This is a genomic window from Aeromonas lacus, assembly GCF_000764665.1.
GTDB lineage: Bacteria > Pseudomonadota > Gammaproteobacteria > Enterobacterales > Aeromonadaceae > Aeromonas > Aeromonas lacus.
Genome location: NZ_JRGM01000035.1, coordinates 1 through 48,947 on the forward strand (window position 1 = coordinate 1; position 48,947 = coordinate 48,947).

Annotated in this window: 42 protein-coding genes; 16 read left to right on the plus strand and 26 right to left on the minus strand. The window is 57.4% G+C overall.

The window, feature by feature from the left end; all coding sequences use genetic code 11:
- The coding region (locus tag LG31_RS21560) for a hypothetical protein (RefSeq protein ID WP_238567481.1) at positions 1 to 268 on the plus strand (268 nt) is incomplete at its 5' end.
- Between the two features lie 467 nt (positions 269 to 735).
- Here LG31_RS21560 and LG31_RS0105630 read toward each other — a convergent pair.
- The 4 genes from LG31_RS0105630 to potA form a co-directional block, all read right to left on the minus strand.
- On the minus strand, positions 736 to 1,803 hold the full coding sequence (locus LG31_RS0105630; protein ID WP_033113519.1) for an extracellular solute-binding protein: 1,068 nt from the start codon (positions 1,801 to 1,803) through the stop codon (positions 736 to 738).
- Positions 1,804 to 1,884: 81 nt separating this feature from the next.
- A complete protein-coding gene (gene potC, locus LG31_RS0105635) occupies positions 1,885 to 2,655 on the minus strand; it encodes a spermidine/putrescine ABC transporter permease PotC (protein ID WP_033113520.1) in 771 nt (256 codons plus the stop codon).
- Entirely contained in the window at positions 2,652 to 3,539 is an 888-nt protein-coding gene (potB, locus tag LG31_RS0105640; protein WP_050513410.1) for a spermidine/putrescine ABC transporter permease PotB, read from the minus strand. Before potB ends, potC begins: the two co-directional genes overlap by 4 nt.
- Entirely contained in the window at positions 3,526 to 4,629 is a 1,104-nt protein-coding gene (gene potA / locus LG31_RS0105645; protein WP_084059545.1) for a spermidine/putrescine ABC transporter ATP-binding protein PotA, read from the minus strand. Before potA ends, potB begins: the two co-directional genes overlap by 14 nt.
- Positions 4,630 to 4,820: 191 nt before the next feature.
- Here potA and LG31_RS0105650 point away from each other — a divergent pair, with 191 nt between their 5' ends.
- Positions 4,821 to 5,558 (plus strand): DUF2189 domain-containing protein, encoded by a 738-nt coding sequence (locus LG31_RS0105650; RefSeq protein WP_033113521.1) that lies wholly within the window; start codon positions 4,821 to 4,823, stop codon positions 5,556 to 5,558.
- A gap of 16 nt (positions 5,559 to 5,574) precedes the next feature.
- Positions 5,575 to 6,264, plus strand: coding sequence for a DUF2987 domain-containing protein (locus LG31_RS0105655; RefSeq protein WP_033113522.1), 690 nt, complete (start codon positions 5,575 to 5,577; stop codon positions 6,262 to 6,264).
- Positions 6,265 to 6,367: 103 nt separating this feature from the next.
- Here LG31_RS0105655 and ttcA read toward each other — a convergent pair whose 3' ends face one another.
- The 11 genes from ttcA to ccoN all read right to left on the minus strand — a co-directional run bounded on the left by ttcA (position 6,368) and on the right by ccoN (position 16,538).
- Entirely contained in the window at positions 6,368 to 7,276 is a 909-nt protein-coding gene (gene ttcA / locus LG31_RS0105660; RefSeq protein WP_005336634.1) for a tRNA 2-thiocytidine(32) synthetase TtcA, read from the minus strand.
- 74 nt (positions 7,277 to 7,350) lie between these two features.
- On the minus strand, positions 7,351 to 8,298 hold the full coding sequence (gene uspE, locus LG31_RS0105665; RefSeq protein WP_033113523.1) for a universal stress protein UspE: 948 nt from the start codon (positions 8,296 to 8,298) through the stop codon (positions 7,351 to 7,353).
- A 152-nt stretch (positions 8,299 to 8,450) separates the two neighbouring features.
- Positions 8,451 to 9,206 carry an FNR family transcription factor gene (locus LG31_RS0105670; RefSeq protein WP_033113524.1) on the minus strand — a complete coding sequence of 252 codons (756 nt, stop codon included), beginning with the start codon at positions 9,204 to 9,206 and terminating at the stop codon, positions 8,451 to 8,453.
- A 68-nt stretch (positions 9,207 to 9,274) separates the two neighbouring features.
- Positions 9,275 to 9,961 (minus strand): sulfite exporter TauE/SafE family protein, encoded by a 687-nt coding sequence (locus tag LG31_RS0105675; RefSeq protein ID WP_033113525.1) that lies wholly within the window; start codon positions 9,959 to 9,961, stop codon positions 9,275 to 9,277.
- Positions 9,945 to 10,133: a cbb3-type cytochrome oxidase assembly protein CcoS gene (gene ccoS, locus LG31_RS0105680; protein ID WP_033113556.1), complete on the minus strand. Its 189-nt coding sequence runs from the start codon at positions 10,131 to 10,133 to the stop codon at positions 9,945 to 9,947. Before ccoS ends, LG31_RS0105675 begins: the two co-directional genes overlap by 17 nt.
- A 138-nt stretch (positions 10,134 to 10,271) precedes the next feature.
- Positions 10,272 to 12,668 (minus strand): heavy metal translocating P-type ATPase, encoded by a 2,397-nt coding sequence (locus tag LG31_RS0105685; RefSeq protein ID WP_033113526.1) that lies wholly within the window; start codon positions 12,666 to 12,668, stop codon positions 10,272 to 10,274.
- 3 nt (positions 12,669 to 12,671) lie between these two features.
- Entirely contained in the window at positions 12,672 to 13,172 is a 501-nt protein-coding gene (locus LG31_RS0105690) for a FixH family protein (protein WP_033113527.1), read from the minus strand.
- A gap of 140 nt (positions 13,173 to 13,312) precedes the next feature.
- On the minus strand, positions 13,313 to 14,293 hold the full coding sequence (gene ccoP, locus LG31_RS0105695; RefSeq protein WP_033113528.1) for a cytochrome-c oxidase, cbb3-type subunit III: 981 nt from the start codon (positions 14,291 to 14,293) through the stop codon (positions 13,313 to 13,315).
- Positions 14,290 to 14,472 carry a CcoQ/FixQ family Cbb3-type cytochrome c oxidase assembly chaperone gene (locus LG31_RS0105700; RefSeq protein WP_033113529.1) on the minus strand — a complete coding sequence of 61 codons (183 nt, stop codon included), beginning with the start codon at positions 14,470 to 14,472 and terminating at the stop codon, positions 14,290 to 14,292. The genes ccoP and LG31_RS0105700 overlap by 4 nt, the downstream gene beginning before the upstream one ends.
- Positions 14,473 to 14,482: 10 nt before the next feature.
- Positions 14,483 to 15,097, minus strand: coding sequence for a cytochrome-c oxidase, cbb3-type subunit II (gene ccoO / locus LG31_RS0105705; protein WP_033113530.1), 615 nt, complete (start codon positions 15,095 to 15,097; stop codon positions 14,483 to 14,485).
- 16 nt (positions 15,098 to 15,113) lie between these two features.
- Positions 15,114 to 16,538, minus strand: coding sequence for a cytochrome-c oxidase, cbb3-type subunit I (gene ccoN, locus LG31_RS0105710; protein WP_033113531.1), 1,425 nt, complete (start codon positions 16,536 to 16,538; stop codon positions 15,114 to 15,116).
- Between the two features lie 284 nt (positions 16,539 to 16,822).
- Between ccoN and LG31_RS0105715 the strand changes: the two genes are divergently transcribed.
- From LG31_RS0105715 to LG31_RS0105755, 9 genes are all read left to right on the plus strand, one after another.
- Entirely contained in the window at positions 16,823 to 17,284 is a 462-nt protein-coding gene (locus tag LG31_RS0105715) for a hypothetical protein (RefSeq protein WP_033113532.1), read from the plus strand.
- A gap of 102 nt (positions 17,285 to 17,386) precedes the next feature.
- Entirely contained in the window at positions 17,387 to 17,845 is a 459-nt protein-coding gene (locus tag LG31_RS0105720) for a GAF domain-containing protein (protein WP_033113533.1), read from the plus strand.
- A 101-nt stretch (positions 17,846 to 17,946) separates the two neighbouring features.
- Positions 17,947 to 18,585 (plus strand): RNA chaperone ProQ, encoded by a 639-nt coding sequence (proQ, locus tag LG31_RS0105725; RefSeq protein ID WP_033113534.1) that lies wholly within the window; start codon positions 17,947 to 17,949, stop codon positions 18,583 to 18,585.
- Positions 18,586 to 18,593: 8 nt separating this feature from the next.
- Entirely contained in the window at positions 18,594 to 20,609 is a 2,016-nt protein-coding gene (gene prc / locus LG31_RS0105730; RefSeq protein WP_033113535.1) for a carboxy terminal-processing peptidase, read from the plus strand.
- Between the two features lie 152 nt (positions 20,610 to 20,761).
- Complete coding sequence (gene pepN / locus LG31_RS0105735; RefSeq protein ID WP_033113536.1) at positions 20,762 to 23,386, plus strand: aminopeptidase N; 2,625 nt, start codon at positions 20,762 to 20,764, stop codon at positions 23,384 to 23,386.
- Between the two features lie 92 nt (positions 23,387 to 23,478).
- Complete coding sequence (locus LG31_RS0105740) at positions 23,479 to 23,700, plus strand: DUF2835 domain-containing protein (RefSeq protein WP_033113537.1); 222 nt, start codon at positions 23,479 to 23,481, stop codon at positions 23,698 to 23,700.
- Between the two features lie 278 nt (positions 23,701 to 23,978).
- The gene (locus LG31_RS0105745) at positions 23,979 to 28,817 is read left to right on the plus strand and encodes an NAD-glutamate dehydrogenase (RefSeq protein ID WP_033113538.1); all 4,839 of its coding nucleotides are present in this window, start codon (positions 23,979 to 23,981) and stop codon (positions 28,815 to 28,817) included.
- 77 nt (positions 28,818 to 28,894) lie between these two features.
- The gene (gene pyrD, locus LG31_RS0105750) at positions 28,895 to 29,905 is read left to right on the plus strand and encodes a quinone-dependent dihydroorotate dehydrogenase (protein ID WP_033113539.1); all 1,011 of its coding nucleotides are present in this window, start codon (positions 28,895 to 28,897) and stop codon (positions 29,903 to 29,905) included.
- A 90-nt stretch (positions 29,906 to 29,995) separates the two neighbouring features.
- A complete protein-coding gene (locus tag LG31_RS0105755) occupies positions 29,996 to 30,532 on the plus strand; it encodes a cell division protein ZapC (protein ID WP_033113540.1) in 537 nt (178 codons plus the stop codon).
- Between the two features lie 237 nt (positions 30,533 to 30,769).
- On the opposite strand, the gene LG31_RS0105760 is transcribed toward LG31_RS0105755, so the two are convergent.
- Genes LG31_RS0105760 through LG31_RS0105800 form a run of 9 tightly spaced genes read right to left on the minus strand, consistent with a single transcriptional unit; the run spans position 30,770 to position 40,778 of the window.
- The gene (locus tag LG31_RS0105760) at positions 30,770 to 32,434 is read right to left on the minus strand and encodes a methyl-accepting chemotaxis protein (RefSeq protein WP_338010663.1); all 1,665 of its coding nucleotides are present in this window, start codon (positions 32,432 to 32,434) and stop codon (positions 30,770 to 30,772) included.
- Between the two features lie 42 nt (positions 32,435 to 32,476).
- Positions 32,477 to 33,706 carry an EAL domain-containing response regulator gene (locus LG31_RS0105765; protein WP_033113542.1) on the minus strand — a complete coding sequence of 410 codons (1,230 nt, stop codon included), beginning with the start codon at positions 33,704 to 33,706 and terminating at the stop codon, positions 32,477 to 32,479.
- A gap of 11 nt (positions 33,707 to 33,717) precedes the next feature.
- Positions 33,718 to 34,788, minus strand: coding sequence for a protein-glutamate methylesterase/protein-glutamine glutaminase (locus tag LG31_RS0105770; RefSeq protein ID WP_033113543.1), 1,071 nt, complete (start codon positions 34,786 to 34,788; stop codon positions 33,718 to 33,720).
- The gene (locus LG31_RS0105775) at positions 34,785 to 35,648 is read right to left on the minus strand and encodes a CheR family methyltransferase (RefSeq protein WP_050513411.1); all 864 of its coding nucleotides are present in this window, start codon (positions 35,646 to 35,648) and stop codon (positions 34,785 to 34,787) included. The genes LG31_RS0105770 and LG31_RS0105775 overlap by 4 nt, the downstream gene beginning before the upstream one ends.
- On the minus strand, positions 35,648 to 36,181 hold the full coding sequence (locus tag LG31_RS0105780; RefSeq protein ID WP_033113544.1) for a chemotaxis protein CheW: 534 nt from the start codon (positions 36,179 to 36,181) through the stop codon (positions 35,648 to 35,650). Before LG31_RS0105780 ends, LG31_RS0105775 begins: the two co-directional genes overlap by 1 nt.
- Before the next feature lie 10 nt (positions 36,182 to 36,191).
- On the minus strand, positions 36,192 to 37,868 hold the full coding sequence (locus LG31_RS0105785) for a methyl-accepting chemotaxis protein (RefSeq protein WP_033113545.1): 1,677 nt from the start codon (positions 37,866 to 37,868) through the stop codon (positions 36,192 to 36,194).
- Between the two features lie 43 nt (positions 37,869 to 37,911).
- The gene (locus LG31_RS0105790) at positions 37,912 to 40,086 is read right to left on the minus strand and encodes a chemotaxis protein CheA (RefSeq protein WP_033113546.1); all 2,175 of its coding nucleotides are present in this window, start codon (positions 40,084 to 40,086) and stop codon (positions 37,912 to 37,914) included.
- The gene (locus LG31_RS0105795; protein ID WP_033113547.1) at positions 40,073 to 40,393 is read right to left on the minus strand and encodes an STAS domain-containing protein; all 321 of its coding nucleotides are present in this window, start codon (positions 40,391 to 40,393) and stop codon (positions 40,073 to 40,075) included. Before LG31_RS0105795 ends, LG31_RS0105790 begins: the two co-directional genes overlap by 14 nt.
- A 16-nt stretch (positions 40,394 to 40,409) precedes the next feature.
- Positions 40,410 to 40,778: a response regulator gene (locus LG31_RS0105800; RefSeq protein WP_033113548.1), complete on the minus strand. Its 369-nt coding sequence runs from the start codon at positions 40,776 to 40,778 to the stop codon at positions 40,410 to 40,412.
- A gap of 250 nt (positions 40,779 to 41,028) precedes the next feature.
- Between LG31_RS0105800 and rlmKL the strand changes: the two genes are divergently transcribed.
- From rlmKL to rmf, 4 genes are all read left to right on the plus strand, one after another.
- Positions 41,029 to 43,200, plus strand: coding sequence for a bifunctional 23S rRNA (guanine(2069)-N(7))-methyltransferase RlmK/23S rRNA (guanine(2445)-N(2))-methyltransferase RlmL (rlmKL, locus tag LG31_RS0105805; RefSeq protein ID WP_033113549.1), 2,172 nt, complete (start codon positions 41,029 to 41,031; stop codon positions 43,198 to 43,200).
- Positions 43,200 to 43,430 carry a glutaredoxin family protein gene (locus tag LG31_RS0105810; protein ID WP_033113550.1) on the plus strand — a complete coding sequence of 77 codons (231 nt, stop codon included), beginning with the start codon at positions 43,200 to 43,202 and terminating at the stop codon, positions 43,428 to 43,430. The genes rlmKL and LG31_RS0105810 overlap by 1 nt, the downstream gene beginning before the upstream one ends.
- A 73-nt stretch (positions 43,431 to 43,503) precedes the next feature.
- On the plus strand, positions 43,504 to 45,414 hold the full coding sequence (gene uup, locus LG31_RS0105815) for an ATP-binding cassette ATPase Uup (RefSeq protein WP_033113551.1): 1,911 nt from the start codon (positions 43,504 to 43,506) through the stop codon (positions 45,412 to 45,414).
- A gap of 158 nt (positions 45,415 to 45,572) precedes the next feature.
- The gene (rmf, locus tag LG31_RS20295) at positions 45,573 to 45,752 is read left to right on the plus strand and encodes a ribosome modulation factor (RefSeq protein WP_005315693.1); all 180 of its coding nucleotides are present in this window, start codon (positions 45,573 to 45,575) and stop codon (positions 45,750 to 45,752) included.
- Positions 45,753 to 45,839: 87 nt separating this feature from the next.
- On the opposite strand, the gene fabA is transcribed toward rmf, so the two are convergent.
- Together fabA and LG31_RS0105825 are read right to left on the minus strand one after the other, a co-directional pair.
- Positions 45,840 to 46,400 carry a 3-hydroxyacyl-[acyl-carrier-protein] dehydratase FabA gene (gene fabA, locus LG31_RS0105820; protein ID WP_033113552.1) on the minus strand — a complete coding sequence of 187 codons (561 nt, stop codon included), beginning with the start codon at positions 46,398 to 46,400 and terminating at the stop codon, positions 45,840 to 45,842.
- Between the two features lie 76 nt (positions 46,401 to 46,476).
- Positions 46,477 to 48,453 carry a Lon protease family protein gene (locus LG31_RS0105825; protein WP_033113553.1) on the minus strand — a complete coding sequence of 659 codons (1,977 nt, stop codon included), beginning with the start codon at positions 48,451 to 48,453 and terminating at the stop codon, positions 46,477 to 46,479.
- Positions 48,454 to 48,947 lie beyond the last annotated feature (494 nt).

The window sequence follows — 48,947 nt, forward strand, 5'->3', positions numbered from 1 at the left end:
ATATAATTCAGAGTCGTTTTTGGATTTTGACTGGTCTAATAAAAACTTATTTGTTGAAATAGGGCCTTGTGGTTGGTTTTCTAAGTTTGTTTTTTCAGAAAGACCATATAATTCACAAGCAGATACGAGCGAGGCTATTAAACGGCATGAATGTGTTCATTTTAATATCCCGGTTAAGTTCTCAGCCTTAATGACGAGTGATTATGAACAGGCTTTAATTGAAAGTTTAAAAAAAATTTTATCAAAGAAGATGATTACGTTGTATTAAATATGAGTAAGACGTGGAGGGGTGAATTTTTTATTTAAATCTTGGTAAAAAATTGTTTTTTACAAAAAAGTCAATTGGCGAAATTAGTTTGGAAAATGAAATTGAATTTATGTTTGGACTTAATCTCCAAAATAGAAATATGTATTTTACCGAGTTTCAAACAATCACATTAAATAAACAATGACATAAAAATGGTTGTCAACCATCAGCGTTGACAATTCGTATGAGTTGCCGTGGTTGGTTACGGCTATTAATTTAAATGACTCGTTATAAGCTAGCCATACCACTAAGGCGTATGTCTCGTATGATTCACTGCTGACACCGACCAGCTTGAGTTGTGCATGGCACGAGGCGCGCAATATTCTAAGCGTGTGTCGTTGTGATGGAACACGTATACGTGAAAGACGAAAAAGGGGGCAATTACCCCCTTCATTCATTAACCCCGTCAGGGCTGATTAACCGCCGACTTAACCGGCCTTGGCCACCATTGCTTTAAGCTTCAGGAAGTACTGCTCGTAGAGGCGGGAGGCGTCCCCCACATCGGACTGGAACTCGCCTTTGCGCTTGATCTCGTCACTCGGGAAGACCATGGGGTTATTGCGAAACGCCGGGGTGAGCAGGGGAATGGCATCCTTGACCGGGGTGGGGTAGCCAATCGCCTCGGCCACCTTGGCGGCCACATCGGGGCGCATCAGGAAGTTGATCAGGGCGTGGGCCTCTTTCACATGCTTGGCCTTGGCCGGGATGGCGAGGTTGTCCATCCAGAGTACGGCACCTTCTTCGGGGTAGGTCATCTGGATGGAGGGGTATTCGCGCTGGGCGCCGTAGGCCGAGCCGTTCCACAGCATACCGATATTGACCTCACCAGCGATAAAGGGGTCGGCCGGGTTGTCGGAGTTGAACGCCTTGACGTTGGGCATCAGCTTTTTCAGGTATTCGAACGCTTCGGCAATTTGCGCCTTGTCCTGGGTGTTGGGGCTGTAGCCCAGCTGCACCAGCGCGATATGGAACACCTCGCGGGCATCGTCCATCAACAGCAGGCTCTCTTTCCACTCCGGTGCCCAGAGCTGCTTCCAGCTGGTAACCGGCTGCTCGATGATGTCGGTGTTGGTGCCGATCCCGGTTGCGCCCCAGATATAGGGAATGGAGTAGCGGTTGTCCGGGTCGTACTCGTGGTTGAGCAGGGTAGGGTCGAGGTGCTTGAAGTTGGGCAGTTGGGCGCGATCCAGCGGCTGCAGCATCCCCTCTTTGGCCATTTTCGAGATGAAGTAGGTGCTGGGCACCACTACGTCATAGCCGTCGCCATGGGTTTTCAGCTTGGCGTAGAGGGTCTCGTTGGATTCGTAGGTGGAGTAGATCACCTTGATACCGGTCTCTTGCTGGAACTGCTCCAGCAGGCCGTCCGGCACATATTCCGACCAGTTGTAGAAGTAGACCACCTTGTCGTCGGCCGCGTGAGCGTTCTGGCTCAGCAGCGGGGTGGTGAGGGTGAGGGCGGCTGCCAGCAGGGCGCCGGCCTTGTGTTGGATTGTCATCAACAACTCCTTGGGGTTATGGGGCCTCGCGGCCCACCGTGACAGAGTTCGCCAAAGGTGGCGGGGACGAAACGGGTAGGGTCAACCCTGCCGTTTGCGCAGTAACAGTTGCGCCAGCAGCACCATCCCGAGGGAGGCGACCAGCATCAGGGTGGCCAGGGCGTTGACCTCGGGGGAGACGCCCACCTTGACCATGGAGTAGATCTTGAGCGGCAGGATCTCGTAGGCCGGGCCGGTAACAAAGGAGCTCACCACCACATCGTCCAGCGACAGGGTAAAGGAGAGCAGCCAGCCCGCCATCACCGCCGGCAGCGCCAGCGGCAGTATGATGCGGCGCAGAATGATCCACTCGCCAGCCCCCAGATCCCGCGCTGCCTCCAGCATCCGCACATCAAAACCACACAGCCGCGAGTAGACGGTGATCACCACGAACGGCAGGCAGAAGGTGATGTGGGCGATCAGCAGCGACCAGAAGCCGAGCGCAATGCCGGTGACCACAAACAGGGTCAGCAGGGAGATGGCCATCACGATATCGGGGGACATCATCACTACGAACAGCATGCCGCTCACGTACTGTTTGCCGCGAAAGCGATAGCGAAACAGCGCCACGGCGGTGAGGGTGCCGATCAGGGTGGCTGCGGTGGCGGTGAGGGCGGCGATGGTCAGGGAGTGTTGGGCCGCCTGCATCAGGCTGGCGCTGGCAAACAGCTTCTCATACCAGCCCAGGGTAAAGCCGCGCCAGTCGATGCCATATTTCGACAGGTTGAAGGAGTTGGCGATCAGTACCCCGATGGGCACATAAAGATAGCCAAACACCAGCAGCAGGAACAGAGCTTTCAGTGTGCGAATCATGCCAGCTCCCCCTTCTTGCTGAGTAACTTGCCTGCCCGCCAGTAGCAGTAGACCAAGAGCGCCATCAGTACCGTCAACATCACGCTGATGGCCGCGCCAAAGGGCCAGTCACGGCTGTTGAGGAACTGGGTCTTGATCAGGTTGCCGATGAGCAGGTGCTTGGCGCCACCCAGCAAGTCGGAGACGTAGAACATCCCCATGGCGGGCAGGAAGACCAGCAGACAACCGGCGATGATGCCGGGCAGGGTGAGGGGCAAAATGATCCGCACCAGCCGCTGCCAGCCGTTGGCACCGAGATCACGCGCCGCCTCCAGCAAACGGCCATCGAGCTTTTCGATGCCGGAGTAGAGCGGCAGCACCATAAAGGGGAGCAGCACATAGACCAGCCCGATGATGACGGCCACCTCGGTATACATCATCTGCAGCGGCCGCTCGATAAGCCCCAGATCCAGCAGCCAGCCGTTGATCAGCCCCCGGGTGCCGAGCAGCACTTTCAGCGCATAGGTGCGGATCAGTGAGTTGGTCCAGAACGGCACCACCACCAGAAACAGCAGCAGCGGGCGGATGCGCGTTGGCAGATGGGCCAGCAGCCAGGCAAAGGGATAACCCACCAGCAGGCAGATGGTGGTAGCGAGCAGCGCCAGCCAGAGGGAGTGGAGCAGCACCTCGAAATAGAGGGGATCCAGCAGGCGGCCATAGTTGCTCAGGGTAAAGAGCGGCGCGATAAGCTCGGACTCGTCACGGGTCAGGAAGCTCACGCCGATGATCATCAGGTTGGGCAGGAAGACAAACAGTGTCAGCCAGCCTAGGATCAGCGCGATGGCCCCGTTGCGAAAGCCGTTGTGGGCAAAGCTGTGCGGTACCCGCAGATTAGTGAGGCTCATAGGGCAACACCACCTCCCAGCTGTCGACCCAGTGGATCGCCACCTCCTGACCCAGACGGTAGTCAAAGTCGGGGTCATCTTCGTCGAAGAACTCGGAGATAAGCAGCTGTTTGCCACTGTCGAGTTCGATCACCGAATCCAGCGTCGCCCCCTTGTAGTTGCGCTCGCGGATGTTGCCGCGCAGTGCACCGCGTTGATCGTCATCCTGATCGAGAATGCGCAGATCTTCTGGGCGCAGCAGCACCAGCACCTTGTCGTCTGGCTGGAACGGCAAGGCGGTATGAAGCAGGCATTCGCGCCCTTCTACCTCGGCCTGCCAGATACCGGGCTCGCGCTGGCTGATCAGCTTGCCATCCATCACGTTGATCTCGCCGATAAAGCGGGCCACGAACAGATTGGCTGGCGATTCGTAGATATCGCGCGGGGTGCCGCGCTGGATGATCTTGCCGCCCTCCATCACCAGGATGCGATCAGACATTGTGAGCGCCTCTTCCTGATCATGGGTGACAAAGACAAAGGTTATGCCAAGGCGGCGCTGCAGCGCCTTGAGCTCGCTCTGCATCTGTTTGCGCAGCTTGTAATCGAGCGCCGAGAGGGATTCATCGAGCAGCAGCAGGCGGGGCTTGTTGACAACGGCGCGGGCGATGGCGACCCGTTGCTGCTGACCGCCGGAGAGCTGATCCGGGCGGCGGTTGGCCAGTTCGGTGAGCTGCACCATGGCGAGGGTCTCCTCGACCCGCTGGCGGATCTCGCTGGCCGGTACCTTCTGCATCTCGAGGCCAAAGGCGACGTTTTCAAACACCGTCATATGGGGGAAGAGCGCATAGCTCTGGAACACGGTGTTGATGTGCCTGTGTTCGGCGGGGATATGGGTGATCTCGTCACCGGCCAGATGGATGGTGCCACCGTCGACCGATTCGAGCCCGGCCAGCAGGCGCAGCAAGGTGGTCTTGCCGCAGCCGGAGGGGCCCAGCAGGGTGAGAAATTCACCGTCATAGATCTCAAGGTCAAGGTCGCTCAATATCGCCTTGCCGTCATAAAGTTTGCTGATCTTGTTCAGCGCGACAATTACCTGTGGATTGTTCATCATCCGCCAGTCTCACCCCAGCCAGTGGCCATCATGTTGAAAGAGGGCCGCATTCTATGCAGCCAATCCATGAAATTAAAGGCTTTTTGGCCGCAAGTGGTCAGGAAAAACGACTACGAATAGCAGGCCAAGTCGCTATAATGTGCCACCTGATTTGGTCGTTTTCGATATTGGATAGTCAATTGAGTAACAGAATGCGTATTGGCGGCTCCCTTGAGCAATCTTTGAACAAGGGTTATCGCCTGGACCTGAAAGGGGTCATTCAAGAGGGGTGGCAACAGACCCGCCGTACCGGATTTGGCCTGCTGCTGGCGATTGTCGGGGTAACGGCGATCTGGATCCTGCTCAGCAATGTGCTGCTGTTGCCCTATCTGGGAGACGATAACCAGATGAATGTGGCCATGGTTCTGAGCCTGCTGATGACGGTGGTGATGGCCCCCATGACCAGCTCCCTCGATATGCTGGGGTTGCAGCAGTCGGTCGGTGTGCGCGCCCGGGCAAACCAGGTGTTTGACTTCTTCCGCCACTTTGTGCGCTTAGGCATGTTGAGCCTGCTTGGCAGCCTGCTCACCAGCCTGTTTGGCCCGCTGTTCGATCTGCTGGGATTGCCCGCCGTGCTCTCTTTCATTCCCTCGGCCCTGATCGGTATGGGGCTGCTCTTTACCGTACCGCTGGTGCTGGAGCGCGGCCTGACGCCGCCCCAGGCCATTGTGGTCTCTCTCAAGCTCTTTGCGCGCGGCTGGCCCAGCATAGTGCTGTTCCACGGCGTGATGACCGCGCTTTTCTTCCTGGCTCTGATCCCCATGGGGTTGGGGCTTATCTGGGTGGCACCGCTCTATTTCAACTGCAAGGGGATCCTCTATCGCGATCTCTGTGGGGTGGGGGTAGAGGTTAACGAGGTGACAGAAGGCCCCAACCATTTCAATGCATGATGCAAAAGGATGTTGAATGACCCGTCGATATGGAGTGACCAAGGCCTTGCGCCAGGGTCTGCTGGCCAGTCTGTTGCTGCCGACACTGGCGATGGCCGGGCAACCTGTGCTGGAGCTGCAATATGGCGCCTTCTACAGCCAGATGAAGACCTTCGCCAAGGGGGAGTTTGGCCATGCCAGACTGGGGTTTTATCTGACCGATCCGCAAAATGGCAAGCGCTGTGCGCTCGACTCTGCCCGGGTCTCGACGCAGGACAAGGATGTGAAGGGGGAGGTGACGATCGACAGCGAACTGCGCCTGCCGTTTGATGACGATCTCAATCTCGACAAGGCGGTGGTTGCGGTCGCCCTGAAAGAGCCGCACGCGACTTGCGATATGACGGTACAGGTGATGGCCGATGCACCGGCTGTTCCCGACATGCCACTGGCAGAGCTTGCCAAGCGTCAGCAGCAGATGCAGCAGCTGCTGGACAAGATGGCTGGCATGGTCGGCAAGTACTTCTTGCCTAAGATGGAGGGGATCCGGATCGCACTGGTCGAGCCGCAAGGGACTGCCTACCTTGTCGATGGGGCCCGGCAGGAGCCTGTTGCGTGGCAGGATGGCCAGTTGCTCTTGAGCAATGCGCAGCTGAGTGCATTTGCGGTTGGTACCTTGCGTCTGCAGGGCGAGGTGTTGCGGTTGACCCCCTGGCTGCACAAGGGGTGATGCCAACGGCGCTGTCACGTTGGTAACAGGCAGATCAAGAAAGCAAAAAAGGAGCGATAATCGCTCCTTTTTTATTGTGTGGCGTTTGCCCTGTGAGAGCGGCTTAGCGCACTTCAATCACATCCAGCATGTCCATCTCGTCGATGTCCAGCAGCGGAGCCTTTGGCATCTCGGGCGGATCAAACGCCTTGTCGCCACCATCGATGATGCCGGAATCGCGGTTGATGCTCTTGAAGTCAAACAGCTTGTGGTCGAGCAGGTGGCTCGGGATCACATCCTGAATGGCGGTGAACATGGTCTCGATACGACCGGGGAAGCGGCGATCCCAATCCTGCATCATCTGCTTGATGGCCTGACGCTGCAGGTTCTCCTGCGAGCCGCACAGGTTGCACGGAATGATGGGGAAGGCTTTGACATCGGCGTAGCGGATCAGGTCCTTCTCTTTGCAGTAGGCCAGCGGGCGGATAACCACGTTCTTGCCATCGTCGCTCACCAGCTTGGGTGGCATGGACTTGAGCTTGCCACCGTAGAACATGTTGAGGAACAGGGTCTCGAGGATGTCGTCGCGGTGGTGGCCAAGGGCAATCTTGGTGCAACCCAGCTCCTGGGCGGTGCGGTAGAGAATACCGCGGCGCAGCCGTGAGCAGAGGGAGCAGGTGGTTTTGCCTTCCGGTACCTTCTCCTTGACGATGGAGTAGGTATCCTCTTCGACAATCTTGTACTCGATGCCGAGGGAGTCCAGATACTCGGGCAGCACGTGCTCGGGGAAGCCGGGCTGCTTCTGATCCAGGTTGACGGCAACCAGATCGAAATGGATGGGGGCACTGGCTTTGAGGCTCATCAGTATGTCGAGCATACCGAAGCTGTCCTTGCCGCCGGAGAGGCAGACCATGACCTTGTCGCCCTCTTCAATCATGTTGAAGTCGGCAATGGCCTGACCTACGTTGCGCCGCAGGCGCTTTTGCAGTTTGTTGAAACTGTATTTTTCTTTGGCGTTCAGCTCTTCTAGCATGCTCGTAAAACCCGGGACACAAATAAGCGCGTTATTATAGCCATGTCCCGGGGCAGGGCAAGGTGCCAGGCACCTTATGATTGATTGCGACGGTTGTCGACCGGGCAGCTGTAGTCGGCCGGTTTGAGGATCAGCAGGTCGCAGGAGAGGCGGTCGATCACATGCTCGGCGGTATTGCCGAGCAAGGCGGCCGAGAGACCGGTGCGGCCGACGCAGCCCATGATCATCAGATTGGCATCAAGCTCTTCGGCCATGTCCGGCAGCACCTCTTCCGGTAGCCCTTCTGCTACCCGGGTCCAGAGATGGCCGATACCAAACTTGTCGGCATGGCTCAGCAGCAGGGTCTCGTGGTGTTTGCGAATAGCCTCGTTGTAGGCGTTGGGATCAAACTCCGGCAGCTCGATGGCCACATTGACCGGAGTTCCCGGATAGGTGTTGACCAGATAGAGACTGGAGCCGAGTAGCTCGGCGATATCGCCACCTTCCTGGGTGATCCGCTCGTTGAGCAGTTTCTGATCCGGATCGTCGCTGGAGCAGTTGATGGCTGCGATGATATTGCCGCCCCGTTTCCAATGGCCCTCTTTTACCAGCAGCACCGGGCAGGGGCATTTGCGCAGCAGATGCCAGTCGGTTGGCGTAAAAATGAAGGTTTGCAGGAAGCTGTGATGGTGGGTGGCCTTGACCACCAGATCGTGGCGTTGCTCCAGCACCTCCTGAATGACGGATTCGAAGGGGCGGTTGTGCCAGATCACTTTGACCTCGCAAGCGATCCCTTGCGAGCGGTAGGGGGTGAGGATCTCGTCCAGCCACTCTCGCCGCTGGGAGATAACGCCGTTACGCATCTCTTCACGCTCCTCGACGGAGAGCATGGCGGTCATTTCATACGAGAAGTCATAGATGGTGAGCAGCAGGGTCAGGCGGGCATTGTCGTCCAGCTCGGCGATCTTGACGGCCCGTTCGAGGGCGATTTGACGCTCCTCTTCTGGATTGATAACTACCAGAATATTCTGATATTTGACCATCTTCTCCTCCTTGGAAAAGTCCAATGACAGCAGAATCTTAGTCATTACAGCTTAGCGCAGGAGGAGGGGGGCTGGAACGTACCGGATCACATTCCAGAGGAAAGGATCCGGCAGGGAAAGCGGAATATAAAGCGGGATTGTAAGGAGAACAATCAGCCGCAGGGCGGGCGAGTAGCACCGGCCATCATGCCAAGCGCGACCTGATCCAGCACGGTAATGTATTTGCCTTTGACGCTGATGAGGCCGGACTTCTGGAAGCGGCCGAGCAGACGACTGATGGTCTCGACGGTCAGACCCAGATAGTTGCCGATATCGCCACGGGTCATAGCCAGACGGAACTCTTTTGCAGAGAAACCGCGTTCGGAGAAGCGCACCGAGAGGTTGTGCAGGAAGGCGGCGAGGCGCTCTTCAGCATTCTTCTTGGAGAGCAGCAGGATCATCTCCTGATCGCCCATGATTTCACTGCTCATCAGACGCATGATCTGCTGGCGCAGTTTGGGCATCTTGCCGGAAAGATCATCCAGCACTTCAAAGGGGATCTCGCATACCATAGCCGTTTCCAGCGCCTGAGCGAAGGAGGGGTGAGCCTGCTTGTTGATGGCGTCAAACCCGACCAAATCACCAGCCAAGTGGAAGGCGGTGATCTGCTCATCGCCCTGTTCGGTGATGGTGTAGGACTTGATGGTCCCGGAACGAATGGCGTAGAGCGACTTGAACTCATCACCGGCCTTGAACAGCTCCTCACCCTTCTGGATCGGCTTTTTGCGCTCGATGATGCTATCGAGCTGATCAAGCTCGTTGTCGTTCAGGGTGAAGGGGATACAGAGCTGACTGATGCTGCAATCCTGGCAATGAATTGCACAGCCACCGCTCTGGATACGTCTGCCAGGTTTCTTTTCCGGGATCATAGGCTCATACGAATAATTGATTTATATCAAACAAGTTTACCACCAACTCATCCGTTTTGGATAGGGTTTCAAAAGGCGGCTATGCCAACCCACAGGGTATGAACCCCGAACAAAATGAGTAACAGAGCACCGCCAAGGCGCAAACTGCGCAGGGTTAACCAGTATCTGAGGCGATCGGCAAGCCCTCCCAGCGCGAACAAGGTCGGCAGGGTGCCGAGGCCAAAAAAGAGCATGATCAGCGCCCCGCCAGCGGCAGAGCCGGCAGCCGCGCTCCAGGTCAGCATGGAGTAGACTAGCCCGCAGGGAAGCCAGCCCCAGACCATGCCAAAGGGGAGTGCCTGCAGCGGAGAAGTGAAGGGGAGAAACTTACCGGCAAGGGGTTTGATATGGGGCCAGAGTTTGGCGCCGAGGCGCTCCAGCAGTAGGATCCCCTGCCACCAGCCGGCCAGATAGAGACCAAGGGCGATCATCAGCAATGCGGCTACCAGCCGCAGTCCTTCGATGGCATGTTTGCCTGCGCCCAGTTCACTGGTGGTGGCGAGCAGGCCGCCTACCAGTGCTCCTGCCAGCACATAGCTCAGGATCCGCCCCAGGTTGTAGTTGAGCAGGTAGCCAAGGCGTCCACTGAAGTGTTGTTTGTCGGCCGGGATGGCCATGGAGAGGGCGGCGGAGACGCCACCACACATGCCGATGCAGTGAGCCGAGCCTGCCAGTCCTACCAGCAGAGCACCCAGCAGATCAAGGTTGTGAGTCATGGGAGGAGGGCTTCACCGCTTTTTGTTGGGGTTCATCTTCATCAAACAGGATGTTGGAACCCTGGCGATCGAGATCTTCAAATTGTTCGGAGCGAATGGCCCAGAAAAAGACCACGCCGGCGATGACGACGAAGAGAATGGCGATGGGGATCAGGACAAAAATTATGTTCATGAGAGGTACCTTGGCATTCATCCGTGGCAAGCGTCCTCCATGGTAACCCCGTTCGGGAGGAGGGCCAGCCGCTATCGGTCAAAAATGTGGCCTGCATCGGAGGCAGGCCACTATTTCAGCTATTTTCTTGCAGTTTGTTTATCTGTTGAGCCGCATCGAGTTGGTCACCACGATGAGTGAACTGAGCGACATGCCCGCGGCTGCCAGATAGGGAGGCAGCCAGCCACAGGCTGCCAGCGGCAGTACCAGCAGGTTGTAACCGATGGACCAGGTAAAGTTCTCGATGATGATCTTGCGGGTGCGCAGCGCGAGTGTTCTGGCATCGAGCAGACGACTCAGGTCATCAGCCAGCAGAATGGCATCGGCGCTGTTTTTGGCCAGGTCAGTGCCGCCCGCCATGGCAAAGGAGGCGTGAGCTCCGGCCAGCACGGGGGCATCGTTGATCCCATCGCCCACCATGATGCTGATCTCACCCTCTGCTTCACGGGCTTTGAGATACGCCAGCTTGCCATCCGGCGTCACCCCCTTGACCAGCTCGTCAACGCCAAGGGTGCGGGCAATCTCGTCAGCCTGGGGAGAGCTGTCACCGGTCAGAATAGTCGTGTGCAGACCGGCAGCCTTGAACGCCTCGATCAACGCTTTGGCATCCGGGCGCAAGGTGTCATCCAGCTCAAAGCGGGCGAGCAGTTGCTGCTCGTCAGCAAGGTAGATGGCAAGACCATGCTCGGGATTGTCGTTACTCTCCATGCCAAGCCAGCGGGCGCTGCCGATACGATAGCGAACGCCGGCTACCAGCCCGGTGATGCCGTGACCGATGACTGGCGTGATTTCGCTGGCCTGTGGCAACAGCACCACTTCATCGGCGGGTAGCCTGAAAGCGCGGGCGATGGGGTGCTCGGACTGGGCTTCCAGTGCCCGGGCGATGCTCAAGCAACGATCTGCATCGAGCGTGCCGAGCGCTGTGGTTGCGGACAGGCGGATCTCACCGGTGGTGAGCGTGCCAGTCTTGTCCATCACGATCCGGTTGGCCTTGGTCAATATATCCAGCACATGGCCGCGGCGCAGCAGGATGCCGTTGCGGGTCAGATTGGCGGTCGCCGATGTCAACGCGGTCGGCGTTGCCAGCGAGAGTGCGCAGGGGCAGGTAGCCACCAGCACGGCCAGCGCGATCCAGAATGCCTGTTCCGGTTGGTGGAAGTGCCATAAGGTCCAGACCGCCGCGGCAATGATAAGCAGCACCAGAATAAAGTGGCGCGACAGCTGATCCGCCATCTGGGCGATGGCCGGTTTGTCATCGAGGGCATGATCCTGCAGGCGCATGATCTGGGAGATGCGCGACTCTTCGATGCGGTGGGTCACCCGGATCTGCAGCGGCGCATCGGTGTTGATGGTGCCGGCATAGACCAGATCGCCGCACTGCTTGAACAGCGGTAACTGCTCGCCGGTCAGCATCGCCTCGTTGAGGCTTGCCTCTCCCGCCACGATGACGCCATCTGCGGGCAGCGTCGCCCCTGCCAGTACCCGCACCCGATCGCCGACCTGCAGGGTCTTGGCTGCCACTTCACGCTCGCCATCCTGGTCGACCAGGGTCGCCATGATGGGTACCAGCCGTGCCAGGTTGGAGCTTGATTCGGAGGCTTTGCGCCGGGCCCGCAGCTCAAGAAAACGGCCGAGCAGCAGGAAGAAGACGAACATGGTGATGGAGTCGTAGTAGACCTCACCGGTATTGAACACAGTGGCCCACATGGAGGCGATAAAAGCGCCGATCAGTGCCAGCGATACCGAGACATCCATCGACAGGTGTCCCTGCTTCAGGCTGCGCCAGGCGTTGATGTAGAAGGGCTGGGCCGAGTAGATCATGATAGGGGTGGAGAGCAAGAGGCTTATCCACTTGAAGTAGACCATGAATTCATCTTCGACGCTGATAAAGAGGTCCATGTAGAGCGCGACGGCGCACATCATCACCTGCATCGACCCCAGCCCCGCCAATGCCAGCCGGAACATGTAGCTGCGCACCTCTTTGGCGTAGAGGGCTTCCTGCTGATGGGTCTGGAAGGGGTAGGCGCGATAGCCGATCTTGGCGAAGCCCTTGAGAATGTCGCTCAGGGAGAGCTGGGCCGGATCCCACTTGATACGGGCGCGATGGGTCGTGGTGTTGACGTTGATGTAGCGCAGACCGCTTAACGTCATCAGATGCCGCTCGATAAGCCAGGCGCAGGCGGCGCAGGTCAATCCCTCTACCGTCAGCTGAATTTCGCGCGTTGTCTCGCGACCAGTGCTGCTGTCGGTGACAAACTCCTGCTGCACTTCCGCCAGATCGTAGTGGGTGAGGGCTGCGAGCTCCTCGGGCACCAGTTCACCCTTGATGCCGGGGGCGGTGCGGTGGTCGTAATAGCTGGCAAGGCCGCACTCCATGATGGTCTCTGCCACGGCCTGACAGCCTGGGCAGCACATGGGCCTGACAATCCCCTTGATCTCGAGGGAATAGCCGCTATTGGCGGGAACCGGCTCGCCACAGTGAAAACAGCCGGTCATGACTTAGCGTCCTTTCGGATCGAGTTCGACAGGTGCCTGGGTGGGCAGTTGTACCGTCTCTTGCAGGCGCCACTCGTGGTTGAACGCATCCACCCGGATGTGCCATTTACCGGTGAGGGGCTTGTCGAAGTGGAGGCGATAGGTGCCGCTCGCATCGGCGGTGATCATGTGTTCGCTATCCAGTCCCGCCAGAGTGGGGTGGAAGAGCGACAGATAGAGGGCCTGACCCGGCGGGATGTCGCCGCTGACGGGTTTGAGGGTCAGCTCGTGGCTGTTGACCTCAAGGGCGAAACGGATATTGAGGGCTTCGGAGCGATCGAACTTGCTCAGATCCTGATTGATCTCTTTCCCTTGTTTGTAATAGTCCTCGGCCACCAGATTGACCCCATCCTTGCTGGCAATGATGGCGGTAGAGATGCTGCCGACAACGGCGGCAGTGGGGAGGGCGATGATAAACCAGGGCCAGAATTGGCGATACCAGGGTTTGAATACAGGTTGGGTCATGATGCTACTGCCGTGAAACGAATGATTAACGAGTAAGAGAGCTTTTCTGCAACACAAGATAACAAAAAGCCTCGAGGAGTCGAGGCTTTTTGCTGTGTAATCACGTGTTTATCACATGTTACGACTTATGTGAGCGACCTTTATTTAGCAGGCTGATGGGACAGGCTGTAAACGTAGGAAGCCAGCAGGTGTACCTTGTCTTCACCCAGGATGTCTTTCCAGGCCGGCATCACACCGTGGCGACCGTGGGTGATGGTCTGCACCACCACTTCGCGGGAACCGCCGTAGAGCCAGGTGTTGTTGGTCAGGTCCGGTGCACCAACGGCGATCCCGCCCTTGGCATCGGGGCCGTGGCACGCAGCACAGATGGTGAAGCGCGCTTCGCCCTTCTTGGCTTCGACCAGATCAACCTTGCGACCAGAGAGGCTCAGCACATAGGATGCCACCTCTTGCACACCGTCTTTACCGAGGATTTCACCCCAGGCAGCCATGATCCCCTGACGACCGCCCATGATGGTGGTCTTGATTTGATCAGGCTGACCACCCCATTGCCATTCGCTGTCGGTCAGGTTCGGGAAACCGCGACCGCCGCGGGCGTCAGAGCCGTGGCACTGGGAGCAGTTCTGCAGGAACAGACGCTGACCCACTTTCAGGGCTTCCGGATCCTTGGCGATTTCGGTGATGGCACGGTAGGTCTTGCCATCGGCCTCATAGGTCAGTTCACGGAACTTGGCACCATAGATCTCGTCAGCTTTGGCGACCTCACGGTCATACTCCACGGCGCGACCTTCAGCCTTGGCTGATTCGGTTGCCGTCTTGGATTCGGCCAGCGAACGTACGTCCTGGTTGGAACTTTGCCAGCCCAGCAGGCCTTTGAAGTTGCCAAGACCCGGGAAGGCGACCAGATAGACCAGACCGGTGACGATGAAGAAGAGGAACATGTAGGTCCACCACTTCGGCAACGGGTTGTTGATCTCCTCGATACCATCGAAGGAGTGGCCCATCGGCTTGCCTTCTTCGACGCCCATCTTGTCCTTGAGGCACCACATCAGCAGCAAGAAGCAGCCAAGGATGGTCCCCAAGGTGATGACGGTTACGAAAATACTAAACAGAGTGCTCATTCTTGTTTCGCTCCTGCGTTCTTTTTATCAGCACCGGTTTGCTCATCATCGGCAAACACCAGATTGGCGGCCTCATCAAAAGAGGTCTTGCGGCGTTTGCTGTAGGCCCAGACGATGATGCCAATCATGATGGCCATCAACAGCAGGGTATACAGACCGCGAAATGTGCCGTAATCCATCTCAGGCTCCTTATTTCAGGGCATGACCCAGTGATTGGAGGTAGGCGATGAGGGCTTCCAGCTCGGTCTTGCCTTTAACTGCTTCCCCTGCACCCTGAATATCCGCATCGGTATATGGCACACCGAAGTGATCGCGGAACAGCGCCAGTTTTTTGTCTGTCATCTCGCCGGTCAGCACATTGGTGTCGAGCCAGGGATAGGCAGGCATGTTGGACTCGGGAACCACATCACGCGGGTTGATGAGGTGAGCGTGGTGCCATGCATCGGAGTAGCGACCGCCTACGCGGGCCAGATCCGGACCGGTACGCTTGGAGCCCCACAGGAAGGGGTGCTCCCACACGCTCTCGCCGGCAACCGAGTAGTGACCGTAACGCTCGGTTTCGGCACGGAACGGACGGATCATCTGGCTGTGGCAGTTGGTGCAGCCTTCGCGAATGAAGATGTCGCGCCCTTCCATTTGCAGTGCTGTGTAGGGCTTGAGGCCCTCCACCGGCTCGGTGGTCTGCTTCTGGAAGAACAGCGGGGTGATTTCAACCAGGCCCCCCAGGCTGATGGCGAAGATGATGCCGACCACCAGCATGGGAACGCTTTTTTCAAATATTTCGTGACGGTTATTGTTGCTCATTCTTGGACCTCTTCAATCATGCTGGCTGGGCGACAGGTTCCAGGGAACCTTTGGGCGCAGTGATGGTGCGATAGGCGTTGTAGGCCAACAGCAGCATACCGGTGACGAAGAAGCAGCCACCCAGGAAGCGCACGAAGTAGAAGGGATAGGAGGCCTGCAGCGCTTCTACGAAGCTGTAGGTCAGAGTGCCGTCTTCGTTGACTGCACGCCACATCAGGCCCTGCATCACGCCGGAAATCCACATGGCAACGATGTAGAGCACGGTGCCCACGGTCGCCAGCCAGAAGTGGACGTTGATGAGCTTGATGCTGTACATGCGGCCCTGACCGAACAGGTTCGGGATCAGGTGGTAAACCGCACCGATGGAGACCATGGCTACCCAGCCCAGCGCGCCGGAGTGTACGTGACCGACGGTCCAGTCGGTGTAGTGGGAGAGGGCGTTGACGGTTTTGATCGCCATCATCGGGCCTTCGAAAGTCGACATGCCGTAGAAAGAGAGGGAGACGATCAGGAAGCGCAGGATGGGGTCATAACGCAGTTTGTGCCACGCACCGGAGAGGGTCATGATGCCGTTGATCATGCCGCCCCAAGAGGGCACGAACAGGATCAGGGACATCACCATGCCTAGCGACTGAGCCCAGTCAGGCAGTGCGGTGTAGTGCAGGTGGTGCGGACCGGCCCAGATATAGAGGGAGATCAGCGCCCAGAAGTGCACGATGGAGAGACGGTAGGAGTAAACCGGACGTCCAGCCTGCTTGGGCACGAAATAGTACATCATCCCCAGGAAGCCGGCGGTCAGCAGGAAGCCTACCGCGTTGTGGCCATACCACCACTGTACCATGGCGTCCATGGCGCCGGAGTACATGGAGTAGGACTTCATGCCGGAGAGCGGCACTTCCATGTTATTGACAATGTGCAGCACCGCGACGGTGATGATGAAGGCGCCGAAGAACCAGTTCGCCACATAGATGTGGGAGGTGGTGCGCTTCATCAGGGTGCCGAAGAAGACGATGGCATAGGCGACCCATACCACTGTGATGGCGATATCAATCGGCCACTCCAGCTCGGCATACTCTTTGGCGGAGGTGTAACCCAGCGGCAGAGAGATGGCGGCAGAGAGGATGATCGCTTGCCAGCCCCAGAAGACGAAGGTTGCCAGCGGGCCACCGAACAGTCTGGTTTGACAGGTACGCTGCACCACGTAAAACGAGGTGGCCATCAGCGCACTGACGCCGAAGGCGAAGATCACTGCGTTGGTATGGAGGGGCCGCAGACGACTGTAGGTCAGCCACGGAGTCTCGAAGTTGAGGGCAGGCCAGATCAACTGGGCTGCGATCAGTACGCCAACCGACATGCCGACAATTCCCCAGACAATCGTCATGACGGTAAACTGGCGAACAACGGTGTAGTTGTACTCAGGATGGTTAGTTGTATGGCTCATCGTTATATTCCGCTTCCGATGCTGCTGTTGTTTGGTTTTTTGTCCGGCAAACCGGACGGACTTCATCGAGCTATCTTCAACCACTTGTTAACACCTGTTAACGAAAGGAAAAGTAAAAGATGGCTAAATGAAAACTCCATGGGAATGATACTGAACTGACAGGTAAAATAACAGTATAAACAGTGATATATTTGGCTCCGCCCGGTCTCGTTTACACGCTTGTTTTACCTTGTGCGAGATCAAAAAAAAGACCATTTTTATTACATCTTTACAGGGTGTTTTTGATGAAAGAGAGACTGACTGCACAGAAAGTAACGCATCTTGTGCTAGTGCTGGCCGTTCTGATGGCGTTGGTGAGCTATCGCACCTGGTTTGCAGCCGATAACTCACAAAATTCCGAACCAAAAAAAGATCAAATTTGTGATCTTTCCCACAGCAGTTGTGACGTATTAATTGGTGAAAAGTCGATGGCAATTGCTATTTCACAATTACCTGTGCGCGCTGAACGCGATTTTATAATTCGATTGGAGGGCGGGGAGCCCGGGATTAAACCGCTCAAAGCCTGGCTCGAGGGGCGAGATATGTTTATGGGCACCATCCCTGTCAATTTTGAATCAAGTGGCAATGGCTGGCAGGCAAATGCGCTGGTAGGAAGCTGCACATCCCCCATGATGGTCTGGTTGCTCAATATTGAGTGGAGCAATGGCCAGCGCCAACAGCTGGCACTTTCAGTCGCTCGGGAATAGTAATGTCGTGGCAGGGAAGGGGGACTCTGGAAAAAATATTTGAAATTTTTGTCTCAGAGGTTACCTTCCCTTCAGTCTACAGGGAGTGAAGTGCATTTAATCATGAGTGACAAGAACGCCTTTTATCGTACCCTCAACCGGCAAGCGCAGGCGCTGCTGGAAGGGGAGCCAGATCTGATCGCCAAACTCGCCAACCTCTCCGCCTTGCTCAATCAGGAGTTGACCGGTATCAACTGGGTCGGTTTTTATCTGTTGCAAGGGGATACCCTGGTGCTCGGCCCCTTTCAGGGCAAGCCGGCCTGTGTCCGGATCCCGGTTGGCCGTGGTGTCTGTGGTACGGCCGTTGCCCAAGGCAAGACCCAGTTGGTGGATGATGTGCACCAGTTCGAGGGACATATTGCCTGTGACGGTGCCAGCAACGCTGAAATTGTGATTCCGCTGCGCCGGGGTCACGAGATCATCGGGGTGCTGGATATCGACAGTCCGATTTTTAACCGTTTCGACCAGGAAGACCGGATTGGTCTTGAAGAAACGGTGCAAATTTTGGAAAGCATGCTTTAAGTCATTGCTAGATGGTTCGCAAAAGGCCCCAAGCTCTCTATAATGGGGCCTTTGTTGTGCTCGGGAAGTGCCCGTGCGTTTATTGAAAGCCAAGGTTATACATGGAAAACACTGAGAAGCTGAAGAACAGTAAAGAGATCGTTGCCTACCTGGTCGAGAAATTCCCGGCCTGCTTCGTTGCTGAAGGAGAGGCCAAGCCGCTCAAGATTGGCATCTTCCAGGATTTGGCCGAGCGTCTTGCTGACGATGCCAGAGTCTCCAAGACCATGCTGCGTTCCGCACTGCGTCAATACACCTCCAGCTGGCGCTATCTGCATGGGCTCAAAGCCGGTCAGGCTCGCGTTGATCTGGATGGTAACCCGGGCGAACTGCTGACCGAAGAGCACATCGAGCACGCCAAGCAGGCTCTGAAAGAGAGCAAAGAGCGCGTCTTTGCCAGCCGTCGCACCAATACCAAAGAGAAGGATGAAAAGGCCAAGAAGCCGCGTCGTCCTGCTCCCCGCAAAACCGAAAAAGCTGATGTAGCTGCCAAGCCGAAAGCGCAGGAGAAAGCACCGGTCGCTGAAGCTCCGCTGGTAAAAGTGGATGCCGCTACGCTGAAAGTGGGTCAGGGTGTGCGCGTTGTTATGGGTAAATCCCCGGTTGCGGCCACCATCAAGGAAGTGACCAAAGATGATGTACAGGTCCAACTGCAGACCGGCATGATGCTGCGGGTCAAATCAGAGCACTTGGTTCTCTAAGGAGACAAATGTTGAAGCATGGCGTAATTCGTTTTTCCCTCGTTGCCTGTAGCCTGGCGTTTGTCGGGCTTGCACAGGCCATCGAGCCGGTGCTCAAGGAGAGTGATTTGCCTGTGTTGGCTCAAGAGAGCCAACATGCTACGGCCAGCAAGCGAATTACCAATCTGTTTACCCGCTCGCACTACAAACAGTTCAAGCTGGATGATGCCTTCTCCTCCGTGATCTTCGACAAGTATCTGGAGAACCTGGATTACAGCCGCAATCTGTTTTTGGCCTCTGATATCAGCCGTTTTGAAAAGTACCGTAACGGTTTTGACACCGACCTTGAAAGAGGCCGTCTGGCGCCCGCCTACGAGATGTTCAACCTGAGTCAGCAGCGACGTTATGAGCGGTACGAATACGCCCTCAAACTGCTCGATACTCCTTTTGATTTCACCCAGAACGACAACTATGTGTTTGATCGGGAAGGGGCGGCTTGGCCAAAAGATGAGGCCGAACTCAATGAGTTGTGGCGTCAGCGGGTCAAGTTCGATGCCCTGAGCCTCAAGCTCAGCGGCAAGGAGTGGCCCGAGATCAAGGAGCTGCTTGGCAAGCGTTACAACAACGCCATCAAGCGGATGTCCCAGACCGAGAGCGAGGATGTGTTCCAGCTCTTCATGAACTCCTTCGCTCGTGCCATCGAACCGCACACCAGTTATCTCTCTCCGCGCAGTGCCGATCGTTTCAATACCGAGATGAACCTCTCGCTCGAGGGGATTGGTGCCGTGTTGCAGGCAGAGGATGATTTCACCGTCATTCGCTCGCTGGTTCCCGGCGGCCCGGCTGCCAAGTCCAACCGCCTCAAGCCCGATGACAAGATCACTGGGGTAGGGCAGGACGATGGCAAGATTGTCGATGTGATCGGCTGGCGTCTTGATGACGTGGTCGAGCTCATCAAGGGGCCCAAGGGGAGCAAGGTCAAGCTGGAGATCCAGCGTGGCAAGGGGGCAACCGCCAAGACCGAGCTGATTGACCTGACTCGCGACAAGGTGCGCCTCGAAGATCGCGCTGCCAAGTCGAAGGTGATCACGGCTGAAGGCAAGAAGATCGGTGTCATCGAGATTCCGAGCTTCTACGTCAATCTGCATGATGATGTGATCAAGGAGCTCTCTACCCTCAACAAGCAGAAGATCGACGGCCTGATCATCGATTTGCGCGGTAACGGTGGTGGTGCCCTGACCGAGGCGTCTGCCCTGAGCGGCCTCTTCTTCGGCAGTGGCCCGGTGGTTCAGATCCGTGATCACATGGGGCGTATCACGGTCAATGGTGACGATGATGGCAACGTCTATTACGGCGGCCCCATGACTGTGCTGATCGATCGCTACAGCGCTTCGGCGTCCGAGATCTTCGCTGCAGCCATGCAGGATTACGGCCGGGCTCTGATCCTCGGTGAAAACTCGTTCGGCAAGGGGACGGTGCAGCAGCATCGCAGCCTCGCCAAGGTCTACGACTTCTACGAGCAGCCGCTGGGTCACGTGCAGTACACTATCGCCAAGTTCTACCGGATCAACGGTGGCAGTACCCAGAACAAGGGGGTTGCACCGGATATCAGCTTCCCGACACCGGTTGCACCGGAAGAGACGGGTGAGAGCCGCGAGTTCAATGCACTGCCTTGGGACAAGATCGCTTCGGCCAAGTATGACAAGCTCGGCAACTTTGCCAGCCTGCTGCCCAAGCTGAAGTCGGCCCACGATGCGCGCATCGCCAAGGATCCTGAGTTTGCCTACGTGATGCAGGACATTGCTGACTACAAGGAGGAGAAGGACAAGAAGTCAGTCTCCCTCAATGAAGCGGTACGTCTGGCAGAGCAGGCCAAGCAGGATGAGAAGGCGCTCAAGCGTACCAATGAGCGACTGGCTCGCCTTGGCAAGCCGCCGGTGAAGAGCCTGGATGAACTGCCTGCCGATTTTGAGGCCCCTGACGAATATCTGGTCGAAGCGGCCAATATTACGGCAGATCTGGCCAAAACCGGCAAACGCAGCTGATCTGACTGAGATAACGAGCAAGGGCGACTCCGGTCGCCCTTTCTTTTTGTTTGGTTTGTTTGGCGTCTATGACTGAATGCAAATTGTTTGACCCTGCCAGTTGGTTGTGACAGCCTCTTTCTCGCCTTTAACAAGCGTGGAAGCAGACAATAATGAACGATCACTCCCAGGCCATGACGGCCAAATATCGTCAGGACTATCAGGCACCGCTCTACTGGATCGACACCATCGACCTCGATTTCCAGCTGCAGGAGCCACAGACCCGGGTTACCGCCATTACCCGCATCCGCCGCAACGGTGAGCACAATGCGCCGCTGGTGCTGGATGGTGAGCAGCTGACGCTAGAGAGCATCGCCATCGATGGCATCCCCTGCGAACACTACGAGCAGGGCGAGAGCACCCTGACCATCTTCAATCTGCCCGCTGAATGCGTGCTGACCATCGTCACCCTGCTGGATCCGGCCGCCAACACCGCGCTGGAAGGACTCTACAAATCGGGTGATGCCTACTGTACCCAGTGTGAAGCGGAAGGGTTTCGCCGCATTACCTACTATCTGGATCGCCCCGATATTCTGGCGCGCTACAGCACCCGCATCACCGCCGACAAAGCCAAATATCCCTTCCTGCTCTCCAACGGCAACAAGGTAGATAGCGGCGATCTGGGCGACGGCCGCCATTTCGTGCAGTGGCAGGATCCATTCCCCAAGCCCAGCTACCTGTTTGCCCTGGTGGCCGGTGATTTCGATGTGGAACGCAACCACTATGTCACCAAGAGCGGTCGCAAGGTGGCTCTCGAGATCTTCGTCGACAAAGGCAATCTGGATCGCGCCGGTTTCGCCATGGAGAGCCTCATCAACTCCATGCGCTGGGACGAGCAGCGCTTTGGCCTCGAGTATGATCTCGACATCTACATGATCGTGGCGGTGGACTTCTTCAACATGGGCGCCATGGAGAACAAGGGGCTGAATATCTTCAACTCCCGTTTCGTACTGGCCAACCCGGCGACCGCTACCGACAACGACTACAACGATATCGAACGGGTGATCGGTCACGAATATTTCCATAACTGGACCGGCAATCGCGTTACCTGCCGTGACTGGTTCCAGCTCAGCCTGAAAGAGGGGTTGACGGTGTTCCGGGATCAGGAGTTCTCCTCCGATCTGGGTTCTCGTGGCGTCAACCGCATCGACAACGTGCGCACCATGCGCGGGCCGCAGTTTGCCGAAGACGCGGGCCCTATGGCGCACCCCATCCGTCCGGATGTGGTGATCGAGATGAACAACTTCTACACCCTGACCGTCTATGAGAAAGGGTCGGAAGTGATCCGCATGATGCACACCCTGCTGGGTGAGACCGCCTTCCAGGCGGGTATGCGCCTCTACTTCGAGCGTCACGATGGCTCGGCGGCCACCTGTGATGATTTCGTGCAGGCGATGGAGGATGCGTCCGGGGTCGATCTCGGCCGTTTCCGCCGCTGGTACAGCCAGTCCGGCACCCCGGAACTCACTGTGACCGACGAGTACGATGCCGCCAGCGGCGTTTACCGTCTGCACGTGAGCCAGCACACCCCGCCGACTCAGGATCAACCGCAAAAGCTGCCGCTGCACATTCCGCTCGATATCGAACTCTATGACGAGCAGGGTGCTGTTATTGCCCTGCAGTATCAGGGCAAGGCTATCGGCAACGTGCTCGACGTGCTGGAAGCAGAGCAGACTTTCGTGTTCGATCAGATGCCGGTCAAACCGGTACCCTCCCTGCTGCGGGACTTCTCCGCGCCGGTCAAACTGCATTTTGACTACAGCGATGAGGCGCTGGCCTTCCTGATGCGCCATGCCCGCAACGAATTTGCCCGCTGGGATGCGGCGCAGATGCTGATCAACAAGGCAGTTATCGAAGGGGTGGCTCGGGTGCAGCACGGACAGGGGGTTGAGCTCTCCCAAACCCTGCTGGCAGCCTTTATCGCCATTCTGGAAGATGCCGAACTCGATCCGGCGCTCAAGGCGGAGATCCTGACCCTGCCGGGTGAGGCGACCCTGGCTGAACTGTTTGAGGTGGCGGATATCGATGCCATCCATCAGGTGCGCAACGAGATCACCACCTCGCTGGCGCAAGCCTTTGGCGCCCAGCTGCAGGTGACCTACGAGAGCCTTCATCTGCCGGGTTATCAGGTGGTGCATGCCGATATGGCCAAACGCGCGCTCAAGAGCGTGGTGCTCGGCTATCTGGCGGCCCTCGATGCCGGCAGTGCCGACCTGCTGGTGCGCCAGCAATATGCCGCCGCCGACAACATGACCGACACTCTGGCGGCGTTGCAGGTGGCCAACAGCTATCTGTTGCCGTGCCGCTCCGAGCTGCTGGCCGATTTCGAAGGCAAGTGGGCCAAGGATGGTCTGGTGCTGGATAACTGGCTGCGTCTGGTGGGCAGCAAGCCGGCGGAAGATGTGCTGAGCGAGGTACAGCAGGCGATGGCTCACCCGACCTTCAGCATTCGCAACCCGAACCGTCTGCGTGCGCTGGTCGGCAGCTTTGCCATGAACAACCAGGTGCAGTTCCACGCCATCGATGGTCGCGGTTATCGCTTCCTGACCGATCTGCTGATCGAGCTCAACGAGGTCAACCCGCAGGTGGCTTCCCGCCTCATCACCCCGCTGATCCAGTTCAAGCGGCTCGATGAGGGGCGCAAGGCGCTGATCCGTGCCGAGCTGACCCGTCTGGCCAACCTAGAGGGGCTGGCGCGTGATCTGTTCGAAAAAGTGAGCAAGGCGCTGCAGCAGTAACATTGACGGGGCAGGGGAGTGTAATCCTTTGCCCCGTTTTTTGACTCTCTCTGCTTGCCAGCGGGGAAAAAGGGCAACTATCGGGAGTAAACGTGAAGCAATTTACCTTTCGGCTGTCGCTGAGCAGTGATGAGGTGATGTTGATGTATCAGGGCCACGCCAGACGGCTGGTGGTGCGGAGTGAACAGGGGCTGACCATCGAGCTTGGCATCGATAAAATCCGGCCTTTTGTCGCTATCAACGGGGTACATGGCTATTTTCGCCTCAAAACGCAGGACGATTATCGCTTTATCAGCCTCGAACGCATAAGTTAACAAAAAACGAACTGTTTACCGACTGATTATCTGATTATGCTCACTATCTATCCGGAAAAGTGGCACAAAGGCAGTGGGAATTTCTGTTTTTTTGCCTGTTGGCAAAATATCTCACAGTTTAAGCCGTGATCTGCACCTTGTTTTTAACAGTCCGTTAGCATCTTCTCTCGCCTTCCTTGATCCAAGCCATTACACTTCGCAACAACTCTGCACCAGCGGGTAACCAGGGTGGTTGCCTCTGCGTCGGTGGTTAATGTCGTCCGATAAGGAATATAAAAATGGCATTGAAAGACGCCCCTACCTCAGTTCTGCTCGAAAACGTTCTCGGCCTGATCCATCAAAAACTGCCCAAGAAGAGTGCCTCTCTGGTCGAATGCTTCGTGGCCAAGTTTTACGGCAACATGGCGAGCTCCGACATGCATGATCGCAACGACAGCGATCTCTACGGCGCGGCGCTTAGCCTCTGGAATGCCCTCAATCAGCGTAGCGGCACCGAACCCTATATCCGGGTCTACAACCCCGAGCTGACCCGCCATGGCTGGCAGTCCCCCCACACTATCGTCGAGGTGATCCTGCAGGATTCCCCCTTCCTGGTGGACTCCATCCGGATGGCGCTCAAGCGTCTCAATATCACCGCCCACATGATGCTGCACCAGCCGCTGCACCTGATCCGAGGCGCAGAGGGCAAGATCAGCGCCATTCTGGATCTCGACAATACCGACGGGCAGACATCGGTCGAAACCGCCTTCCTCATCGAAATCGATCACCTTACCAGCGAAGCGCAGATGGAAGCGTTGGCAGCCGAGCTCAAATCTGTTTCTGGCGAAGTTGCTCTGGCGGTCGGCGACTGGCAGCCGATGCTGGCCAAGCTCAATGAAATTATCGATGAGCTGCCCAAGCGCAACCATCCGGTGAGCAAGGAGGAGGTCAACTCCTGCATCGCGTTTCTCAAATGGGTAGCGGCCCATAACTTCACCCTGATGGGCTATCGCCGCTACGACGTCAAGGCGGTGGAGGGGGATCACGAGATCCTGCCGCAGGCGAACTCCAGCCTCGGTCTGATGAAAAACTCCATCAAGGATGAGGGACAGCGTCTTGGCAATATGCCGGCCAGCGCCCGTCACGCAGCGCTGAGTCAGGATCTGCTGATCCTCACCAAATCCAACAGCAAATCCCGTGTTCATCGCCCGGCTTATGTGGATTACATCGGCATCAAGCGCTTCGACGAGCACGGCAAGGTAGTGGGGGAAGATCGCTTTATCGGTCTGTATGCCTCCTCCATCTACAACACCAGTGCGACCCAGATCCCGCTCATCAGCCACCGTCTCGAGCGCATCATGGCCTCCTCCGGCCATGAGAAGGGCTCCCACGCCTACAAGGCGTTGCTGAACGTGCTGGAAACCTATCCCCGTGACGAGCTGATCCAGGCCCGTGAAGAGGAGCTGCTGGCTACTGGCCTTGGCGTGCTGGAGATGCAGGAGCGGGACATGCTGCGCCTGTTCGTGCGCCGCGATGTCTATGGCCGCTTCTTCTCCTGCATGGTCTACGTCACCAAGGAGCGCTACAACACCGCGCTGCGGATCAAGACCCAGCAGATCCTGCAACAGTATTTCGGCAGCAGCGAAGAGGTGGAGTTCAACGTCTACTTCACCGAGGGAGTGCTGGCGCGGACTCACTACATAGTGCGGGTTAACAACAACAACGTGGATGTGGATGTGAACGAAGTACAGAACAACCTGATTGAAGCGGCCCGCAGCTGGGATGACAGACTCGACTCCGTGCTGCTCTCCCACTATGGCGAAGCGCGCGGCAACGAACTGCGTCGTCGTTTCAGCACCGCTTTCCCCCGCGCTTACAAGGAAGATGTGCTGCCGGGCTCTGCCGTGGCCGACATCATGGCGCTGGACAATCTGAGTGAAGCCGAGCCACTCGGCATGTTGTTCTACCGCGCTCAAGAAGAGGAGAACGATCGCCGGGTACGCCTCAAGCTGTTCCACCGCACCGAACCTATCCACCTCTCCGACGTGTTGCCGATGCTGGAGAACATGGGGCTGCGTGTCATTGGCGAGACCCCGTATCAGGTGCGTACTCCGGCGGGCGAACTGTTCTGGATCCTCGACTTCTCCATGCTGCTGCACAGCGATCAGCCGTTCGATCTGGAGCAGAGCCAGCAGCGATTCCAGGAAGCCTTCGCGGCCATCTGGAACAAGCAGCTGGAAGATGATGGCTTCAACCGGCTGGTGCTGGGGGCCAACCTCACTGGCCGTCAGGTCTCGGTGCTGCGCGCCTATGCCAAATACATGCGCCAGACCGGCGTCTCCTTCAGCCAGTCCTATATCGAAGAGACCTTGACCCGCTATCCCGATATCGCCGGCCTGCTGTTTGGGCTTTTCGAGCAGCGTCTCAATCCGGCCATGACCCGCAATGCGGAAACCGAGGCCAGACTGCACGAGGAGCTTGCCGCCAAGCTGGATCAGGTTGCCAACCTCGATGACGACCGCATCATCCGCCGCTATGTGGAGATGATCGACGCCACCCTGCGCACCAACTACTACCAGAAGGACAAGGCGGGCAACATCAAGCCCTACATCTCCTTCAAGCTGGCGCCGTCCAGCATCACCGATATGCCGCTGCCGCTGCCCAAGTTCGAGATTTTTGTCTACTCGCCCCGAGTGGAAGGGGTACACCTGCGCTGGGGCAAGGTAGCCCGTGGCGGTCTGCGTTGGTCCGATCGCAAGGAGGACTTCCGTACCGAGGTACTGGGTCTGGTCAAAGCCCAGCAGGTGAAGAACACCGTCATCGTGCCGGTGGGTGCCAAGGGTGGCTTCTATTGCAAGCAGATGCCAGCGGGAGCGCCCAGAGCCGTGATCCAGGAAGAGGGCAAGGCCTGCTATCGCCTGTTTATCCGCGGTCTGCTCGATGTGACCGACAACATCATCTCAGGCGAAGTGATCCCGCCCAAGGATGTAGTGCGCCACGACGAGGATGACTACTACCTGGTGGTGGCCGCCGACAAGGGGACGGCCACCTTCTCCGATATCGCCAACGAAATCAGCCTGGAGTATGGCCACTGGCTGGGCGATGCATTCGCCTCCGGTGGTTCGGTCGGTTATGACCACAAGAAGATGGGTATCACCGCCCGTGGCGCCTGGGAGTCGGTCAAGCGCCACTTCCGCGAGCTGGGTATCAACTGCCAGACCACCGATTTTACCTGCGTCGGGATCGGCGACATGGCGGGCGACGTGTTTGGCAACGGCATGCTGCTCTCCGAGCACACCCGACTGGTGGGCGCCTTCAACCACATGCACATCTTCGTCGACCCCAACCCGTATTCGGCCAAGAGCTTTGTCGAGCGCAAGCGTCTGTTCGAGCTGCCGGCCTCGACCTGGGATGACTACGACAAGAGCCTGATCTCGGCAGGGGGCGGCATCTTCCTGCGCTCGGCCAAGTCCATCAAGCTCACTCCCGAGATGCAGACCCTGCTCGGTACCGACAAGGCCAGCATGGCGCCGAACGAGCTGATAAAGGCGCTGCTCTGCCTCAATGTCGACCTGCTGTGGAACGGCGGCATCGGCACCTACGTGAAGAGCGCCCGTGAGAGCGATGCCGAGGTCGGTGATCGCAGCAACGATGCTCTGCGGGTCAATGGCCGCGATCTGCGTGCCCGCATCGTGGGTGAGGGCGGTAACCTCGGCTTTACCCAGCTTGGCCGGGTGGAGTACGCCAGTCAGGGCGGTCGCATCAATACCGATTTTACCGACAATGTGGGTGGAGTGGACTGCTCCGATAACGAGGTAAACATCAAGATCCTGCTGAACCAGTTGGTGGCAGCCGGGGATATGACCCTCAAGCAGCGCAACCAGATGCTCTACGAGATGACCGACGATGTGGCGCAGATTGTCATCACCAACGCCTATCGCCAGTCCCAGTCCATCTCGGTCACCAGTTTCCGCGGTTCTGAACAACTCAAAGAGCAGCAGCGCTTTATTCAGGGGCTGGAGCGGGAAGGCAAGCTCGATCGTGCACTGGAGTTCCTGCCCTCCGATGAGGAGCTCTCCGAGCGGATGGCGGCGGGGCAGGGACTGACCCGACCCGAGCTGGCGGTGCTGGTGGCGTACGGCAAGATGGTACTGAAAGAGCAGCTCAACTGCCCGGAAGTGACCGATGAGCCGTTCCTTGCCAACATGCTGGTCACCAGCTTCCCGCCCAAATTGCAGCAGCAGTTCGGTGCGGCGCTGGCTCAGCATCCGCTGCGTGGCGAGATCATTGCGACCCGGGTAGCCAACATGCTGGTCAACGACATGGGGCTCAACTTCGCCAGCCGGATGAAGGACGAGACCGGAGCCTCGGTCGCCGAAGTGGCCTGCTGCTTTGCCATGGCCCGCGAGGTGTTTGGCATGAACCGGCTGTGGCGCGACATCGAAGGGTGCGACAACCTGGTGGGGGCAGAGACCCAGCTCGAGCTGATGTTCTACAGCCGCCGCATTGTGCGCCGCGCCACCCGCTGGTTCCTGCGCGCCCGCAACCGCAGCTGGAGCATCAGCGAGAACATCGCCTTCTTTCGTCCGGCCTTCGAAACCCTGAGTCAGCACCTCTATGAGGTCATGGATGAGAGCGAAGTGGCCGAGCACAAGCTGGCAGTGCAGAAGCTGGTGGAGAAACAGGTGCCGGAGGCCATCGCCCGTCAGGTCGCCCATATGAGCAGCCTCTTCTCCACTCTGGATCTGGCGCAGATTGCCGCGGAGCACAAGACCGACATCTTGCGTGTCGCCAACGTCTACTACCGCCTTGGCGCCAAGCTGGATCTGCACTGGTTCCTCGACCAGATCAACCATCAGCCGGTTGGCAACCACTGGCAGGCGATGGCGCGGGCCTCCTTCCGTGAAGATCTGGACTGGCAGCAGCGCAGTCTCACTTCTGTGGTACTGGAAGGGTGCAAAGATCAGGGAGAATGCGCTACCATACTGGCCGACTGGATTTCGGAGCATGAACAACTCTTGTCCCGTTGGACCCATATGTTGGCCGACTTCAAGACCACCAGCACTCACGAGTTCGCCAAGTTCTCGGTGGCCTTGCGAGAGTTGAACCTGCTCCAGTTGAATTGTCGGGCACTTTAATTGCCAGATTAAGGCATGACACCGACATTACACCCAAAGCCCCGGCCAGTTGCCGGGGCTTTCTTTAAGGAGCAAAGATGTTGTACCCCATCGCCAGGCATTTCCTGTTCAAACTCAATCCGGAACAGGCTCACGATCTCTCCATGAAATATTTGCCCCGCCTTCTCGGTACGCCACTCGATTGTTTCTTCCGCCAGAATTTGCCGAAACGCCCCGTCACTGTCATGGGGCTTTCTTTTGCCAATCCGGTGGGATTGGCGGCCGGTCTGGATAAAGATGGGGAGTGTATTGATGCATTGGGAGCCATGGGATTTGGCTTTATCGAGGTAGGTACCGTTACCCCCAGACCGCAAAGCGGCAATGACAAGCCGCGCCTGTTCCGGGTTATTCCGGCAGAGGGGATCATCAACCGGATGGGATTCAACAACAAGGGGGTTGATCATCTGGTGGCGCGGGTCAAAGAGGCCAAATATCAGGGCGTAATTGGCATCAATATCGGCAAAAACAAAGATACCCCCATCGAGCAGGGCAAGGATGATTACCTCTTCTGCATGGACAAGGTGTATGACCATGCCGGTTATATCGCGGTCAATATCTCTTCTCCCAATACCCCGGGTTTGCGTTCGCTGCAATATGGCGAGGCGCTCGATGAATTGCTCGCCGCGCTGAAAACCCGGCAACAAGAACTGGCCGCCCAATATAAAAAATATGTGCCGCTGGCGGTAAAAATTGCGCCGGATTTGAGCTTCGAAGAAATAGATCAGGTTGCCGCTTCGCTGGTTCGCAATGGCATTGATGGTGTCATCGCCACCAATACCACTCTAGAGCGCGAGATGATTTACGACATGCCTCATGCCGGTGAAGCGGGTGGCCTGAGTGGTCGTCCGCTGCAGCACAAGAGCACCGAGGTGATCCGTCATCTGGCCAAAGCACTTGATGGGGCTCTGCCAATTATCGGGGTCGGTGGTATCGATAGTGCCATGGCGGCGCGGGAAAAATTGGCTGCCGGAGCCAGTCTGGTACAAATTTATAGCGGTTTTATTTATAAAGGGCCGGGTCTGGTCAAAGAGATTGTGACCAATATTTAAGAAATAGATGGGGGAGCCCTTTATTTGACGTTGCTGATTTCCTGCATATGGAATAAAGTCAACTGGTAATTATCAAGTAAGGGCTCCCGCATGCTTATCCAACCGACCGATAGCTGGCAATGGCACTATGATGCCAAGAATGACCGTCTGATGTTGGACCTGTCTGATAACATGCTATTTGCCACCGAATATAAAGGGCGGCAATTGGTACCCAGTTCATTTACCACCCAGCCTTTTTGTGTTGATGATGCGGCGCTCTATTATCAATTGATGGATAAAGCGGCAGAACTGGCGTGGAGTATTCCTCATCAGGTTCAGCTGGTGCTTAATGCCATCGCAGTGAGCCGTTTTTATAAACCCCTGATGCCACAAAGCTGGTTTTTTGGTGAACAGCACCCTGTTATATCGCCACAAAATGGCGATCTGGTCTGGATGAATACGCCCCACGGCAGAGGGGAGTTTATGGTCATTGAAGCGGGTGACCAGGCAAGTGTCTGCATGAACCTGACTCAGGATTTTGTACTGACAACCAGCAAAACCTTGCCCCGTTTTGGCGTTATCAAGGTGATGAATAACCGGATGACCCCTCGTATTGTCCTGACCGAGCAATATCGTCAGGTCAGCTGAAGGCGGCGCCCTGTCGCCGCCATTCTCAGTTCCATTTATCTGCATCTATTTCCTCACATCGTTACCCCGTTATTTGCTTATATTTCAGTTTTCCCAGAGAGTGATGCCGCCGTTGTTTAGCGAATGGTTTGATTGCGTGCTTGGGAATCGAAACAGAGAGTTGCCCAACGTGAAGTTGAAATAAAAAAGTGGCGGGATTGCCCGCCACTTTGCATCTGATCCTGTTTTGAGTCCGTTTTACACCTTGAAGAAGCGGATCCCCTCGTCGAGCTGTTTGATGATGTCGGTCAGCTGGGAGGCATCGTGGTTGACGCTCTCGGCGGCCGAGACGTTTTCCAGCGACATCTGGGTGATCTCCTCGACCGACTGGGCGATCAGCTGGCTGGCAGCCGCTTGCTCATGCAGCATGGAGCTGATCTCCTGAATAAGACCCACTACCTTGCGGGAGCTCTGATCGACCTGCGCCATGGTGTGGCTGGAGTTGTCGGTAGTCTCGCGTACCGTGCCCATGCTGTCGGAGCAGGCGTTCATCCCCTTGACCGCGCCGGTTGCCCCCTGCTGGATTGACTGGAGCATCTCGTTGATCTCCTGGGTGGCTTGCGTGGTGCGGGCTGCCAGAGTACGTACCTCATCGGCAACGACCGCAAAGCCGCGGCCCATGTCGCCAGCCCGGGCGGCCTCGATAGCCGCGTTGAGCGCCAGCAGGTTGGTCTGATCGGCTACCCCCTGGATCATCACCGAGATCTGGCTGATGCGAGTGATGTCATCAAACAATCCCTGCACCTGCTTGGCAGATTCGTTGACCGCGTTGGTAACGCGTACCACCTCCTGCGACGCCCGTTTGACCTGCTCCTCACCGGCGTGAGCGATTTCACCGGACTCCATTACCACGCTGTTGGCCTGATTGGCAAAGGAGGAGAGCTGGGAGACCGAGGTAGTCAGCTCTTCTACCGATGCAGCCGTGTTGGCGGTCGCCAGCGACTGTTGTTGGGAGCTGGTGTTGACTTGCTGAGCTGCGGCAACCAGCTGGGAGGAGCTGGCGCTAAGCCCTTCGGCGGCATGCTGCATGGTGGATACGATGTTGCGCAGGCTGCGGCGGGCGTTACCCATGGAGAGCTGCATCTGGGTGATCTCGTCTTGCCCGTCACGATTATCACTGCCAGTGAGATAACCGGCGGCCAATTGTTTCAATTCTTCCATGATGTTGCCAAGCGGCAGGTTGATGCTCTGACTAAGCAGCCAGCCAAGCACGACCGAAAGGGCGACTGATATTGTGATGATGGTGTAGGTTGCAGTGGAGATATCGGCGACTATCACGTCGCTATCGTCATAGGCTTTCTTAGCCAGCCCCTGGTTGATATCCACCAGCTTGCTGAGCAGGTCATCGGCGACCTGAAAGGTCGCAGCCGCCTCACTCTTCATCAATTTGACCGCAGTGTCGTTATCATTGGTGTAGCTGGCTGCCATCGCTTTTTTGGCCGCCTCTTTATAAAGGGGCCAGGCGCGATCAAAATCGGCCAGCGCCGCTTTTTCCGGCTCGGTCAGCTCGGTCGCACGATATTTGTTGAGCAGTTCGTTCATCTTCTGTTCGTAGCCATCCATTTTACTGGCGATGGCATCCATGCCCGGTTTGGTCGGCTCAATCACATAATCAAACAGCGAGCGATTATGATAAATGGCCTGCATATTGGCGTTGGCAAGATCCTTGATCGGGACCAGCATGTTGAGATACATGTCATTCAACATGTCGTTGACGGTCGAGGTATTTTGTTTGCCATATACACCCACCCCGATCAGGATCAGGTTGACAAACAGAAATGCGAGCATCAGTCGCACTTTAATCGATACAAGACGGATCAGATTTATCATATAGAGCCTCATGCTGATGTATTTGCATTCCATGCCGAAATTACACGACACCTTAAATTTACGTTATTTTCCCAATCAGGGTTGGTCTTGCGGATAAATAGCGTTTTTTGCCTGCCACTCGCCGAACCAGTGTGCAATCTGTTCAACCGGCAGCGGGCGACTGATGTAATAGCCCTGGGCCAAATCACACCCCAACAAGGCCAGTTGATGCCAATCCTCTTCGCTCTCAACCCCCTCTGCGACCGTTTTGAGCCCCAGTTTCTGGCTCATCACAATGGCGGAGGTGAGGATGGCCAGCTTCTTGGGGCTGGTATGAGCATCGTGAACAAACTCCTTGTCTATCTTGATTTCGGTAAACGGGCAGCGGGATAACTGCTTCATCGAGGAGTAGCCGGTACCGTAATCGTCCATTGCCACACCGAAGCCACGCAGCCGCAGGCGGGCGAGGGTACCGAGTGATACGGCGAGGTTGGACATGAAGGTGGTTTCGGTGACTTCGATGATGATGGCCTGACAGGGCAGGCGATGGGCCTGCACGATCTCCACCATGGTTTCCACCAGCTTGTCGGTGGTCAGCAGCGAGACCGGCAGGTTGATGGAGCAGCTGAGCTGGCCGGCCTGCAGAGTGAGCTTGTTGAGCGCCTCGCAGGAGGCTTGCAGGAAGGCGTAGAAAAAATCGAGCGCCAGCGGCCCCTCTTCCAGATGATGAACGAAACAGACCGGGGGCAGGGTGCCATGCTCGGGGTGATGCCAGCGTACCAGCGCCTCGAAGCCATAGAGGCTGGCATCGCTCATGGTGATCTTGGGCTGCAAAAAGGGAACCAGCTGGCCTTGCTCCAGAGCATGGCGGACATCGTCGCTGGTGAAGGTGAGCTGCATCCATTTGTTGTTTTCCCGATGGATCCGCGGATCGCAGTGCTGCAGCATGTTGCGCAGCTCCTGGGCTCTGAGCGGTTTGGCCAGCACGCCGATCACCTCCAGCGTGCCGGCATCGGCGATGGAGTGGATAACATCCAGCACATCCCGATCCACGGCGCTCATCACGGCGACAAACATCTGATAGCCGGTGTGCTTCTCCAGCTGGCTGATGAGCTCGACCCCATCCATTCCCGGCATGTTGAGATCGGTCAGCAGCAGATCAACATGCTCCAGTTGCTGCAGCTTGTTGAGGGCATCCTGGCCATCGCTGGCCAGATGGATCTGGCCAAAGCCCAGCTCTTGCAGCAGACAGGTCACCTCATACTGCTGGGTACGGGAGTCATCGACCACCAGGGCGCTGCGGCCCTGCCATTGTTCTAGGGACATGGTGGTTCCTCTCAATCGGGACGGCCAAGCGTCTGGGTTATCTGGGCAAGGGACATTACTTCATCGATCCCGCCGTGGGCGATTGCCTCCTTGGGCATGCCAAAGACCACACAACTCGCCTCATCCTGCGCGATGGTGCGAGCGCCGGTGTCATGCAATTCGCGCATACCGCGTGCGCCATCATCCCCCATGCCGGTCATGATGACGCCAAGGGCGTTATGTCCGGCACTCACCGCCACCGAGCGAAACAGCACATCGACCGAGGGGCAGTGACGAGAGACGGGGGGGCCCTCTTTCACCTCTGCCAGATACTGGGTACCACTGCGCTGGATCAGCAGATGCTTGCCTCCGGGGGCGATCAGCGCCACCCCGGGCAGCAGGCGATCGCCGGTGGCTGCCTCTTTGACTTCAATCTTGGAAAGGCCGTTCAAGCGCTCTGCAAACGAGGCGGTAAAGCGCCCCGGCATATGCTGCACGATGGCGAGCCCCGGGCAGGTGACCGGTAGTCTGGTCAGTAGATACTCAAGGGCCTGGGTGCCGCCGGTGGAGGTGCCAAGGGCGATGATCCGGTCGGTTGTGCGAAATTTGACCCGCTCCGGCGGGGGCGAGAGCATGGCATCGGCGGTGCGTTTGGGAGGCGGAGTAAAACAGGGTTGCTGGTGGTCTGGCAGCAGGTTGCGCAGCTTGGCGTTGACGGCGGTACGGATCTCCTGGATCAGCTCGTTGGCCGATTGCTGCAGGAAGCTTTTGATGCCAACAGCGGGCTTGGTGATGATGGAGATGGCACCGGCAGCCATGGCATCCAGGGTAATGGTGGCGCCCTCTTCGGTCAGGGAAGAGCAGATGATGACCGGCGTCGGGCGCTCGCTCATGATCTTGCGCAGGAAGGTGAGACCATCCATGCGGGGCATCTCGATGTCGAGAATGATGACGTCGGGCCAGCTCTTTTTCATCTGCTGCATGGCGAAGATGGGATCGAATGCTGCCCCCATTACTTCGATATCGGCAGCCTTGCCCAGCATCTGGGTCAGCACTTCCCGCACCAGTGCCGAGTCGTCAACGATCAATACCCGTATGGTCATGTTTCATCCTTGAAAAGCTGAGGTTGGCAGCGATAGCGTGAAGGAGCCTCCTGCACCAGTGGCAGATCCTGCTGGCGGATGATCTCCGAATGGCCGACCAGCAGATAACCACCGGGCCTGAGCAGCTCACACAATTGGGAGAGCACCTGGCCTTTGGTCTCTTCGTTGAAGTAGATAAGCACATTGCGCAGAAAAATGACGTCGAACTCCCGCTCGATAAAGTTGCTGCAGGTGAGCAGGTTGAGGTTGGAGAACGACACTTTTCTCGCCAGCTCGGGCCTCACCCTCACCTTGCCCGCGTATTCGTCGTGACCCCGTTGAAAATAGCGCATCCAGAGGTGGGGCGGGACATGCTGGGCCCGCTCCACCGCATAGATGGCGCGCTGGGCAAAGGGGATCACCCGGGTGTTGATGTCGGTTCCGTAGATCCGCCAGCGATCGTTGATACCTAGCTGTTCGGCCAGCACCATGGCGGCGGAGTAGGCCTCCTCGCCGGTCGAGCAGGCGGCAGACCAGATCCGCAGTGGTTGATGGCGGCTAGCGAACAGTTGCTCGGCATGCTGTTTCAGCCAGCTGAAGTGCTGTGCCTCGCGGAAAAAATAGGTTTCGTTGGTAGAGAGCAGGTTGATGGCGATCTGCCGTTCCTGCACATTCTGTGGCTGGTTGATCCGCTCCCAGTAGCCGTAGTAGCTGGTGAGATTGAGCGCCCGCAGCCGCTTGGCGAGGCGGGATTGCACCAGCGCCCGCTTGCAGGGGGCGAGATCGATGCCGGCGGCGGTGAAGATAAAGCGCCGGAACAGTTCGAACTCTCTTTGGGTGAGCACCGGCCCCTGATCCGGGGTGGTGAGGGATGCCGCCACTAATAGCCCCCTTGTTCGCTGTTGAAGAGCTGGCTGGTGGTGGCCTCGGCCATGGCGCTCAGCTCGGCGATGGAGAGCGCCTTGTGCATATCGAGCAGAATGGCGAACTGCTGGGCGATGGTGACCACCCCCTGGATGAAGTCGCCGCGAATATGGGCGCCAAAGGTCGGGGCCGGCTCTATGGTGTCGGTGGCAATCTCCAGCACCTCGCAGACGGAGTCGAGCAGCATGCCGATCTCCTGCTCTTCGCCATTGCTGTTGGGCAGCGAAAGGATCGCGACACAGGTTGTGGGCTGGATCGGGGTCTGCCCCCGGCCAAAGCGGATAGAGAGGTCGATGACCGGCACCACGGCGCCCCGCAGGTTGATGATCCCCCTGACAAAGCGCGGCATCATGGGCACCGGCGTCATCCCCTCGAACTCGATGATCTCGCGGATGCAGCCGATATCGACCCCGTAGAGCTCCCCTCCCAGCATGAAGGTCACGCAGTGGAAGTGGGAGGTGACAGTATCAGGGGCATGTGTTGTGCGCATTGGGCTGCTCCTAATAGTTGCTGAACTTGCCATCGTCCACTTCCCGCTCCAGATCGTCGTCTTGGTGCAGGTGCTGGCTCAGCGTGCTCTTTTTCGGAATGACCGGTCTGGCACTGTAACCGGCGGCATGAAACTGGGTGGGCTGACGGTTGTTGCCGCCGCGCAGGGTGAACTGCTGCATCAGCTCCTGCAACTGCAGAGCGGTGGAGCTCAGCTCTTCCGAGGTCGAACTCAGCTCTTCAGCCGAAGCGGCAGAGGCCTGCATGCCATCGCTGATCTGGGTCACCGCAATATTGATTTGGGAGACGCTGGCCCGCTGTTCACGGGATGCCGAAGCGATCTCCTGCACCAGAGTGGCAGTCTGATCGATCCCCGGCAGCATCTCCCGCAGCAGGGTGCCAGCCTGTTCGGCAACGCTGACCGAACGGCCAGCCAGCTCGCCAATCTCCTTGGCGGCATTTTGCGAGCGCTCCGCCAGTTTACGTACCTCGGCCGCCACGGTGGCAAAGCCCTTACCGTGTTCACCAGCGCGGGCTGCTTCAATGGCGGCGTTGATGGCCAGCAGGTCGGTCTTGTTGGCGATGTCGTTGATGACGGTGATGCGCGAGGCGATCTCCTTCATGGCATGAACCATCTCGCCCACCGCCTTGCCGCTTTCGGTTGCACTGCTGGCAGCCTTGGTGGAGATGTTCTCGGTGACCTTGGCATTGTCGGCGTTCTGGCTGACGGTGGCGGCCATCTCCTCGACGGAGGCGCTGGTCTGCTCGACGCTGGAGGCCAGTTCGGAGGAGGTTTGCGACAGCGAGTTGGCGGTGGCGGCGACCTGTTCAGAGGCTGAGCCGATGGCTTCCGACATGGCACCCACCTCGTTGAGAATATCGGAGAGGCGATGGGCCATGCTCTTGATGGCAAAGAGCAAACTGCTGCTGTCATCGCTGCGCAGCTTGACCGGAGTCGAGAGATCCCCGGCGGCGACACGGGAAACCACCTGTACGGTATAGGAGGGATCACCTCCCAGCTGGCGCAGGATGCTGCGGGTAACCAGCATGGCCAGAACCAGACAGATAACGAAGGCCGAGCTGGAGATGAGGATCAGCAGGTTCAGGTTGTCCTGATAGATATCTTCGCTCTCTTTCAACGACTGGGTGGCGAGGCGGTCATTGATATTGACCAGCTCGGTCAGCAGATCATCTGACTTGTCGAAGGCCGGGCGGCCTTGCTCGGCCATGATCTGGGCGGCTTTCTGGTTGTTGACATTGTCTCCGGTGTCCGATTGCGCGGTGCGCATGATGATATCGGCATAGGACTTGTAGGTGACCCAGGATTGGTCGAAGCGCGCCAGCGCATCGATTTCAGGTTGGGTCAGATAGGTTTTGCGATAGGCATCGAGCAGTTTGTTAAGTTGGCTCTCATAACGCAGGATGTTGCCTGCATTGAGCTTTCTGCTCTCCTCCTTGGTCTCCAGCACGTAGCGATAGAGAGCCCGGTTCATGTAGATCGCCTGCATGTTGGCGTTGGCCAGATCCCGAATGGGCACCAGCTGGTTGGCGTGCATGTTTTTAACCAGCAGTGTCATCGTTTTGGTGGAGTAGTAGCTGGTGACGGTCAAGGTCACCAGCAGCACCATCAAAATGGAAAACGAGAGCACCAGTTTTGTTCTGACTTGCAAGTTGTGAAACCAGTCCATGGTTTTGACTCCGTTAAAGCGGTTGATAACAGTATGTGGTCAATCAGGTTCGGCTGCCGGAGAGGGTATCGGCATGCTGGTGGATCAAGTGCAACTCCCGTCGTCTGGCCAGCTCGATAAGCTGTGGTACATCAAGAATGAGGGCCGGCTGGCCATTGCCCAAAATGGTTGAACCGCTGACATATCGCAGCGTCCTGAACAACTCTCCGAGTGGTTTGATCACCGCCTGCACTTCGCCAATCAGGCGATCCACCACAATGCCGGCGCGGTTGTCGGCATAGTCGACGATGACGACAAACTCGGGCTCGTCGGCGGGGGGAAGGGCAAACAGCTCGCGCAGCACGATAAAAGGCACCCACTCGCCACGGATATTGATCTGGCGCGAGGGGGTATCGAGGGCATCCGGTGGTAGATCAATGCACTCGAGCATCATGTCGAGGGGGATCACCAGAGAGGAGTGATCCACCTCGATGCGAAAACCGTCGATGATGGCGAGGGTTAGCGGGAGCCGCAGGCGGAAGGTCGTGCCGCGGCCAGGATGGCTCTCTATGGTGGTCTCGCCCCGTAGGGACTCCAGATTGCGTTTGACCACATCGAGCCCGACACCGCGACCCGAAAGATCGCTGACACCGCTGGCGGTTGAGAAGCCGGGTTGGAACAGGAACTGGAATATCTCCTGCTCGCTCAGGACTTTTCCCTCCTGAGCCATGCCCATCGTCTGGGCCTTGGCCAGGATCTTGTCGCGATCGATGCCGCGACCATCGTCGCTCACTTCAACCACCACGGCGCCAGCGTCGTGATAGGCGTTCAGGGTGACCACGCCGCCAGCCGACTTGCCAGCCTCAAGGCGCTGCGCCTCATTCTCGATGCCGTGATCGACGGCGTTGCGCACCAGATGCATCAGGGGATCGGTCAGCTTCTCGACCATGGATTTGTCGATATCGGTTTCGGCGTTGTTGATGTGCAGGCTGATGTTCTTGCCGGTCTGCTGGGAGAGCTCGTGCACCAGCCTCGGAAAGCGATTGAAGATCTCGTTGATGGGCACCATGCGCAGGGTAAGGGCATCGTCGCGGATCCCCTCGACCAGCGTATTGACCGCGGCCACCGACTCGACCAGCTCCGCATCTCCTCTCAATCTGGCCTGCAGGGTTGTCGCGGAGGTGGCGATCACCAGTTCTCCGACCCGGTTGATCAGCCTGTCCAGCTTGGCGGCCTCAATGCGAATATAGTGCCCTTCACTGCGCTGCGGGGCGGGCTTGGGCTGAGGTGTTACCGGCTGTTCCGGCTCTGGCTGTGCAGGTTGTGAAAATGATGGCGAAGTGTCGGCGGATGCGCTGTCTGGTTCGTTGGTTTGGCCGCGGCGATAGTCGCCCCGCTCAATGGCGGCCGCTTCTTCACGGCTCAGGACGTCGGCAGCCTCCCAGCGGGCAAGCTGGGCCGTCAGCGGTTCGTTGCGCCACTGGGCCAGCCGTTCACCTTGCGCCGCAAACTCGGCGAGATCCTGATGAGGCGTCAGCAGGCAGATGATGCTGGCATGAGCCACAAAATCGAAGGTACTGCGGATCCGCTCGGGGGATTCAGCACTGTGCAGGCCAATCTCATAGCCAAGGAAACATTCGGTCGGGTCGAGCAATTGCAAAGGCGGCCATTCGTGCCAGACTGGTTCGATGAAGACGATCTCTCCCAGATTGCCGAGATAGCGGATAAAGGCCAGCAGGTCGAAGCCATCCTGATAGAGCGCAGGATAAAAACGCACAGAGAGATGCCAGCGCTTGAGATCCTGTGAAGGGAGCACGCTTTGTGGCGGCACTACGACAGGTTGGGTTGGCAAACTTTGATGGCCCTGCAGTTGGGAAAGCAGGGCCAGGATCTGCTGGGTCTCGGTCTGTGGCAGCTCGGGGTTGTGCTCGGCCCCTTGCAACAGATCGCGCAGCTGATCATTGCAGGCCAGCAGCAGGTTGATCAGATGCTCATCGAGCTGTAACTCGCCGCTGCGAAGCCGCGCCAGCATGTTCTCCATGGCGTGGGCGAAGCGCACCAGCATGGTGAGGCCCAGCATGCTTGCTGAACCCTTGATTGTATGGGCAGTGCGAAACATCAGATTGTAGGTTTCTGAATTGGCCGGGTAGCTTTCGCGATCAAGGAGCGCCTGCTCCAGATGATCACACTGTTCGTAGGCCTCCTCGAAAAAGAGGGCGCGCGCTTTATTGACGTCCATCGGGCCCCTCCGCTCTGGTGAGGGAAGAAAGCAACCCGAGCTGACCCAGCGCCAGTTCGGCTTCACTGCCATCTCCCGTCTTGATCCGCAGCCGCTTGCCCTGGGTATTGGCCTCTTGCTGGAGGAGGGCGATAAGCTGCGCGCCGCAGCTATCGAGCGCTTCAAGCTGGCTCAAATCCAGCAGGGCAACAGGAAAGTTGAGCAGACTGAAGAGATCGTCTTGCAACTCTGCCACCGTCATGATGGTGAACTCCCCAGTGAGAATGGCTGCGGGAGGTGCGTGCATAATATCCAGTTCAAAACTCATACCTTGTGCTCCCGTATCATGGTTGCACCACCTTGTAGACATCATCGATAAGCTTCAGCGGCTCGAATGGCTTGGTCAGCCAGACACGGGCGCCGGCATCGAACCCCTCCTGGCGGATCTCGGGCGAGTTTTCCGTCGTCAGCATGATGAATGGGATATAGCGGGTGGTTGCCTGCGCCTTGAGATGGCGCAGCAGCGTCATTCCGTCCATGCCGGGCATGTTGAGATCGGAAATGATGAGATGTACCCGCTGGCCATCGAGACGGGAGAGGGCCGCGTTGCCATCATCCGCTTCGATCACGCTAAAACCGGCGCTTTGCAGCGTCATGGTAATCGTGGCTCTGATGCTGGCGGAGTCTTCCACAACAAGGATGGTTTTGGTCATAAAGGTGACTCGTTCACAGGCGTTATAGATATCCGGGTGACATGGGTCGAGACCTCCTAATTGTTGTCCAATAAGTTGATGTGTGTGGATTTTTTAAAACTGGATCGGCGTGTGCAGGACAAAAATCGGGGAAGGGGAGGACTCGCGCTTTTTAAGGTACTACGGAAAGGGTTCAATAGGCGCTTATTACGCCGTGTCTCCTGCCATTATCAGCCACTTTTACATGCTCAGAGTGACCTGATGAGGTATAATGCGGGACTATTTTTATGGGTTCCCCGTGAGCGTGATGAAAGAATTTTTTGCAACCTGCCCCAAGGGGCTGGAAAACCTGTTGGCCGACGAGCTGACCAATCTGGGTGCAGAGCAGGTCCGTGAGACCGTGGCCGGCGTCCACTTCAAAGGCGAACTGGCGGTGGGCTACAAGGCCTGTCTCTGGAGCCGTCTGGCTTCCCGTATCGTACTGGTGCTCTCCGAATTCCAGATGAACGACGATCTGGATCTTTATCTGGGCGCGCATACCATCCCCTGGGAAGAGCATTTCTCCGGCGCCGCCACCATTGCGGTGGACTTTACCGGTACCAACGCTTCCATTCGCAATACCCAATATGGCGCCCTGAAGATCAAGGATGCCATCGTCGATCGCTTTACCAAGCGCGGTCATGTGCGCCCGGACGTTGACAAAAAATCGCCGGATATTCGGATCATGGCGCATCTGGGCAAAGGCAAGGCCAATATCACGCTGGACTTGTCAGGCCCGGCGCTGCATCAGCGTTTCTATCGTCAGGGCACAGGTGAAGCTCCGCTCAAAGAGAACCTGGCGGTCGCCATGATTGCCCGTAGCGGTTGGGCCGGCGAGCCCATGATGGACCCGATGTGCGGTTCCGGTACGCTGTTGATTGAAGCGGCCTTTATCGCTGCCGATATGGCGCCGGCGCTGCGCCGTGAGCGCTTCGGTTTTGATCGCTGGCTGCAGCACGATAGCGAGCTGTGGCAGAGCCTGATGATGGAAGCGCAAGTGCGCGCCAAACGCGGCATGCAGCGCTGCGAGGTGAAACTGTTTGGTTGTGATGCCGACTCCCGCGTGCTGCTCAAAGCCCGTGACAACGCCAAAGCCGCCGGTGTCGCCCATCTCATCACCTTCAAGCAGGCTGATGTGACCCAGCTGGAAAATCCGCTGCCGGCTGTGGAAGGCGAGGTTCGTCAGGTCGGTATGCTGATCTCCAACCCGCCTTACGGCGAGCGTCTTGGTGAATTCCCGGCCCTGCTGGAAGTGCATCAGGCTCTCGGCGATGCCCTGCGTCGCAGCTTCCAGGGGTGGAGAGTCTCCATTCTGTCCGCATCTCCTGAACTGCTCAGCTGTCTGCGCCTGCGCGCCGACAAGCAATATCGCCTGTTCAACGGCGCCCTCGAGTGTCAGCTGCGTAACTACCAGATCGCCCTTGACTCTGTGGCCTCGCAAAAAGAGGTGGCGCAGGACTTTGCCAACCGTCTGCGCAAGAATTTGAAAGCGCTGGAGAAGTGGGCGAAGAAAGAGAATCTCGACTGCTACCGTCTCTATGATGCCGACTTGCCGGAATACAACGCCGCCATCGACCGCTATCAGGACTATCTGGTGGTGCAGGAGTATGCCGCGCCCAAGGACATCCCCGCCCAGAAGACCCGTCAGCGTCTGCTCGACATGGTGCAGGCCGCCATCAAGGTGACCGGCATGGACGGCGAGAAGGTGATCCTGAAGGTGCGTGAGCGTCAGGAAGGCAAACAGCAGTATCAGAAGCTCTCCGAAGAGCAGCACCGGATGGAAGTGCAGGAGTACGGTGCCCGTCTGTGGGTCAACCTCTACGACTATCTGGATACCGGCCTGTTCCTCGACCACCGTCAGACCCGCCGCATGCTGGGTCAGATGGCCAAGGGCAAGCGCTTCCTGAACCTGTTCGCCTATACCGGCAGTGCCACCGTGCACGCGGGTCTTGGCGGTGCCAGCGAAACTACCACGGTGGATATGTCGCGCACCTACCTCAACTGGGCACAGGACAACATGCGCCTCAACTCGCTGGTGGGCCGGGAGCACAAGTTTGTGCAGGCCGACTGCCTGAAGTGGCTCTCCGAGGCCGATGAACAGTACGACCTCATCTTTATCGATCCGCCCACCTTCTCCAACTCCAAGCGGATGGACGAGAGCTTCGACGTGCAGCGCGATCACCTGCTGTTGATGCAGCACCTCAAGCGCCTGCTGGCTGCGGGTGGCACCCTGGTCTTCTCCAACAACAAGCGCCACTTCAAGATGGATCTGGCCGGTCTCGAGGCCATCGGTCTCAAGGCACAGAACATCACCGGCAAGACCCGGCCCAAGGATTTCGAACGCAACCAGCACATCCACAACTGCTGGATCATCACCCATGCCGATAGCGGGGCTGAGGCCTGATGCTGACCCTGTTTCACACCGACGGTTGCCACCTGTGCGAGCAGGCTTGGGGGCTGGTGGAGCTGGCGGGGGCAGGCGATGTGACCCGCCGCTGCGACATCATGGACGATGCCGGCTGGCTTGAGGCCTATCGGGTGCGTATTCCGGTGCTGCGGGACGAGGCTGGCCGCGAGCTGGGCTGGCCCTTCACGCTGGTGGAGCTCAAGGGCTGGCTCGCTCGTCAGGGTTGATTTGTGATTTGACGATGAAACGGGGGCAGACCCAGTCTGTTGCCCGTTTTTTCATATGAGATAAGGAACGAACATGGCTCTTTTAACATTGCACGGCGCGTGTCTGTCGTTCAGTGATTTTCCGTTGCTCGACAAGGCCGAGCTGACCATCGAGCGAGGCGAGCGCCTCTGTCTGGTGGGCCGAAACGGGGCGGGCAAATCCACCCTGATGAAGGTAATTGCCGGCGAATTGCCGCTCGATGATGGCCGTCTGGTGTTGCAGCAGGATCTGAAAGTGACTCGTCTTGAGCAGGATCCGCCCACCTCGAGCGAGCTCACCGTGTTTGATTACGCCGCCGAAGGGCTGGCCGGCGTCGGTGAGCTGCTCAAGCAGTATCACCACGTCTCCATGGCGCTGGCGAGTGACCCGTCCGATGCCAACATTCGCAAGATGAGCCAGCTGCAGGAGCAGCTTGATTATCAGAATGGCTGGCAGTACGAGACCCGTATCAATCAGGTGCTGACCCTGCTTGGTCTTGATCCTGACGTGACCCTCGACAGTCTCTCCGGTGGCTGGCTGCGCAAGGTGGCACTGGCCCGTGCATTGGCCTGTGATCCCGATCTGCTGCTGCTGGACGAGCCGACCAACCACTTGGATATCGAGGCCATCAACTGGCTGGAAGAGTTCCTCAAGGATTTCCGTGGTGCCATCGTATTCATCTCCCACGACCGTGAGTTCATCCACAAGCTGGCAACCCGGATCATCGATCTGGATCGCGGCGTCATCACCTCCTGGCCTGGCAACTATGACGAGTACCAGCAGGGCAAAGAGGAGTGGTTGCGGGTCGAAGAGCTGAAAAATGCCGAGTTCGATCGCAAACTGGCTCAGGAGGAGGTGTGGGTACGTCAAGGGATCAAGGCCCGCCGTACCCGTAACGAGGGGCGAGTGCGCGCCCTCAAGGCGATGCGGATGGAACGAACCCAGCGTCGTGAACTGCAGGGTAAAGCCAAACTGCAACTCGATGAAGCGAGCCGCTCCGGCAAGCTGGTATTCGAAGCAGAAGGGCTGGGGCTCGACTTTGGTGATCGTACCCTGTTCGAGGGGCTGGATCTGCAGGTGTTGCGTGGCGACAAGATTGCGCTGGTCGGCCCCAACGGTTGCGGCAAGTCGACGCTGATCAAGCTGCTGCTGGGTCAGCTAGATGCCACTCGTGGTTCGGTGCGTCAGGGCACCAATCTGGAAGTGGCCTACTTCGATCAGTACCGCGAACAGCTCGATCCCGAGCAGACGGTGGTGGACAACGTCGGGGAGGGCAAGCAGGAGGTAATGGTGCGCGGTCGCTCCCGCCACATCCTCGGCTACCTGCAGGACTTCCTGTTCGAACCCAAGCGGGCCCGCACTCCGGTCAAGGCGCTCTCTGGCGGTGAGAAAAACCGTCTGCTGCTGGCCAAGCTGTTCCTCAAGCCAAGCAACCTGCTGATCCTCGATGAACCGACCAACGACCTCGACGTCGAGACTCTGGAGCTGCTGGAAGAGCTGCTCGCGGACTATCCGGGCACTCTGCTGCTGGTGAGCCACGATCGTCGCTTCATCGACAATACGGTAACCGGTTGCTGGCTGTTTGAAGGGGATGGCCGCATCAGTGACTACGTGGGCGGCTATGCCGACATGATGGCGACCCGCGAGCAGCAGCGTGCTCAGCAACAGGCAAAGAGCACGCCGGCGAAGGTTCCCGAGCCGGTAGCCACAGTGAGCGAAGCACCGAAGAAAGGCAAAAAACTCTCCTACAAGCTGCAGCTTGAACTGGATGGTCTGCCGGCGCGTCTTGAGCAGCTGGAGGCCGAACTTGACGCGCTGCAAGGGGAGATCAACCAGCCCGGTTTCTTCGCCCTGCCAAGCGAGCAGACCCAGCCCAAACTGGCCGCATTGAGTGCCGCCGAGACGGCACTGGAGGAGGCATTTGCTCGTTGGGAAGAGCTGGAAGGACTCAAAAATCAGGAATAAGTTTCCTGTAATTTAAATTTAATTGAGTTCAGTGCCTTATGTCACAGAGGGGGGTTAGCATGGAAATTTTTGTTTGACCCTCCCTCCCTGCTGGGGTAAAGATGAAAGCGACCGATGAAGAATTGGTCGCTTTTTTTGTTCCACGAAGAGGGTCGTAGATGATGAAGAGACAGAAACGGGACCGTCTGGAAAGAGCTCGTGCTCGTGGTTATCAGGCTGGCGTGGTCGGCAAACAGAAAGAAGCGTGTCCGTATCAATGTCTGGATGCCCGTGGGCACTGGCTTGGTGGTTGGCGAGATGCCATGGAAGGGCGGGGCTCAGGCCTCTTCATGAAGTAAGTTACTTCATTACACTCATTACAAAAGGAAAGGGGCCGTTGTGGCCCCTTTGCGTTGTGGCTTTCGCCACATTCAGGTTCGCATTAATCAGAATGCGGTGGTGTCCTGGAACAGGCCCACTTTCAGGTCGGTTGCGCTGTAGATCGGGCGACCGTCAACTTCAACGACACCATCGGCAATGCCCATCACCAGTTTGCGATTGATGACCCGCTTGAAGGTGATCTTGTAGGTCACTTTCTTGGCGGTCGGCAGGATCTGGCCGGTAAATTTCACTTCACCGACCCCCAGCGCACGGCCTTTGCCCGGGCCGCCTTTCCAACCGAGGAAGAAGCCAACCAGTTGCCACATGGCATCCAGACCGAGACAGCCCGGCATCACGGGGTCTCCCGGGAAGTGGCAATCGAAGAACCAGAGATCGGGGGTTATGTCGAGCTCTGCCAGGATCTCGCCCTTGCCGTGCTCGCCACCGTTGTCATTGATCTTGACGATGCGATCCATCATCAACATGTTGGGGGCGGGCAGCTGACTGTTACCCTCACCAAAGAGTTCGCCACGGCTGCAAGCCAGCAGCTCTTCACGGGTAAAAGAGTTCTTGCCCTGTTCACACAGGGAAAGGCGGGCTTCCAGGGTCGAATTGTCTACGGTCACGCTGAGTTTCCTTCAAATGAGTAAAGCTGCGCCAATTTAGCGTACAGATGTGCGCTAAACAACTCCGATCACTTCATTAGCGGCCAAACAGCCGATCAAGAAGGGCGCGCAGCAGCCCGACTTTTGCAGTGCTGCCGTTCAGCTCATCCAGTCGTTCCTGAATGCGGCCGAACAGGGTATCTGGCATGTCAGGTTCACCCGCCACACAGCCAGTCAAGAGCTCGATGGCCTCTTCCACATGATCCACCGGGTGGATATGGAACTGGCCCGCTTCGACTGCAGCGATCACCTCATCAGAGAGGTTAAGCTGCTGGGCGTTGGTGCCGGGCAGCAGGATGCCTTGCTTGCCAGTCAGACCGTGGATCTTGCACACCCGGAAGAAGCCTTCGATCTTCTCGTTGACGCCGCCAACGGCCTGTACATTGCCAAACTGGTCGACCGCACCCGTTACCGCAAAGTGCTGGTAAATGGGCTGGCGGGCGAGGGCTGATAGCAGGGCACACAAACCGGTGAGTGAGGCGCTGTCACCATCAATTTCGTGATAGGACTGTTCGAACACCAAATTGGCGGAAAGAGGAGAGGGGTTCTCGGCACCAAACTTGTTGGAGAGGTAGCCGTGAATGATCATCATCGCCTTGGCATGGATATGGCCGGCCAGTTCAGCCTTGCGTTCGATATCCGCCACATCGCCATCACCCAGATGAACGGTGGCGGTCAGACGTACCGGTTCACCGAAGTCATATGGGTGACCGGAGACCTGAATGACCGAGAGACCGTTGATCTGGCCAATCTCTTCACCATCGGTCTGCAGCAGGATCTGCCCATCGATAACACCCTGATCGGACTGTTCCACCAGATAGTTGAGGCGGTAATCCTGCTCCTCCAGCGCGCCGCGGATATGCTCGTCGGTGACGACGTCCGCTTCCAGTTCGCGTGCCAGACTGTCAGCCATCCGCATGATGGCGGAGAGTTGCACCTCGGAGAGAGAGAGCCACTCCTGATGATCGCACAGACGACTGGCGTGACGGCATAGAGCGGCGAGGGCGGCAGGAGTAAAATCCAGCAGTTCCCAACGCTCGCGCAGCCAAGCGAGATATTGCAAAAACTCCTGCAGATCTTCTTCGATGTTCACTTCAGAGACCAGATCTGCGCGCAGGAAGATACGCTCGGACATATCCCGATCCAGCATCTGGAACTCGGCCACGTCGAGACGATCGCCCACCAGAATGAGCTTGAGCTTGATGGGGGTCGCTTCCGGCGTGAAGAAGGGGGTCAGCGTCTTGCCTTCCTGATAGGCGTTCCAGTCCAGCTCGCCTTTTTGCATGGCATTTTTGAGCTTGAACCAGAGGTGAGGCTGATCGAGCAGTTCATCCAGTTGCAGGATCAGATATCCACCGTTGGCTTGACGTAACAGACCCGGCTCCAGCAGATGCTGGTTGGCATAGACGGAGCCTTGCTCGGTCTGGTAGTTGATGGAGCCAAACAGGGTATCCCAGTTGAGGTCGCGGCCGTAGATCACCGGCGCTTCCTGCTCTTCGTGATGAATGAGCAGATTGATCAGCACCGGATGCTGGAATTCCAAACCCAGCGCCACATGGGCGGCCAGATCGGAGAGGAAGTCATCGATCTTGGGATCGTTGTTCTGCTTGCGCATGATGCGGGTCACCAGACGCTCGGCATCGAGGTGGTGGCTCATCAGTTTGAGCAATTCACCAACCATCTCGCAAAACTCGATACCAGTGCCTGGTTGCAGGCGCAGCCAGATCGGTTTGAAGGGGTTGTTGAGGTTCTCGGTATAGCAGAGGTCGAACAGATCGCCATCCTTGCCGTTGGAGGCGGCAATCAGGGTACGGCAGACATCTTCGTAATCTGCGCCGGGGAACCCGTTGAGCAGCATGACCGGGCAGTCACCATCAAAACTGGCTAACCGTTTGATGGCAGAAATGGCTCTGGGTTGCAGCGCAGCAAACGGAATGGGTTCTAGCTCGCTGAGGGTAGGAAACTGTTCAATCGCAAAAGCAGGTTTTAATTGTTCTGATGTTAATTCAGCCACTTAAGACATCCGGTCGGAGAGAGGATCAATTGTTGCCATTATACACAGTTCACTTAGTGGGAACAGAAAACAAGATATCTCATTTAACATAATATACATTATGCGCAGTCATGCCTGTAGGTAGAACAAAGGGGCCGGAGGCCCCTTGGTTATTAGGATGACCGCTTAGACCCGTTTAGATTGGATTACAGAGCTGGCTTTGGAGTCAGCTGGTTTCAATGTAACTGTCAACTTAAGCGGTTTTTCAGACTTAAGAGGTTTAACTTCATGCACAATGAAATTATGGCTTTCTCCATTGTCGTGAGTAGCGATTACGTAGGTCCTATCAGTGTTCTTCTGACACTCATCAATGAAGCGTTGGTGCCACGCCCCATGATTTTCCTCATGCGTGTTGAGGTCTAGCAAGAAGAATGACGACGGTTGATCTGGAAAGACTGAATTTCGCCATTAAGGAAAGCGGCTTCTAGCTTGTCGCCTGTAGTATTGCTGGAGGC

What these genes read in the sequence shown, in the direction of transcription:
- potA (WP_084059545.1), bottom strand. Translation starts at nt 4,629, where the DNA reads ATGATGAACAATCCACAGGTAATTGTCGCGCTGAACAAGATCAGCAAA.
- ccoO (WP_033113530.1), bottom strand. Translation starts at nt 15,097, where the DNA reads ATGAGCAACAATAACCGTCACGAAATATTTGAAAAAAGCGTTCCCATG.
- LG31_RS0105650 (WP_033113521.1), top strand. Translation starts at nt 4,821, where the DNA reads ATGCGTATTGGCGGCTCCCTTGAGCAATCTTTGAACAAGGGTTATCGC.
- ccoP (WP_033113528.1), bottom strand. Translation starts at nt 14,293, where the DNA reads ATGAGCACTCTGTTTAGTATTTTCGTAACCGTCATCACCTTGGGGACC.
- LG31_RS0105810 (WP_033113550.1), top strand. Translation starts at nt 43,200, where the DNA reads ATGCTGACCCTGTTTCACACCGACGGTTGCCACCTGTGCGAGCAGGCT.
- uup (WP_033113551.1), top strand. Translation starts at nt 43,504, where the DNA reads ATGGCTCTTTTAACATTGCACGGCGCGTGTCTGTCGTTCAGTGATTTT.
- LG31_RS0105720 (WP_033113533.1), top strand. Translation starts at nt 17,387, where the DNA reads ATGAGTGACAAGAACGCCTTTTATCGTACCCTCAACCGGCAAGCGCAG.
- LG31_RS0105755 (WP_033113540.1), top strand. Translation starts at nt 29,996, where the DNA reads ATGCTTATCCAACCGACCGATAGCTGGCAATGGCACTATGATGCCAAG.
- LG31_RS0105765 (WP_033113542.1), bottom strand. Translation starts at nt 33,706, where the DNA reads ATGTCCCTAGAACAATGGCAGGGCCGCAGCGCCCTGGTGGTCGATGAC.
- prc (WP_033113535.1), top strand. Translation starts at nt 18,594, where the DNA reads ATGTTGAAGCATGGCGTAATTCGTTTTTCCCTCGTTGCCTGTAGCCTG.
- LG31_RS0105700 (WP_033113529.1), bottom strand. Translation starts at nt 14,472, where the DNA reads ATGGATTACGGCACATTTCGCGGTCTGTATACCCTGCTGTTGATGGCC.
- ccoN (WP_033113531.1), bottom strand. Translation starts at nt 16,538, where the DNA reads ATGAGCCATACAACTAACCATCCTGAGTACAACTACACCGTTGTTCGC.
- potC (WP_033113520.1), bottom strand. Translation starts at nt 2,655, where the DNA reads ATGATTCGCACACTGAAAGCTCTGTTCCTGCTGCTGGTGTTTGGCTAT.
- ttcA (WP_005336634.1), bottom strand. Translation starts at nt 7,276, where the DNA reads ATGCTAGAAGAGCTGAACGCCAAAGAAAAATACAGTTTCAACAAACTG.
- LG31_RS0105795 (WP_033113547.1), bottom strand. Translation starts at nt 40,393, where the DNA reads ATGAGTTTTGAACTGGATATTATGCACGCACCTCCCGCAGCCATTCTC.
- LG31_RS0105630 (WP_033113519.1), bottom strand. Translation starts at nt 1,803, where the DNA reads ATGACAATCCAACACAAGGCCGGCGCCCTGCTGGCAGCCGCCCTCACC.
- pyrD (WP_033113539.1), top strand. Translation starts at nt 28,895, where the DNA reads ATGTTGTACCCCATCGCCAGGCATTTCCTGTTCAAACTCAATCCGGAA.
- LG31_RS0105670 (WP_033113524.1), bottom strand. Translation starts at nt 9,206, where the DNA reads ATGATCCCGGAAAAGAAACCTGGCAGACGTATCCAGAGCGGTGGCTGT.
- potB (WP_050513410.1), bottom strand. Translation starts at nt 3,539, where the DNA reads ATGAGCCTCACTAATCTGCGGGTACCGCACAGCTTTGCCCACAACGGC.
- rmf (WP_005315693.1), top strand. Translation starts at nt 45,573, where the DNA reads ATGATGAAGAGACAGAAACGGGACCGTCTGGAAAGAGCTCGTGCTCGT.
- pepN (WP_033113536.1), top strand. Translation starts at nt 20,762, where the DNA reads ATGAACGATCACTCCCAGGCCATGACGGCCAAATATCGTCAGGACTAT.
- LG31_RS0105685 (WP_033113526.1), bottom strand. Translation starts at nt 12,668, where the DNA reads ATGACCGGCTGTTTTCACTGTGGCGAGCCGGTTCCCGCCAATAGCGGC.
- uspE (WP_033113523.1), bottom strand. Translation starts at nt 8,298, where the DNA reads ATGGTCAAATATCAGAATATTCTGGTAGTTATCAATCCAGAAGAGGAG.
- LG31_RS0105770 (WP_033113543.1), bottom strand. Translation starts at nt 34,788, where the DNA reads ATGACCATACGGGTATTGATCGTTGACGACTCGGCACTGGTGCGGGAA.
- LG31_RS0105780 (WP_033113544.1), bottom strand. Translation starts at nt 36,181, where the DNA reads ATGCGCACAACACATGCCCCTGATACTGTCACCTCCCACTTCCACTGC.
- LG31_RS0105790 (WP_033113546.1), bottom strand. Translation starts at nt 40,086, where the DNA reads ATGGACGTCAATAAAGCGCGCGCCCTCTTTTTCGAGGAGGCCTACGAA.
- rlmKL (WP_033113549.1), top strand. Translation starts at nt 41,029, where the DNA reads ATGCGGGACTATTTTTATGGGTTCCCCGTGAGCGTGATGAAAGAATTT.
- LG31_RS0105745 (WP_033113538.1), top strand. Translation starts at nt 23,979, where the DNA reads ATGGCATTGAAAGACGCCCCTACCTCAGTTCTGCTCGAAAACGTTCTC.
- LG31_RS0105715 (WP_033113532.1), top strand. Translation starts at nt 16,823, where the DNA reads ATGAAAGAGAGACTGACTGCACAGAAAGTAACGCATCTTGTGCTAGTG.
- LG31_RS0105655 (WP_033113522.1), top strand. Translation starts at nt 5,575, where the DNA reads ATGACCCGTCGATATGGAGTGACCAAGGCCTTGCGCCAGGGTCTGCTG.
- LG31_RS0105800 (WP_033113548.1), bottom strand. Translation starts at nt 40,778, where the DNA reads ATGACCAAAACCATCCTTGTTGTGGAAGACTCCGCCAGCATCAGAGCC.
- LG31_RS0105785 (WP_033113545.1), bottom strand. Translation starts at nt 37,868, where the DNA reads ATGGACTGGTTTCACAACTTGCAAGTCAGAACAAAACTGGTGCTCTCG.
- proQ (WP_033113534.1), top strand. Translation starts at nt 17,947, where the DNA reads ATGGAAAACACTGAGAAGCTGAAGAACAGTAAAGAGATCGTTGCCTAC.
- LG31_RS0105675 (WP_033113525.1), bottom strand. Translation starts at nt 9,961, where the DNA reads ATGACTCACAACCTTGATCTGCTGGGTGCTCTGCTGGTAGGACTGGCA.
- LG31_RS0105760 (WP_338010663.1), bottom strand. Translation starts at nt 32,434, where the DNA reads ATGGAATGCAAATACATCAGCATGAGGCTCTATATGATAAATCTGATC.
- LG31_RS0105690 (WP_033113527.1), bottom strand. Translation starts at nt 13,172, where the DNA reads ATGACCCAACCTGTATTCAAACCCTGGTATCGCCAATTCTGGCCCTGG.
- ccoS (WP_033113556.1), bottom strand. Translation starts at nt 10,133, where the DNA reads ATGAACATAATTTTTGTCCTGATCCCCATCGCCATTCTCTTCGTCGTC.